At 41.4% G+C, this 57,671-nt stretch carries 62 protein-coding genes and 3 pseudogenes (2 of these 65 cut by a window edge); 11 read left to right on the forward strand and 54 right to left on the reverse strand.

The window, feature by feature from the left end; all coding sequences use genetic code 11:
- On the forward strand, positions 1-400 hold the end of the coding sequence (locus R7P36_RS14430; protein WP_213917262.1) for an ABC transporter permease. It extends 767 nt beyond the left edge of the window; the window shows 400 of its 1,167 coding nt (coding positions 768-1,167); its start codon lies beyond the left edge, outside the window; the stop codon is at positions 398-400.
- Entirely contained in the window at positions 397-1,548 is a 1,152-nt protein-coding gene (locus tag R7P36_RS14435; protein ID WP_318122187.1) for an ABC transporter permease, read from the forward strand. The genes R7P36_RS14430 and R7P36_RS14435 overlap by 4 nt, the downstream gene beginning before the upstream one ends.
- Before the next feature lie 286 nt (positions 1,549-1,834).
- On the opposite strand, the gene R7P36_RS14440 is transcribed toward R7P36_RS14435, so the two are convergent.
- From R7P36_RS14440 to aspT, 6 genes are all read right to left on the reverse strand, one after another.
- Positions 1,835-2,743 (reverse strand): LysR family transcriptional regulator, encoded by a 909-nt coding sequence (locus R7P36_RS14440; protein ID WP_017821360.1) that lies wholly within the window; start codon positions 2,741-2,743, stop codon positions 1,835-1,837.
- Between the two features lie 142 nt (positions 2,744-2,885).
- Complete coding sequence (locus R7P36_RS14445; protein ID WP_047102715.1) at positions 2,886-3,314, reverse strand: hypothetical protein; 429 nt, start codon at positions 3,312-3,314, stop codon at positions 2,886-2,888.
- 17 nt (positions 3,315-3,331) lie between these two features.
- Entirely contained in the window at positions 3,332-4,501 is a 1,170-nt protein-coding gene (locus tag R7P36_RS14450; protein WP_017634571.1) for a patatin-like phospholipase family protein, read from the reverse strand.
- Between the two features lie 210 nt (positions 4,502-4,711).
- The gene (pdxY, locus tag R7P36_RS14455) at positions 4,712-5,569 is read right to left on the reverse strand and encodes a pyridoxal kinase PdxY (RefSeq protein WP_005377109.1); all 858 of its coding nucleotides are present in this window, start codon (positions 5,567-5,569) and stop codon (positions 4,712-4,714) included.
- Positions 5,570-5,694: 125 nt separating this feature from the next.
- Positions 5,695-7,290, reverse strand: a complete 1,596-nt coding sequence (locus R7P36_RS14460; protein ID WP_318122188.1) for a bifunctional aspartate transaminase/aspartate 4-decarboxylase — start codon at positions 7,288-7,290, stop codon at positions 5,695-5,697.
- 95 nt (positions 7,291-7,385) lie between these two features.
- Positions 7,386-9,101 carry an aspartate-alanine antiporter gene (gene aspT, locus R7P36_RS14465; RefSeq protein ID WP_318122189.1) on the reverse strand — a complete coding sequence of 572 codons (1,716 nt, stop codon included), beginning with the start codon at positions 9,099-9,101 and terminating at the stop codon, positions 7,386-7,388.
- Positions 9,102-9,527: 426 nt separating this feature from the next.
- Between aspT and R7P36_RS14470 the strand changes: the two genes are divergently transcribed.
- The 6 genes from R7P36_RS14470 (at position 9,528) to R7P36_RS14495 (ending at position 17,743) form a co-directional block, all read left to right on the forward strand.
- Complete coding sequence (locus tag R7P36_RS14470) at positions 9,528-9,740, forward strand: DUF1656 domain-containing protein (RefSeq protein ID WP_005377106.1); 213 nt, start codon at positions 9,528-9,530, stop codon at positions 9,738-9,740.
- Positions 9,741-9,750: 10 nt separating this feature from the next.
- Positions 9,751-10,614, forward strand: a complete 864-nt coding sequence (locus tag R7P36_RS14475) for an HlyD family secretion protein (RefSeq protein ID WP_005377105.1) — start codon at positions 9,751-9,753, stop codon at positions 10,612-10,614.
- A gap of 13 nt (positions 10,615-10,627) precedes the next feature.
- The gene (locus R7P36_RS14480) at positions 10,628-11,983 is read left to right on the forward strand and encodes an FUSC family protein (protein ID WP_065274594.1); all 1,356 of its coding nucleotides are present in this window, start codon (positions 10,628-10,630) and stop codon (positions 11,981-11,983) included.
- 301 nt (positions 11,984-12,284) lie between these two features.
- On the forward strand, positions 12,285-13,940 hold the full coding sequence (locus tag R7P36_RS14485) for a hypothetical protein (protein ID WP_318122190.1): 1,656 nt from the start codon (positions 12,285-12,287) through the stop codon (positions 13,938-13,940).
- Positions 13,941-14,150: 210 nt separating this feature from the next.
- Positions 14,151-16,190, forward strand: coding sequence for a carboxylesterase family protein (locus R7P36_RS14490; RefSeq protein ID WP_213899520.1), 2,040 nt, complete (start codon positions 14,151-14,153; stop codon positions 16,188-16,190).
- A 101-nt stretch (positions 16,191-16,291) separates the two neighbouring features.
- Positions 16,292-17,743 carry a phospholipase D family protein gene (locus R7P36_RS14495; protein ID WP_213899521.1) on the forward strand — a complete coding sequence of 484 codons (1,452 nt, stop codon included), beginning with the start codon at positions 16,292-16,294 and terminating at the stop codon, positions 17,741-17,743.
- A 58-nt stretch (positions 17,744-17,801) separates the two neighbouring features.
- Here R7P36_RS14495 and R7P36_RS14500 read toward each other — a convergent pair whose 3' ends face one another.
- The 23 genes and pseudogenes from R7P36_RS14500 to R7P36_RS14610 all read right to left on the reverse strand — a co-directional run bounded on the left by R7P36_RS14500 (position 17,802) and on the right by R7P36_RS14610 (position 33,958).
- Positions 17,802-19,460 carry an autotransporter assembly complex protein TamA gene (locus tag R7P36_RS14500; RefSeq protein ID WP_213899522.1) on the reverse strand — a complete coding sequence of 553 codons (1,659 nt, stop codon included), beginning with the start codon at positions 19,458-19,460 and terminating at the stop codon, positions 17,802-17,804.
- Between the two features lie 335 nt (positions 19,461-19,795).
- Positions 19,796-20,265 (reverse strand): annotated as a pseudogene (locus R7P36_RS14505) (DUF2846 domain-containing protein).
- 169 nt (positions 20,266-20,434) lie between these two features.
- Positions 20,435-21,061 carry a LysE family translocator gene (locus tag R7P36_RS14510; RefSeq protein WP_033907480.1) on the reverse strand — a complete coding sequence of 209 codons (627 nt, stop codon included), beginning with the start codon at positions 21,059-21,061 and terminating at the stop codon, positions 20,435-20,437.
- 327 nt (positions 21,062-21,388) lie between these two features.
- Positions 21,389-22,015: a LysE family translocator gene (locus R7P36_RS14515; protein WP_005387183.1), complete on the reverse strand. Its 627-nt coding sequence runs from the start codon at positions 22,013-22,015 to the stop codon at positions 21,389-21,391.
- Positions 22,016-22,144: 129 nt separating this feature from the next.
- Positions 22,145-22,498: a DUF1428 domain-containing protein gene (locus R7P36_RS14520; RefSeq protein ID WP_005387184.1), complete on the reverse strand. Its 354-nt coding sequence runs from the start codon at positions 22,496-22,498 to the stop codon at positions 22,145-22,147.
- Positions 22,499-22,595: 97 nt separating this feature from the next.
- Positions 22,596-23,201, reverse strand: coding sequence for a hypothetical protein (locus R7P36_RS14525; RefSeq protein ID WP_213899523.1), 606 nt, complete (start codon positions 23,199-23,201; stop codon positions 22,596-22,598).
- 81 nt (positions 23,202-23,282) lie between these two features.
- Entirely contained in the window at positions 23,283-23,579 is a 297-nt protein-coding gene (locus R7P36_RS14530) for an antibiotic biosynthesis monooxygenase family protein (RefSeq protein WP_033907479.1), read from the reverse strand.
- 142 nt (positions 23,580-23,721) lie between these two features.
- Positions 23,722-24,009 (reverse strand): putative quinol monooxygenase, encoded by a 288-nt coding sequence (locus tag R7P36_RS14535; RefSeq protein ID WP_213899524.1) that lies wholly within the window; start codon positions 24,007-24,009, stop codon positions 23,722-23,724.
- A gap of 144 nt (positions 24,010-24,153) precedes the next feature.
- Complete coding sequence (locus tag R7P36_RS14540; protein WP_213899525.1) at positions 24,154-24,795, reverse strand: alanine--tRNA ligase-related protein; 642 nt, start codon at positions 24,793-24,795, stop codon at positions 24,154-24,156.
- Positions 24,796-24,937: 142 nt separating this feature from the next.
- Positions 24,938-25,483: a GNAT family N-acetyltransferase gene (locus R7P36_RS14545; protein WP_017634585.1), complete on the reverse strand. Its 546-nt coding sequence runs from the start codon at positions 25,481-25,483 to the stop codon at positions 24,938-24,940.
- A 253-nt stretch (positions 25,484-25,736) separates the two neighbouring features.
- Entirely contained in the window at positions 25,737-26,300 is a 564-nt protein-coding gene (locus tag R7P36_RS14550; protein ID WP_213899526.1) for a sugar O-acetyltransferase, read from the reverse strand.
- Between the two features lie 143 nt (positions 26,301-26,443).
- Positions 26,444-26,857 (reverse strand): RDD family protein, encoded by a 414-nt coding sequence (locus R7P36_RS14555; RefSeq protein ID WP_213899527.1) that lies wholly within the window; start codon positions 26,855-26,857, stop codon positions 26,444-26,446.
- Positions 26,858-26,998: 141 nt separating this feature from the next.
- The gene (locus R7P36_RS14560) at positions 26,999-27,607 is read right to left on the reverse strand and encodes a pyridoxamine 5'-phosphate oxidase family protein (RefSeq protein ID WP_213899528.1); all 609 of its coding nucleotides are present in this window, start codon (positions 27,605-27,607) and stop codon (positions 26,999-27,001) included.
- Positions 27,608-27,750: 143 nt separating this feature from the next.
- Complete coding sequence (locus R7P36_RS14565) at positions 27,751-28,152, reverse strand: DUF2007 domain-containing protein (RefSeq protein WP_213899529.1); 402 nt, start codon at positions 28,150-28,152, stop codon at positions 27,751-27,753.
- Between the two features lie 104 nt (positions 28,153-28,256).
- Entirely contained in the window at positions 28,257-28,778 is a 522-nt protein-coding gene (locus tag R7P36_RS14570; protein WP_213899530.1) for a GNAT family N-acetyltransferase, read from the reverse strand.
- Between the two features lie 177 nt (positions 28,779-28,955).
- The gene (locus R7P36_RS14575; RefSeq protein ID WP_213886816.1) at positions 28,956-29,222 is read right to left on the reverse strand and encodes a hypothetical protein; all 267 of its coding nucleotides are present in this window, start codon (positions 29,220-29,222) and stop codon (positions 28,956-28,958) included.
- Between the two features lie 187 nt (positions 29,223-29,409).
- Positions 29,410-29,841, reverse strand: a complete 432-nt coding sequence (locus tag R7P36_RS14580) for a hypothetical protein (protein WP_213899532.1) — start codon at positions 29,839-29,841, stop codon at positions 29,410-29,412.
- Between the two features lie 162 nt (positions 29,842-30,003).
- On the reverse strand, positions 30,004-30,369 hold the full coding sequence (locus tag R7P36_RS14585; protein WP_318099325.1) for a zinc ribbon domain-containing protein: 366 nt from the start codon (positions 30,367-30,369) through the stop codon (positions 30,004-30,006).
- 117 nt (positions 30,370-30,486) lie between these two features.
- Positions 30,487-30,918: a GNAT family N-acetyltransferase gene (locus tag R7P36_RS14590; RefSeq protein ID WP_213899534.1), complete on the reverse strand. Its 432-nt coding sequence runs from the start codon at positions 30,916-30,918 to the stop codon at positions 30,487-30,489.
- Between the two features lie 153 nt (positions 30,919-31,071).
- Positions 31,072-31,362, reverse strand: a complete 291-nt coding sequence (locus R7P36_RS14595) for a hypothetical protein (RefSeq protein ID WP_213899535.1) — start codon at positions 31,360-31,362, stop codon at positions 31,072-31,074.
- A gap of 135 nt (positions 31,363-31,497) precedes the next feature.
- A complete protein-coding gene (locus tag R7P36_RS14600) occupies positions 31,498-32,301 on the reverse strand; it encodes an NAD-dependent epimerase/dehydratase family protein (protein WP_213899536.1) in 804 nt (267 codons plus the stop codon).
- 690 nt (positions 32,302-32,991) lie between these two features.
- A complete protein-coding gene (locus R7P36_RS14605; RefSeq protein ID WP_205461651.1) occupies positions 32,992-33,273 on the reverse strand; it encodes a hypothetical protein in 282 nt (93 codons plus the stop codon).
- A 394-nt stretch (positions 33,274-33,667) separates the two neighbouring features.
- Positions 33,668-33,958: a hypothetical protein gene (locus R7P36_RS14610; RefSeq protein WP_213899551.1), complete on the reverse strand. Its 291-nt coding sequence runs from the start codon at positions 33,956-33,958 to the stop codon at positions 33,668-33,670.
- A gap of 225 nt (positions 33,959-34,183) precedes the next feature.
- Here R7P36_RS14610 and R7P36_RS14615 point away from each other — a divergent pair, with 225 nt between their 5' ends.
- The gene (locus tag R7P36_RS14615) at positions 34,184-34,729 is read left to right on the forward strand and encodes a hypothetical protein (RefSeq protein ID WP_213899552.1); all 546 of its coding nucleotides are present in this window, start codon (positions 34,184-34,186) and stop codon (positions 34,727-34,729) included.
- 11 nt (positions 34,730-34,740) lie between these two features.
- Positions 34,741-34,983 (forward strand): hypothetical protein, encoded by a 243-nt coding sequence (locus tag R7P36_RS14620; protein WP_213899553.1) that lies wholly within the window; start codon positions 34,741-34,743, stop codon positions 34,981-34,983.
- A 1,753-nt stretch (positions 34,984-36,736) separates the two neighbouring features.
- On the opposite strand, the gene cyaB is transcribed toward R7P36_RS14620, so the two are convergent.
- The 13 genes and pseudogenes from cyaB to R7P36_RS14700 form a co-directional block, all read right to left on the reverse strand.
- Positions 36,737-37,288, reverse strand: coding sequence for a class IV adenylate cyclase (cyaB, locus tag R7P36_RS14625; RefSeq protein WP_054579705.1), 552 nt, complete (start codon positions 37,286-37,288; stop codon positions 36,737-36,739).
- Positions 37,289-37,472: 184 nt separating this feature from the next.
- Complete coding sequence (locus R7P36_RS14630; protein ID WP_054730763.1) at positions 37,473-37,775, reverse strand: hypothetical protein; 303 nt, start codon at positions 37,773-37,775, stop codon at positions 37,473-37,475.
- Between the two features lie 696 nt (positions 37,776-38,471).
- Positions 38,472-39,014, reverse strand: coding sequence for a hypothetical protein (locus tag R7P36_RS14640; protein ID WP_217807601.1), 543 nt, complete (start codon positions 39,012-39,014; stop codon positions 38,472-38,474).
- 586 nt (positions 39,015-39,600) lie between these two features.
- The gene (locus R7P36_RS14650; RefSeq protein WP_077284338.1) at positions 39,601-39,906 is read right to left on the reverse strand and encodes a hypothetical protein; all 306 of its coding nucleotides are present in this window, start codon (positions 39,904-39,906) and stop codon (positions 39,601-39,603) included.
- A 1,119-nt stretch (positions 39,907-41,025) separates the two neighbouring features.
- Positions 41,026-41,310, reverse strand: coding sequence for a MazG nucleotide pyrophosphohydrolase domain-containing protein (locus R7P36_RS14655; protein WP_017448465.1), 285 nt, complete (start codon positions 41,308-41,310; stop codon positions 41,026-41,028).
- A gap of 161 nt (positions 41,311-41,471) precedes the next feature.
- The gene (locus R7P36_RS14660) at positions 41,472-42,221 is read right to left on the reverse strand and encodes a hypothetical protein (protein WP_052505703.1); all 750 of its coding nucleotides are present in this window, start codon (positions 42,219-42,221) and stop codon (positions 41,472-41,474) included.
- 690 nt (positions 42,222-42,911) lie between these two features.
- Positions 42,912-43,196 (reverse strand): hypothetical protein, encoded by a 285-nt coding sequence (locus R7P36_RS14665; RefSeq protein WP_105068930.1) that lies wholly within the window; start codon positions 43,194-43,196, stop codon positions 42,912-42,914.
- Positions 43,197-43,381: 185 nt separating this feature from the next.
- Positions 43,382-43,963 (reverse strand): SLATT domain-containing protein, encoded by a 582-nt coding sequence (locus R7P36_RS14675; protein ID WP_086369199.1) that lies wholly within the window; start codon positions 43,961-43,963, stop codon positions 43,382-43,384.
- Between the two features lie 143 nt (positions 43,964-44,106).
- The gene (locus R7P36_RS14680) at positions 44,107-45,129 is read right to left on the reverse strand and encodes a hypothetical protein (protein WP_318122192.1); all 1,023 of its coding nucleotides are present in this window, start codon (positions 45,127-45,129) and stop codon (positions 44,107-44,109) included.
- Positions 45,130-45,264: 135 nt separating this feature from the next.
- Entirely contained in the window at positions 45,265-45,819 is a 555-nt protein-coding gene (locus tag R7P36_RS14685; RefSeq protein ID WP_318122193.1) for a YdcF family protein, read from the reverse strand.
- A gap of 167 nt (positions 45,820-45,986) precedes the next feature.
- Positions 45,987-46,487: a hypothetical protein gene (locus R7P36_RS14690; protein ID WP_318122195.1), complete on the reverse strand. Its 501-nt coding sequence runs from the start codon at positions 46,485-46,487 to the stop codon at positions 45,987-45,989.
- 134 nt (positions 46,488-46,621) lie between these two features.
- On the reverse strand, positions 46,622-47,110 hold the full coding sequence (locus tag R7P36_RS14695) for a DUF523 domain-containing protein (RefSeq protein ID WP_041061900.1): 489 nt from the start codon (positions 47,108-47,110) through the stop codon (positions 46,622-46,624).
- Between the two features lie 132 nt (positions 47,111-47,242).
- Positions 47,243-47,668 (reverse strand): annotated as a pseudogene (locus R7P36_RS14700) (GNAT family N-acetyltransferase); the annotation flags it as partial.
- Positions 47,669-47,869: 201 nt separating this feature from the next.
- Between R7P36_RS14700 and R7P36_RS14705 the strand changes: the two are divergent.
- On the forward strand, positions 47,870-48,217 hold the full coding sequence (locus R7P36_RS14705; protein ID WP_318122197.1) for a hypothetical protein: 348 nt from the start codon (positions 47,870-47,872) through the stop codon (positions 48,215-48,217).
- Between the two features lie 62 nt (positions 48,218-48,279).
- On the opposite strand, the gene R7P36_RS14710 is transcribed toward R7P36_RS14705, so the two are convergent.
- From R7P36_RS14710 to R7P36_RS14765, 12 genes and pseudogenes are all read right to left on the reverse strand, one after another.
- Complete coding sequence (locus tag R7P36_RS14710) at positions 48,280-48,741, reverse strand: hypothetical protein (RefSeq protein ID WP_318122199.1); 462 nt, start codon at positions 48,739-48,741, stop codon at positions 48,280-48,282.
- Positions 48,742-49,034: 293 nt separating this feature from the next.
- Positions 49,035-49,139: pseudogene (locus R7P36_RS14715) on the reverse strand (GNAT family N-acetyltransferase); the annotation flags it as partial.
- Positions 49,140-49,280: 141 nt separating this feature from the next.
- The gene (locus R7P36_RS14720; RefSeq protein ID WP_318122200.1) at positions 49,281-49,799 is read right to left on the reverse strand and encodes a hypothetical protein; all 519 of its coding nucleotides are present in this window, start codon (positions 49,797-49,799) and stop codon (positions 49,281-49,283) included.
- A gap of 151 nt (positions 49,800-49,950) precedes the next feature.
- Positions 49,951-50,535 (reverse strand): hypothetical protein, encoded by a 585-nt coding sequence (locus R7P36_RS14725; RefSeq protein ID WP_230238822.1) that lies wholly within the window; start codon positions 50,533-50,535, stop codon positions 49,951-49,953.
- A gap of 134 nt (positions 50,536-50,669) precedes the next feature.
- Positions 50,670-51,359 carry a hypothetical protein gene (locus R7P36_RS14730; RefSeq protein WP_230238826.1) on the reverse strand — a complete coding sequence of 230 codons (690 nt, stop codon included), beginning with the start codon at positions 51,357-51,359 and terminating at the stop codon, positions 50,670-50,672.
- Positions 51,360-51,500: 141 nt separating this feature from the next.
- Complete coding sequence (locus R7P36_RS14735) at positions 51,501-52,151, reverse strand: DUF4062 domain-containing protein (protein ID WP_230238832.1); 651 nt, start codon at positions 52,149-52,151, stop codon at positions 51,501-51,503.
- 162 nt (positions 52,152-52,313) lie between these two features.
- Positions 52,314-52,961 carry a hypothetical protein gene (locus tag R7P36_RS14740; RefSeq protein WP_230238828.1) on the reverse strand — a complete coding sequence of 216 codons (648 nt, stop codon included), beginning with the start codon at positions 52,959-52,961 and terminating at the stop codon, positions 52,314-52,316.
- A gap of 158 nt (positions 52,962-53,119) precedes the next feature.
- Positions 53,120-53,758 carry a class I SAM-dependent methyltransferase gene (locus tag R7P36_RS14745; RefSeq protein WP_042524094.1) on the reverse strand — a complete coding sequence of 213 codons (639 nt, stop codon included), beginning with the start codon at positions 53,756-53,758 and terminating at the stop codon, positions 53,120-53,122.
- Between the two features lie 127 nt (positions 53,759-53,885).
- The gene (locus R7P36_RS14750) at positions 53,886-54,218 is read right to left on the reverse strand and encodes a hypothetical protein (protein ID WP_020840836.1); all 333 of its coding nucleotides are present in this window, start codon (positions 54,216-54,218) and stop codon (positions 53,886-53,888) included.
- A gap of 151 nt (positions 54,219-54,369) precedes the next feature.
- The gene (locus R7P36_RS14755) at positions 54,370-54,894 is read right to left on the reverse strand and encodes a hypothetical protein (protein ID WP_139364674.1); all 525 of its coding nucleotides are present in this window, start codon (positions 54,892-54,894) and stop codon (positions 54,370-54,372) included.
- 563 nt (positions 54,895-55,457) lie between these two features.
- On the reverse strand, positions 55,458-56,057 hold the full coding sequence (locus tag R7P36_RS14760; protein WP_318122204.1) for a hypothetical protein: 600 nt from the start codon (positions 56,055-56,057) through the stop codon (positions 55,458-55,460).
- 640 nt (positions 56,058-56,697) lie between these two features.
- A protein-coding gene (locus tag R7P36_RS14765; RefSeq protein ID WP_318122206.1) for a hypothetical protein crosses the window boundary here: on the reverse strand, positions 56,698-57,671 show its 3' portion. The gene runs 19 nt beyond the window's last position; only the last 974 of its 993 coding nucleotides appear in the window; the start codon falls outside the window, past its right edge; the stop codon is at positions 56,698-56,700.

The following is a 57,671-nucleotide window of genomic DNA, read 5'->3' on the forward strand; positions in this document are numbered from 1 at the left end:
TTGGCCAATGGAAGGCAGTTTTGTGGTTATGCTATTAGCACAATTGGCGACGGTTATCGCCTGTATCATTATGGGAGCGTTGTTCTTCTTCTTGTCGATGGATCCTGCACGTGCGATGAGTTTTGCTGGCGCATTTACGGCTCCAAGCTTCGCGTTCATGGGAATTACATTCCCAGTTTCTGACATGAACACGCTCGCTTATGCATGGCGTTCATTATTACCGATTACCCATTACATTGAAGTACAAGTGAGTCAAGCAAACTATGGAGCATCGGCCGCGCAATCTTTAAGCTCGCTATGGCCTATGATTGGTTACGTTATGCCTCTGCTCATTACCGCAGCCTTGATGGGTAAACATCGAACAGCTTCATCAACACGCCAAGCGAAGGAGGCGGTATGACATTGTGGCAACTGATTAAAGCGGAACTTAAGGCCGTTCTAACCAATCCAGTCGTTACGTTGACCGTGTTTGGTGGTGTCGTATTTTACTCGTTTTTATACCCTTTGCCTTATGCACAACAAACGCCTCGTGAACAACCAATCGCGATTGTTAATCTAGATGGTAGTCAGACGAGTTTAAAGCTGGAACGTATGGTTGATGCCACCCCACAAGTCAACGTAGTCACTCGACTTCATACGATTGCCGATGCAAAGCAAGCATTTTTACAACGAGAGATCACCGGTTTTTTAGTCATACCAGAACACTTTTACAAAGACCTAATGCTAGGTAAAAGCCCGACTCTGGCCTACGCTGCGGACGCCTCGTATTTTCTCGTGTACGGAACCGTGGTAGAAGGATTGGCCCAAGCGGGAGGCACATTAGGGGCCCAAGTGAAAGTCAGTAAAATGGTGATAGATGGTGTGCCCATGAGTATGGCTAGCCATAATTACTCTGCTATTAAGCTTAATATGAAACCGACGTTCAACCCAACCATGGGTTACATCGAATACGTAGTGCCGGCAGTATTTGTTCTGATTTTACAACAAACGTTGATCATGGCGGTTGGGTTACAAACGGGAACACAGCGTCATGGTCGTGGCTATTGGTCACAAGTATCAACGGGATCGCTGCTGCTTGTGAGAACGTTAATATTTGTGGCAATTTATTATTTACTCGGCGCCTATTATTTTGGTTTTAGCTTCGAACGCTTAAACGTAAACCATATCGCCAACGCGGGCGAATTGCTGGCTATGTTGTTACCGTTCTTTTTAGGTTGTTGCGGACTAGGCTTCTGGCTAGGTTACTTATTACCTCGGCGTGAACTTGTCACCTTAGTCGTCCTAGTGAGCTCTATGCCGCTCATTTTCTTGGCTGGTTTTATTTGGCCGATTGAAGCCATACCTACTCCTTTACTATGGATTGCTGATTTAAGTCCAAGTACATGGGCGATCAAAGCTTTCTTAGCGCTAAACCAAATGGGGGCAACCTGGCAACAAGTCGCTCTACATTGGACGGCACTTTGGGCACTCACTGTGCTTTGGGGTAGCGTTGCGTACTGGATTGCTAAGCGAAGTAACAAGCCAGTTGTAACAGAGAGCTTGGGGTGACAGCTGACATTTTCTATTACTATAAAAAAAGCCGGGTAACTAAACCCGGCTGAAAATCTGCGTCCTTGCAGCGGACATATGGTAAAAACACTTTTTGCTCTGGGCTTACCCATTGAGCGAGATTAGATTAAGCCAAAAAGTATGGATTCCATACTCTCATATAGAGGGTCATATCCTTCCAATAGACATTAGTCTTCGCTAGAAAGATAACGTTTTTCAGACACAAAAAAACAAGACTCACATTGAGTCTTGTTGTTGATAGGGATGAGCAAGATACATGTCGCCGCTAAGTCATATCGCGGATTATTTTCTCTCGGTATTCTGTAACGACCTTCATGATTGAATTTTTTACATCACCGACTTGCTTAGAGGGTTGGCACCATAGGCCAAAACCAAACTTAAAACCTTCCAATAATTCAGAAGCTTCCACTGGCTCTATATGATTATTAGAAAACTCCGAATGGGCAAACGTTCTGGGGAGAATCGCCCATCCTAAACCTGCTTCAACCATTTTCACTACAAGGGCCAATTGGTCGACCTCTTCATGGTTCGAACTTACGATGACTTTTTCGCCCATTCCCTCTTCAATAAGAGACCGCAGTACAAATTGTTTACTATTCCTCAAGGCTGTCAATACTCGATCTGGTGCCACAGAAGCGAGTTCACCACCTTTCTGGACGAAAGGAACAAATTCAAAATGACCTAAAAACGTCGCATCCAAACTATGTATTGCTCGACTATCATGTACATTGACAATACCGAATTGATACTCACCATTCTGTAAACCCTCTTTAATTTCGTTGCGATTACGAACAAGAAAGTTAACTCGCATCATCGGAAAATCTGCTGCTAATTGAATACGAAGCAATACAAGAAAACGGTGTGGTATAGCGCTTGAATAGGCGATACTAACATTCTCTAACCCACCGTAAGCCAGACTTAATGCGACTTTATCGAAAGTACGTGCTTGTTCGATGGTTTGCTTAGCATAGTGGTAAAGAAGATGACCATCTTCTGTCGGTTCTACCGAGCGCCCCACTCGCTCAAACAGGTTGACCGCCAGTTGATCTTCAAGATTGGTAATCACCTGCCCTATTGTAGTTCGGTGCTTATTGAGTTTGACCGCCGCCTTACTAAACGAAAGCTGTTCATAAACGGTTACGAACGCGAGAAGTTGTTCAAAACTAAAATTCATAGGTTGTGCTTACTTTTTAGAGTTATCTAATTAAATTACCACAAGATCGTAGAATTGCTACTTGGTAACGGTAACAATCTGCGTTTGAATTCCTTCTCGACAACACAAAAAAACCTACTAGCGTCAGTAGGTTTTCTCTAACTTAGTTGTACTCAACGACACGAGCTAAATAGTTGAATTCTCCTGAGTCACCATGGTAATCACGGTAGACATCGACACTGAAATATTTAGGTTGATCAGCGTAAATGTGGTCAACGACTTTTTGCTCAAGTGACTCCAACGTTTCACCGACCTGAGAGTACACGAACTGCTTGTTCACTTTTTCCAATTTACGTTGTTTCGCTTCTTTGTGTGACACATAGTTGTTGATCTCTTCCCACTTTCCCACGAACTCGACCGCCACGTAACTCGAGTTCTCGTCAATCATAATAAAGGCTGCACCTTCTTCTTTGATTGCAGACAGTTGCTGCATATCACTATCCACTTTTTGCTGGTCAAGATGGGCTCCACTTTGGGCGAATGCAGTCGCGGAAGCGGTAAGCATCATGAGTGTAAGAACGGCTTTTTTCATTGTATCGTTTTCCTGTATTAAGGGAGTTCAGTTACCCAAAGTTGCCCTTGGGTGGCTTTTTTGAATCCATATTCGTAAATCGTCAGCAAGTAGCGGTGATCGAACATATCTTTCGTTACTTTGGCGTATCTGAAATCTTGATCAATGTAGGTAAACTGCATCTCGATATCGTTGATTTCACTGATGTATTTCATTCGATAGAGATCACCACGAGTTTGCGCTAGCGTAAGGCTTGAGACACTCTTCGATACCAAGTCCAAACCTTTGTCTTTTAGTGGACGATACGGCGCTTTTAACGCACCATTGCGAATCACATCCAACTGAGGCGCTTTTTCTAACCCCAAAGCATCTGAGATTTGTTGATAGTTGAAGTTAGACGGATTAAAGAACACCTGCGCTGCGAGACCGCCATCTACGTGTAACTCCTCAAGTGTTTCTCCATCATGTTCAACATCGATAAATTGTGGAGGGAAAACACCAGGGATCGATGCGCTCGCAGCAAGCACCTTGTAAATAAGTTCAGATTTGTCCGCTAAATCACTGTTCGCAATCGCACCAATATTCCAAATCACCAGTTCGCCTGAATCAAAATGGGTACTGCCAATAAAGAGGCGTTTACCATTGCGGTGTTGCTGCGCCATCGCCTCGATCATGGGCTCAGGGTAAGCGTCTGCGATGAAATCATAGAGGTTCTCACCATCGGTAAACGCGTCCTTAAACAGGGTATTTAAGAAGTTCTTCTTACCCAAAATATTCTTATCATTGATGTTGAGCATGACTTCTTTCATCTTTGGCATCGCATCACCGCCAATGAAAACAAAAGGAGCGATTAGGGCACCCGCACTGACTCCAGTAATGATGGCATAATCTTTTAGCTCCCCCTTTTCCTGTAGCCCCATCAAAACGCCGGCCCCGTATGCGCCGTTTACGCCACCACCCGATAAGGCCAAAATATTGAGCTGTTCACCCTCTACTTTGATCGGTGTGGTTTGATTGTGCGCTGAGTAGAGAAAATCCGGCGCTTCATTGGCCCACATTCGAAGTGGCTCATTTGGTGTCGAACTCGCGATCTCGACATCTTTATAGTTGCTTTGAGAAACACGAACATCCAGCGTATGAGGTGAACTACAAGCTACTATCAACAGCGAAAGTGCAACCGTCACACCAGAGGAAATTAAACGATTCATAATCAGTCTCATTTAATGTTCTCTGGCGTATGACCAGAGACTCAGTTTGAAGTTAATTGGGTCAAAATGAAGTCCGTTTCGTTGTGTGGAGTTACTATAGCTAGGCACGGCTAAACCCCATAATCGCGATTGTAGGATGCTATCCATCAAAGCAATTATGCCAAGTTTCTATATGCTAACTTTACGCTTCTCCGTTAATTAGGTACTGCGCTAAGCAATTTTCACGACGTTGAACTCATGCGTCGGTTCGACAAATTCGTATTGGGCATTGATCGTCTGTAGCTCCCATGTGCCATAGCCTTTGGTGATCTCCAATACACCGTAAACGGCGTTATGTGTATGACGAAAGGCTGCGACAGGAGACATCTTCTTCACCAAACAAGAAGTAAAAATCGCAGAAATCAAATCACCGACACCGACTGGCTGCATAGCAAATTCAACACTAGGGCGTTGGGCCAAATAGCTTGCTTTCGGCGTGGCTAAAATCATACTGAAGGCGTCATCTGTTAGTGCATGCAGGTGTTTCACCAATACCATTTTCGGTCCCAGCTCTAGGGCTTTTTTACATGCAGTGACCGCATCATAAAGAGAGTCAATTTTCACACCTGTTAACTCGCTCAGTTCAAACTGGTTAGGAACAATCACATCAGCGATGGGCAACAAGCTATGGCTTATCGCTTCTTTGACACCGTCTGCCACAATGCAACCTTTGTCTGGATCACCCATAACTGGGTCACACACATAAAGCGCGCTGTGGTTACGCGATTTGACTAAACTTACCGCTTCGGCCACCGCTCGACATTGCTCTGCGCTGCCTTGATAACCGGACAGTATCGCGCCACATTCGCCTAACTTCTCAATGTTATCTAAGCCTCTCATTAGAGAATGAATTTCATCTGCCCCAAACTTCTGTCCAGTCCAACCTTGCTGGTACTGAGTGTGATTTGAAAACTGAACCGTGTGAATTGGCCATACTTCGAGGCCCATTCTCTGCATTGGGAAGACTGCAGAACTGTTTCCGGCGTGGCCATAAACCACATGAGATTGAATAGAAATAATGCTTTTCATAAGTCACTCTTAATAGGGAAGTTTGTTAGCTTGGCGACTAAATAAACACAATGCCGCGCACTGTGCTTATTTGGTCGGAATAGCCTCGACAACGCCGAGGCTTATTCTTAATCAGGCTGGATTCATTAGCCTTTGAATTCAGCAAAGTACTCATCCAACACTTTGCGTGTTGCACGACCGATAAGCTCGTATTCGTGGTGAGTAAGGTTTGCTAGCGAAACTCGAACTGATGCATGCACTACATCGAAGCCTTGGCCTGGAAGTAGGATAACGCCGGTTTCATGTGCAAGGCGGAACAGGAAGTCTTTGCCCTTCTCGCTCGCTTTGAACCATTCAACGAATGCTGGTCCGTACAATTTGCCGCCCAGAGTGTCGAGCTCAAGCAGTGTGTAGTAGTCCACACGATCTTTGTTTTCTTCAATTTCTACACCCATGTTTTTGTACAGAGTTTTGTAACGCTCGCGAATGATGCGTTTACATGCTTCTTTGTAGTTTTTCTCTGAGTCCATCAGACAATTCAATGAGAACAGCGCCATTTGAACTTGTTGAGGAAGCGACAAACCTGCTGTGTGGTTAAGCGCTACGCTACGGCTGTCGGCAACGATACGGTCAATAAACTTGATCTCACGAGGTTCCGGAGTCAGCGTTTTGTAACGATCGTCCAACTCAAGTTGACGCACTTCAGGAAGGCTACGCATTGCATCGTCAAACACGTTGTTGTGTTGAATCGCAATCGAGCCTAAACGCCAGCCTGTTGCACCGAAGTACTTAGAGAACGAATACACACAAAGCGTGTTGTATGGCAGTTTTGCAAACAGTGAGACAAAGTCGTCCGCAAATGTGCCGTATACATCGTCAGTCACAATGAACAGGTCGCTACGTTCGTTGTTCACAAAATTTGATAGGTTATCCAGAGTCTCATCCGAGAACTTCACAGACGCTGGGTTTGCCGGGTTAACAACACAAAGCAGTTTGATGCCTGTATCTGCAAGCTTTTCGATTTCAGACATCGGCAGTTGCCATGTTGTCTCATCCAGACGTAGTTCAACGATTTCCAGTTCGTATTCACTCAGTTCTGGAATCTCTAGGTAAGGCGTAAAGATTGGAGTGATTAGCGCAACCTTGTCACCTTTCTTCAATAGACCGTTGTTGAACATAGTTTGGAAGGTGTACGTCATAGACGCCGTACCGCCTTCCGTTGCAAACAGATCGAAGTCTGTTGTCATTGGCATTGGGCCGTACATCTCTTCTGCAATGTATTGCTTCACAACGGTTTCGATGTTCGTCAACATACGTGGTGGCACTGGGTAGTTACATGCAAGGTATGCGTTAACCAGTTCATTCAAGAATGCTTGTTTCTCTAGACCCAAACGGTCTTTTGCGTAGCTCAGCGACTTTTCCAAGAACTGCACGCCTTGGTCTTTCTTATTGTCGTTTGCAAACGTGTCGAAGCGTTCAACAATGCCCACACCATCTGGAATGCCACCGAAACCACCATCTAGGTATGAATAAGTGCGCTCGGCTTCCAATATTGCGAACTCACCCAAACGAATGAACGCTTTACGCGGTAGTGTCGCAAGAAAATTAGGATTACCACGACCTGCATCTAATAAAGCGCGGTCAGGAACAGTTTGTGCCACTTCAATAAGTTTATCTTTTAATTCAAATGGGCTTAAATCTGCAAATTTTGAAAAATCAATTGTTGTATTTTGCGTAGTCATAATATTTACCTGAATTTATTATTTAGTAAAATTTGGATAATACTTCCCCTACCGCCTATTTAATTAGGCGATAAGAGTGTTCGAATTTATTTAAATTACATGCCTGCGTTTAAAGTAATAATGCCGACAATAATTGGACCCCATAGGGTAAGCAGTACATTGGCGACTGCATAAGTCACGGTGAATGAGAATACTGGTGTTGCATTACCTGTTTTTTCCATTAAAGCCGCAAATGCTGGGTTCGCACTTCGTCCACCTGTCACACAGCCAAGTGCTTCAACTGGATTCTTAATCTTCAATACAAAATATGAGAAGAAGAACGAAATAATCTGAGGGATAATCGTTACACCCATGCCAAGGAACAACAGAGACATACCGTGTTCTTTGATGGTGTCGACCGCTTGAGGCCCAGCCTCAAGGCCAACAATGCCCACAAATGCTGCCAAACCGAAATCTCGAATAAAGTTCGCGGCCCCCACAGGAAACTGAGCAACATGCGGATTGCGGCTACGCAACCAACCGACGATCAAACCTGAGATCAAACAACCTGCACCAGAACCGATAGTGACGGGAATACCAGCAATCTTAAAACTGATTAGACCAATTAATAGGCCCACCACCATGCCCATACCAAGCACGATTAAGTCAGTCACGTTTGCTGAGCCCATTCGCTGACCAATGTTTTTCTCAACGCGATTGATATCTTTTGCGGTACCTGTAAGCTGGATGACGTCGTTTTTCTTCACCACAAGATCCGGCGTCATTTCAATTGAGTTGCCTTCACGAATATAGTCTGTCACATAAATACCGCGCATAGAGCCTTGGTTCGAAGCCTCTTTAATCTCTTGCAGCGACTTACCAATCAGTTTGCGGTTGTCTGCGATCAGTTGACGGTTTTCTTCAATAACTTCATAGCCTTCTGGAAGTGCAATCTCGTTGTCAGCCAAACCATCTTGCAGCTTATGTACCGCATTACGACGACCAGTTACAACAATGACATCCCCTTCTTTCAGTGCTGTGAATTTGTCCACTTCTAGCACTTTGCCATCACGTTGAATCAATTCAATACAAGTAGCTAGAGCGTGTTGGTTTAACTGAGCTAAGGTTTTGCCTGCTAGCCCACCATCTTTGCTCACTTTAAATGCTCGTGTAACCAGCGCTGTGATAGCGTTGAACTCACCCGGCGCTAAATCACGCTTACCATTTGAATTTTTCTCTTCTAGCGCAATCGCTTCTGCTCGGATATCCCACTTCATCAGTGTTGGGAATACCCATGTCACCATCAGAATTGGACCAAGCGAACCAAAGATGTACGTAACCGCGTAGCCTACTGCGACGTTGGTCTGCATTAGGTGCTTCGCTTCTTCTGTCACACCACCAAGACGTGCGATCGCATCACCCGCTGTACCGATGATTGCCGATTGAGTCAAACCACCAGCTGCAAGGCCTGCTGCCGTACCTCTGTCTAGATCAAACATCCAAGCTGCTGCTAGTACACAAAGCAGGCCAGAAACCGTCATCACTACAGCAGAAAGTAGAATGTTGATGGTTCTAAAGTTCAATGCTTTAAAGAACTGCGCACCACCTTGATACCCTACTGCGTAAATAAAGAGTGCAAAGAAAATGCTTTTTACGCCGGGATCAATATGAACACCAAATTGCCCAATAATTACACCCATTAATAATGTTCCCGCAACACCGCCAAGAACAAATCGACCAATGGTAATTTTACCTACCATATAACCGAGAGAGAGCGTAATAAAGAGAGCAACAAATGGTGCCATGTCAAAAAGGTTAGAAATAATTTCCATGACAATTTTACTCTTACTAATAAATATAAACCTCAAATAATCTAACGAATAATCTGTCACTCATATTTGTTGGATTATTTAATTTAAAAAGCATCTCGTTTGCTTCGAAGCGAATATTAGAAACAAAACCTCACAACTCGTAATCCCATTTGAAGGATGAAACCATCACTTCGCATATTCAAACGCAAACATTGAACAATAATTGTCGAAAATTTAATAACTTAGTGGTCTGAAATGAACATCAAATAAATTGGAAAATAAATTTATTTTTATTTTCACTGTCCAAAAAGCTACTTTGTTGCGCTATTCCCTCTATATAGCGCATAACACCTTTCTCTTGATGGATTAGATCCTACAAAAGCGATTATCACTGATGCCATCACTTGCCTTATCTTTACATTCATCAAGTTAATAGAGAAAAACACCATGAACTCAATGCCACATGAACTTGTGTGGGGCGAAGTTTACTTCCCTCCCTTGTTGCTGGTTATTGCATTGGCTTACATGCTCACCATTTTGGTTGGAACCGTTGCAACAAAACTGGGACTCCACAAATACGTTGCATTTCCTGCGCTCGCTGAGCTAAGCCTAATTGTGATTTTTACTGGCGTTATTGGTCGATTCATTACCATATTTTGAGGCAAATTCCGTGATAAAACGTTATCTCATCACACTGCTATTACTGTGTTCCGCTGGCACCGTGATTTTCAGCTACTACCAATCATACTCTGACAACCCTTGGACTAGAGATGGCCAAGTTAGCGCGCACATCGTTTCTATAACCCCCCGCGTAACAGGACAAATCATCCAAGTCTACGTCGAAGACAATTCGCAAGTGAAACAAGGCGATTTGCTGTTTGAGATTGACCCAAGCATCTATAAAGCGGCGTACCACAAAGCGCTAGCAGCTCAAAAGCAAGCCATTGCATTACTAGCAAAGGCCAAAAATGAAGAGCAGCGAGCACTTAAGTTAGAAAAGCGCACACCTGGCGCCGTACCTGTACTGACATTGAATAACCTAGACAATGCGGTGGAGACAGCCGTTGCCAACGTAGAACTCGCGAAAGCCAATGTTGAAGAAGCCAAGCTAAACCTTGATTACACAAAAGTTTATGCGCCAACGAATGGTTATATCACTAATTTGAACTTACGCGTCGGCTCTCAAGTCGTCGCTAACTCCCCAGTCGTGGCTTTAATTGATGAAGACAGCTTTTGGATCGAAGGATATTTCAAAGAAACGGATTTAGTTGGCGTTGATCCACAAGATAAAGCCTACGTGACCTTAATGATGCACAATGAAGCTGTGCTGGAAGGCAAAATCAAAAGCATTGGCTACGGCATTGCGAAGCAAGATGGTAGTACTGGTAACGATCTTTTGCCCAATGTGAACCCTAACTTTCAGTGGATACGCTTAGCTCAACGCATTCCAATTAAAGTTAAATTAGATCACTTACCGAAAGATTTTCAACTACGTGTTGGTATGACGGCCTCTATCAAAATCATCAAACAATAATGTGGTGGAATGTATGTTTAATGCCTCAACCAAAGAAGCAATCAAAGCTGCGCTGTCTATCGTTATCGCGATCTGCCTTGCCTTATGGTTTCAATGGGAGAAACCGTATTGGGCAGCGATCGCAGTCGCGGTAATGGCATTAAATGAAAGCTTCGCTCACTCAATAAACAAAGGTCATAATCGCTTATTAGGAACCCTCCTTGGCATCGGTTATGCCTTTTTCCTCATCACGACGTTTTCTCAAGATCGCTTTTTGTTTCTCACCTTCTTCACCTTGTTTTTAGGTGCGTGCATTTTTATGTCGAGCGACGAAAAGTATGGTTATGTGTTCTCTATCGGTTTTGCTGTGTGCTCCATCATCGCATGTATGGGAGGATTTGATAGTCAAGCAACGTTCCACTTCGCTGTTCTTCGTATGCAAGAGACGATTCTTGGTGTGATCACGTTTTCTGTTGTGTACCGATTAGTCTGGCCAGTCAGTACAGAACAAAACTTCATTCAACGTTTTGAGGCCAGCAGAGAGGCGATGCTTAACGCTATGAAATCGCCCAATGATATAGATATTGAAGCTCTTGAGACCAACACCGCCAACATAGAAAAGTTATTCCAACTGGTCGGCTTACCACTTACTGGCAGCTACCACTTGAAAGAACATCGTCAGCTATGGCGTGCGCGTTTAAATGAGATGGCACAAATCCAAGACCGATTGCTAGAACAAGCAGATAAATCGCAAAGTCGTGAGATCGATTGGCCAACGCTAACGCAGCAACTTCAAAGCTTTGATATTAAAAATCCAAGTACGTCGCTCATTGGTCACGTTGCTTATGTTATGCAAAGAGAGAAAAACACGGTTTGGCATCACGAGCATCGGACCTTCATCCAGCATTTGAATGAAGACGGCAGAAAGGTACTGCAAGGTGTCTCCATGTTCGTAACGTCACTGCTGATCTGGATTTACCTTCCTGTGCCCGGAGGTTTCATTTTTCCGATGCTAGCAGGCGTGTTCTCTTCAATCGTTCCTACTATGCCACCAAGCATTATTAAAGATGCATTTTTTGGTGTGATAGGCACTGGCACGGTGATTCTATTGCAATACATTTTCCTAATGCCAATGATGACCGAGCTTTGGCAGCTTGGGCTATTCTACTTCATCAACATCATCGTGATTTGGAAGGTATTTTCCACACCAAAGCTGATGGTACACAGAATTCTAGGTATTAACTTATTGGTTGTCTTGACATCAGGAGCGCTCAATTTAACCCCAGCGTATCGAATTGAAACGCCCTTGCTGATGCTGGTAAACATTATGACTATTTTGATGATTGCCAAGTTGTTTACTGATCTGTTCCGTGTTCGCGTCACGGCCTAAGCGTCACCTCCGTTCTTGAAACTAAAGCCCCGCATTGCTTTTGCTCTGCGGGGCTTTTTGCTTTGTTCACTGCCCTATTCCTGCCTCACCCATAAAGCGAGGATAGTATCCATCAAAAGCGATTAACGGAATCTCTCTTCACCTCATAAAATCCTCTCATTGATTCACGAAATGCAATCGAAAACTCTGCATTCACAACGTCAATCACAGCAAACACATCTATCTAACTGAACAAGAAGTTCAGTGACACATTAACTGTCTGAGTCTCGAAGGTTTGAGGCTATTCAGAGTGGAAACTGTCATGAGTTTTTTTGAATTACGCGCCGGCAAGACGTCTTCTCTTACTGTGCTCGCGAGCGCACTAATGCTTACTACCCCCACTTTTGGCTTCGCCGCTGAAGAGACGACGACCTACAACGAAGTAATCGAGCAAGGCCGAGCACTGTTCGACAAATACGGTATCAGTCATGATTTACCAAAACTGGCCATCAGCTCTCTAGTTCAAGGCGAGCATTTGGTCGAGCATGCCCACCGAAGTGTTAAAATCGGTGATAGCGTTCGCGATTCGTCCGTCTACTTGGTTAAGAACACCGATAACAAAGGCAACATTGATCTGCGTATCAAGTACAACCCTGAACAACTCGATGAAAATGAAAAAGTACTTGATGAGATCGAAGCTTTCACACGAACAGAATACCGCCTTCGAAACTACGCGGAGAGTTTTGATCCGTCATCAGTAAGAGCCAAAGAGGATCAGAATGGTAATGTGATCATCAGTTTTAATTACTCAAAATACGATCTTCCTCAAGATATCGCCTACTTTCGCTTTTTAAGCGTTGATATTGAGTTGGTTAATGGTGAACCGAAACGTATGGTCATTACCAACGATAAACCGTTCACACATCACAACTACCAAGTGGATTCTTACGATCAAGAGATCCTCTTCCAGAAATTAACATCAGGCAAAATTGCGATTGCCAGTAAAAACACCAAGATAGTTGGTTCAAAGAAAAATAAACCCCTCGAAATGATGAGCAGCGTAAAACCGGTAGCGATTTATGAAGATAAGCTTGGCGTGCAAGTACTAGACGAAAAACGCTTGAATGAGGTCTCTGATCCACGCATGCAAGAAGCCAGTGTTAAGCTAGACCGAGTTTTTCCTTTAATGGGTGATATGGTTCGTCGTCAAGGTATCGATTTGCCTCTGCCGTTTGGTGTGTCGCTAGCGTATCGAAATCAAGATATGAATATTCCATTTAATGATTTCACGATTGAAGGCATCGGCCTTAATGAACTGTTTGATCCAGAAGACAGTGTCGGCATCGTCAGTGCTGAGAGCATGACGCTTCGTGGCGATGTAAACATCCTGCCATTTTGGAATGTATTTGGTTACATCGGAAAAGTTAATGTCGATGCCAATGTTGATGCCGCCTACACGGGTGAAGGTGGCCAGTACATAAAAGATAAGCTGAACGATAAACTGCCAGGATTAGGTGATAAGTTTTGCGATGGTTTATCTGCACTTTGTAGTCGCGGACGCTTAGACGTGCCGCTGCATTTGGAATATGACCTTCGTGGTATAGGTACAACCCTTTCGGTTGGCTATAAAGAATTCTTTGCTTCTGTCACTGGTACCTATTCGCAAACTCGCTTAAAGGGCTTAGATGATTGGGGCGATGGTATTGTTACTGTACAGCCGATGTTGGGTTATCAACTTGTCGATTATCGCACGCAGTTCTTTGTCGGAGCAGAATATCAAGGACTGGACGCTCGAATGGACGGGCATGTAAAAAGTGGTGATATCGAATTCGATTACGACATTGGTGTAGATCTTAATCAATGGGCGTTTTTGACTGGTTTCAATAAGCAAATCGGCAAAAACTACAACCTGACCTTTCTCTATAACAAAGGGGAAACTCGAGAGTCAGTAACCTTAAATCTTGGTTACCGTTTCTAGCTCTCATAAAGAGCCGGCCCCTAGACGATGGTAGGACTGCATCCTACAAAGGCGATTACTGAAACTGTCGCCGATGTCCTACCATTTGAGCCATCAATACAACAAGCCATCCAACCATTCACGGATTAATGCCAAAGCGTCAGGACGTCGCTTGTTAGATGCCGTTTAACATTTTCGGTGCACGCACCAAATGACTTTTTGGACATAACAATGACTTTACTCAATCGCTCAACTTTAGCCATTACCATCACTCTTGCCTTAGCAGCTTGCAGTGATGACTCAAGTAAACCTAGCGTTCCTAACGGCCCGAAGCCACTACAACCCTTACCACCAGAGCAAATCGCTTTGGAAATTGGCGATGCAACCATTCAAGCGACCAAAGAGTCCCTCGTCATCACGCCTCTTGATGCGGATGAAAAACTGGCAGCGGTAGAGGCGTTCAAAGGTATCCAATTTGCGCAAGCAGACCGCTTTCAGCACAGCATTGCGGTCCCACTTGAAGGCGATATTGATGCGACTCAGTTCGGTGATGCGTGCCCGCAGTTAAAAACCACGGCACAAACGCAATCAGAAGATTGTTTGAACCTAAACATTTGGCGACCAGCAGGGACAGAAGCGTACGCAGATTTGCCAGTGTATGTCTTTATTCACGGTGGAGACTTTGAATACGGCGCGGGCTCAGAACCGCTGATTCATGGTGATATGGTGGTTGCACAAGGTGCTGACGATGGTAACCCGTTTATTGCAGTTACTTTTAACTATCGCTTGGGCTTGTTGGGCAGTGTTTGGGTCGATGGTTTGGACAACCCAGAGGGCGGTAACTTTGGCCTAGGCGATCAAAAACACGCGCTTGAATGGGTTCAACAAAACATAGAGGCATTCGGCGGCAATCCGCAAAACGTGACACTCATGGGTCAAGGTGCGGGTGCCATGTCTGTGGGAATTTTACAGCAATCAAAAGGCGATGCTGCAATCGCAGGTGAGCACTTTCAACGTGCCATCATGCAAAGCAACGCATACGGCTTTGAATATAAAAGTTACGATGTTGCCAAGAGCCAAAGACCAGAGCAAAGCGTTGAAGATCTTGCGTTACTACCACTTGAAGAGGTCATGAAGGTACAGAGCGAGATGCTCGATCCTATTCAACGTCTTAAGAACTGGGTACTGACCGCCGCGAATATTCCGGTTATAAGCCCAACACGCGACAACAGCCTATTAGCTACGTTGATGCCATTTGCGCCTTACATCGAGCATCGCCCACCAGCGTTTCTAGTGAAAGAAGTCCCAGGCTATCACTTTACTGAACAAGCGATTGAGAGTGAGTGGATCGTACCGACGGTAATTGGCTCAAACAGCGCAGAAAGCAATACTCTGGGCATGCTGCCGAGCCTGACATTTTTGATCCCAACTATCATTGAAATCTTGAGCCAAGAAGCGCCAGAAATCATTGAAAATGGTGACGAAAGCTTAATCGTCGAATACATGGTGGAGTGGCTAGAATCGGAAACGAACTTAAACCGTTTACGCGCTGAATATCGTTCATTACTCAGCGATTCAGCTTCGATTGAACTCGATCTTTCTGACTTATTGGAACTGCTGCCTAGCACCGCTTATGAGGCGATGACTAAGTTGTTCTTCGGTTTGGGGAACTCCGATTCAACCACGGAGTTACTTGCTCTGGCTGACTTCTTCCCTAACGATGAAAGTGAACTGAATGGCGCGGCCAAAAACATGCAGCAATTCAAAACCACGTTGCATGATTTGCTCTTCACGGGTCCAAACCGTCATAAAGTTTCAACTGAAGAAGCAACAGAAGCAACGCCAAGCTTCTACTACTTTGACTACAAACCTGGATTCAACGTATGGACTTACAACACCAAAGGTGAAAATGGCGATCTTGACGTTGGTGATTTACTCAAAAGCATCAGTTGTATTGTGGGCGCTTGTAATGCATCGGAATTACCATTTGTGTTTAATAAGGCATTAAAGCTTGATGGTTCAAGTGTTCGCCCAGGTAGCAAAGACAAAGCGATGATGAACGAGCTCTCTCGTATGTGGTTTAGCGAACGTTTATTTGAAGACTTCCAATACAACAGCGCGACTGATCGAGTACTGCTGATCGATAACGATGGCGGTATTCAATCCACGCAAGACTGGGACAATGCTCATCACTCAGGCATCGATCCAAAACTGCGCCAAGGTCGCCTCAATGGTCTCGAGGAACTTGGGCTGATTCTGAGTCACATGTAACGTTATCTTCAGTCACTAAAAACTCGTTACCGAATACCTAAAAGCCAGTTCGCTGGCTTTTTTCATCCTTATTCCTTGAACATAATTAGGAAGGTTTACTCATGTTTCCTAACGCCATTCGTGCTCTGCTACTCTTTATCTTCGGCGCGCTGTTGGTTGGCTGTGCCCAGCCCTACCCTCAAGTTGAACCGGATTTTGAAGCCAATTGGCAAACTACTCAGCATCAAGCCGAAGTTTACTTAATTCCTACCGCTCCAGAAGCCTTTGCTCGTCGTGTTGAACTGGTAAGAAACGCTCAGCAAAGCATCGATATGACTTACTTTTCTTGGGAGAGTGACACGCTTGGTTTGATGCTACTCAATGAACTCAAACAAGCAGCAGATCGAGGCGTGCAAGTTCGACTCACTCTCGATGATTTATTGGTGTTTAACGAGAAATGGCTTGCTGATCTCAGTGCTCACGACAACATTCAAATCCGTTTATTCAATCCGTTTGATTCACGTAAGTCAGGCTGGATTGGTCGCGTCGTCAACTTCTCTACTCATCAACAACGTTTGGACAATCGTCTGCACGAGAAGTACTTCAACGTCGACCATCAATGGATGATTCTAGGTGGACGTAACATTGGCGACGACTATTTTGGTTACAGCCGCAAAGCCAACTTCTTTGATATGGATGTCTTGTTCAAAGGCAGCATTATTCGAGCATTCTACAAAAACTACCAACAGCTTTGGGACAGCGAGCATGTTACGCCAATAGAAAACATCGTTAACGTTACCCCAAACTATTCCGCGTTTACTAAAGCGCTTAATAAAGGTGAGAAAGACAAAAGCATCATTCTGGCTGAAGTTGAAAAACAGGTAAAACAACTGGTCAGTCCCGACTTCATTGCTACGCAAGTCACCCCCGTTTTCGACTCATTAGACAAGTTAGAAAACAACAAACCCTACTTTAGAAAACGTGCAGAACACCAAGTTTGGCAACAAATAACCACTGCATCCAAAGCAGTGATATCAACGCCTTATGTGGTACCGAGTGATGGTGAATTTGCCTTTATTGATACCTTGATGGAGCAAAAAGCGGACATCACGTTAATGACGAACTCGTCTGCCTCTAATGATTCTGGCTTTATTCCGGCTTATTACGAGGAGCATCGCCAAACCCTGTTAGATAAGGGCGTCCATATACTTGAGTACAAAAACCAAGCGAACAATGATGACCATTACTTCCATGCGGATACTTATTATCACAACAAGACGGTGATACTCGATGATCGGCTGACTTATATCGGCTCATCAAACTTCGACCCAAGATCGGATTTCCTCAATATGGAATTTGGTGTGTTGGTCCAAAGCAGAGCCTTTGCAGAACATGTCATGCACTACTTAACTCGACAACAAGATGAACTGTTTTGGCGAGTATCTCGAGATGGACAAGGCCAAACTCAGTGGCAATCAATGAATGAGATCCATACTAAGAATCCAAACTATGGTGGATGGCATAAGGCACCTAACTGGATATTCAAGAAACTGAATGGTGAGTTCGAACTCTAAACAATCAAGGCTTAAAAAGGCTCTCTATCTGCAAGGATGAGAGCCTTTTTAATGCCCGCTAAAACTGCGTTCCGAGCGAAAAGTGAACGCGGAATTGGTCTCCTTGCGGAGCATCTAAACCATAAGCAAAGTCCACTTTGACGGGCACGTATTTTGAATTCCATATCAAACTCAAGCCTGTACCACTTTTCCAATCCACCTTATCGTTGAAGGCATCACCAACATCATAAAATGCCCCAAGCCACAATTGGCGGTAGACCTGATATTGATATTCCAGCCCAGCAGTAAACATGTAACGGGCACCCGTTAAATCGCCATTTTCATCTCTAGGAGAGATAGACTCATAACCATAACCACGAAGATTGCCATCACCTCCCGCAAAGAAGCGTAACGAGGATGGAATATCGCTCAAAGTGTCAGCGACATTAATACCGACATTAGAACGAAAGTGAAACTTGTGTTTTTCACTAATATCCCACGACAGCACACTATTGCCCTCAATACGCAGCAAACGAGAATCGGAGAAAAAATTAGGGTCTGAGTATTCCAATGAGTAAACGTGACGGTGCTTTACTTCTAATTGATCGTTCTTGCGATCAAGCAGTGAAAATGTCACCCCCGGTAATAACAACTGTGATTCGTCATTCTCCGACGCTTGTCGATAACTTTCTTGCAAATAACGAACGTGCATGGTGCTTTGCCAATCACTGTCTAACTGCCAGTGTTTTTCAAACGATAAATCATTAGAAAAACTCGATGTGTCTCGATAGTCGACATGCTTAGATTCAAACTGAATCCCGTAGTAATCCGTTAGAACATTTTGGGTGGGAATTTTGTAACCAAGTAATAGCGATTGTTCCGGTTTGGAAGCGTACGCTTGTGCCTCAAAACTGTGTCCACGTGCGTTGTACCAAGGCTTGGTCCAGTTCAGCGAAGCGCGCAATCCCAAGTCTGTCGAATACCCTCCACCGACCTGCACAATATTACGTGAATTCGGCTCTGCGAGCACTTCTATCGGCACCTTATGACCATCGGATATCTCCTCGAAATCCGCTTTCACAATCACACTGCGAAACCAATCAGTACTGGAGAGATCGGCCTGATATTGACTCAATTTCACAGTGTCAAAATCGTCGCCCCACTCAAATGTTCTCATCGCTTCTATTCGAGCCGTTTCGATACCCGACGTAAGGACAGAGAGCTCTCCAAATTGGTAACGAGAACCACTAGAGAAATGCAGATTCACATGAGCTTGATTCAAACTTGGAATGACTTCCAAAGACGATTCGATAAAACGTCCATCTAAGTAACCTTTTTGCTGAGCCAATGAAATCAAGTTTCGTTTTAGCGTGTCGTACTCAGAATGAAGCAACGGCTGCCCTTGTTTAAGTTGAGCTTGATTAATTAGTTCGATGAAATCTTGATCGTTACTGGCCTCTCCCGACACAGCAATATTAGATTTTTTGACCAACATAACCTCCCCCGCGTCAACCTCAAGCGTTATGAGATCATTCTCTGATCTCTGAACATTGAGCTCGGAATGATAGTAGCCATAAGGGTTTAACGCATTATTAACCATCTGCGTTAGTCGATTTGAGGTAATGTTTGAAACAGAGAGTTTCGTTAGTGGTGTAAGGTGACTTTCAAGATTTTTCTCTAATATTGGTGTTAGCCCTTTGATTTTAAATTGCGCTCCGAGTGCATGATGTAAAGGCATAGAAGCTAAAACTGATATACCTATTATTTGTTTAATGAGAGGAGACACACCGCTACCTAGTTAGCAATACACTCGACAAGGTTAATGATGGAATAGCATATCTGTTAATCGCGTTTGTAGGATTGCTCCCTACGAAATCCTCTCGAAAATTCACGTTTCACAAGTAGATTCTTTGAACAATAAGTGGGCTCAAGCTAGGAGGTGGCAAATCATGCGGTCTGAAATAGGTATACTGTTTGCCAAAAATACAAAACCCAACGCTGAATGGATCTCATCAAGCGTTGGGTTACATTGATAATGTGTTTTTTAATCTAAAAAGCGGTCTGTTTGTAAAACTAGATCGAAGAACAGTTTCCTTTTTCTGCCATGTCTACTTTTAGTACTTCTGCTTTACCTTTGCTTTCGTCTACGAGTTCTACGCCCGCACCACCAACAAATACACCCATTTTAATGTATTGATTAACGAAATAGTTACGGCCCTCTTCCGTTAAGATAGTTAAGTGATTTTCAGAAAACGCAGACTCTGTACTTACTTGATGTTCTTTATTGCCTTCGACCTCATGGTAGAAGAATACACCAGGAGCGGTTTCACCAATACATTCCCCATCGACGTAAACATACTTTTTAAGCGCTGCTCCGACAAAAGCATCTTCTCGGTAAATGTAAATCCCTGCGCTCCCCTTTTGAGGTGCTTCAAATGATTTCATTTGATTTGATTTGATACTGTCGAATCAACAGTAGGAACAGAAGCACAACCTGACAAACCCAAAAGGAATGCGGAACACAGAATTACTTTATTTTTCATGTTATTAACCTAGCTACGATAAAATCGCGCCAACCATACTATAAATAAATACGTTCACTTATTGGTATTTTTGAAATTTGTGATTCAACCTATGCAATAGCACTCATTTAACGTATGGATTGAGCAAACATTAGCCATATAATAATCACGAGAATAAAATACCCCGTATCTAACGATCACTAAATGCCACTTTACTCGCTAGACTGATAAGTAGAATACCTGAAACACCTTCAAGAGTTCTTGAATAACGCTGAGAGTGTGGACGACTAAATACCCAATTACCCACAGAGGCGTACAAAACGTTACATGTCGTCGCAAGTACACTGAACAGCAAGCCAAGTACTAATAATTGCATTGATGTTGAGCTTGCAGACGTATCAATAAATTGAGGCAGAAACGAGAGAAAGAATAGCGCTACTTTTGGATTCAAGACGCTGACGATAACCCCCTGAACAAACACATTTTTATTATTATCAACATTTTTGTTTTCAACGATTTTACTTTCTCCACGCCACATAGACAGTAATGACTGAACACCTAAATAAACTAGGTAAGCGGCCCCTAACCATTTAACAACGCTAAAAGCCAAAGATGAACTCAGAATTATTGCTGACAAACCTAAACATGCCGCTAGTGTATGAAAAAAGTAACCAATACCAAGCCCCAGAGCCGCTTTCAGCCCAGCAGATAATTTACCTTTCATTGTATTGGAAACAATATAAATTACATCAGGTCCAGGAATCATGTTGATAGCGAGACAAGCGACAACAAATAATAATAGTGAGTTTGAATCCATTCTTTTCTCCAAATTAACGTCTTGCGGGATAACATTTCATCGAACTACAAGTAATGCAACGTCCAGGTTTCAATTGGTTATATTTAGTATTAACAACGCGTTACTAATACTACAGCACTGCGCGAAGAGCACAATCATGAACAGTGATACGAATTAAATTATGGGCCTTTGTTAGCCCTTTGAATGATAATATTTAGCATCGTTTGGTTGTAAGCTTTTTCTAGCCAGCAGCTCTTATGGAAGTTAACAAATCGGCTACTTAGTATACTTAATAGACCGTCAAATCAGATAGATTATCTATTCTTATTTCTTCAAGCCTTTTTTGCTTCATTTTCCTGCCTCACTAAGCAGCAACTTAATACTTGCCACACCAAAAAATAACGCGAACACGCCTTCAAAAACTGCTTTGAATCTGAGATAGGTTTGCCTGACCTTTTTATACGCGAAAAGAAAAGCATAGCCAAAGAAAACCAAAGCACTAACCAGCCCTACAACAAAAATGACCGACAACAATTCCAACGGACTGGCCGTAGGAGGAACCCCTATCGAATAAAGCGCACCAAAAAACAGAATAGCCTTTGGGTTAGTTAAGTGAATTAACACTCCGGTTAAGTAGTTACCCTTCTCTGTCGTTACGTATGTTTTGGGTAACTTTAGCTGCTCGATGTTGCAGGCAGAATGTACGGACTTTAAAGCCAAATATAAAAGATAAAATGCCCCACAATATCTAAGAATTTCAAAAAGCCAAACATTGCTATAGAGTATGGTTGCGAGACCAAAAGCGGCTGAGGTTGACCAAAATAAAGACCCCGTTAAAACACCTGCAGCCAAATACCCACCAAAGCGCCGACCGTGGTTCATTGACGTGCCTGCTATCGCAAGAGTTGCAGGTCCGGGGCTAGCGATGGCAGCGATAGCTGATACGACAATCAGTGAATAATTTATCTCTTCCATTTTTACTCTAAGCCTCCAAATGGAGTTTTATCAACACTTATCGCAGAATAGTCTATTGAACGTACATCAGAAGCGTAATACTGATTAAAACACCAAGTATCACGAATCGAGTTGAGATTATTTGGTATTTTACTGCTCCAAAATAACATCAAATCCGCCATAAATGAGACGCTTTCCATCAAAGGGCATTGGGTTATTGTCTGGACTCATTCGAGGATCACCCATGATCCGCAGCCACCCTGAGTCTCGAACTTCTTTTGAAGGCCAGACTACCCACGAAAACACAACGGTTTCGTTGCTTTCAGCGTTAACTGCCATGGGAAATGATGTGATCTCACCATCTGGTACTTCACTCCCCCACGTCTCAACAACCTTTAAGGCCCCAAACTCCCTGAACATTTCTGCTGCTATTTTTGCGTGTGCGATATACTTTTCTTTATTCGCTGTCGGCACTGCAGCGACAAACCCATCAATGTATGACATAAGTAAACTCCTTTCATTGGAGTTATAACCATAGCTCAATAAAAAGAATGCATATGATGCCAAACCATAGAAGCAGGTACGTAATACAGCTTGAGAGCTACATTCCTAGCTTGGACTTTACATGCATATTTGAAAGGTATGTGTTTGGATCAAGCTTGGTTAGCATATTTATAATCTCCAAAACACTCGAATACTCAATACGTTCCTCTTCAGCATGCCCGATCCCACCTATTGTAAAGTGAGTAAAGAGGTAATCACGATAAACGTTTTGCAGCTGGCTAGAAATATCTTTGAGTAATCTTTTACTGAGGGCGAATGCAGGGTATTCACTACTTTCTGAAAGCTCTGCTGTAGAGCCAATAGATACAATATTGCATTTATCGTTAAGTGAACCTAAAGCGTTAAGCTCATTGACTAAATTAAGATACCCAATCGGACCAACATTCATAAACTCAATCAGTTCGTTTGTTGTCAATTCTGAAGACTCTCCCCACATCGACGCCAAATAAACGATGATGTCAAACTCTACACCTTTGAAGCACGTATAATCTGGCTTTTTACCGGGATCAACGTCAATACAAACAGAAGCGACTCTCTCCTCAACTAGCTTTGATCTAGAAATCGCATAAATTTCTGTACCCTGTAAGTTCGTAGCCAAGAACCTTCCTAGACCCTTACTACCTCCAACGATTAAAATCTGCATAACCCTATTCCTTGGTTAAGGTTGTCTTTCATATTGTCCGCCAAACTGTTCATTAGGCATCACTTTAACGTTTCTATTGCCCTACTTAGTTCTATCTTCAATTTCATCGAATGGTTCAACTGAAATACGCTCTGCAATTTCACTCATCTTCTTCATTTTTTCTGGGTTACTAGTTCCCCAAAACCGCTCCCAGTCTTCACGTGTTCGCCACTTGGCAATAGTTAAAACCTTTTCCGGTACATCGTAAGAACGAAGCATAAAACTACCAAGCGCCCCTTCTACTGACTGATGAATTGAATCTGTCGTCGAACGCCATATATTTTGAAACTCATCCATTTTTTCACTTGGCACACGCCATTCATACACAACTCTAAACATAACACTTCCATTAAAATTTCTAGATTTAATACGGCAAAGTATCAGGAACACTAAGCTAGGTTAATAGATGAATAAAGCAACATAGTAGAGGTAGAGCAACCTGAAAAGCAAAGTGTAAACGCTCTAAATCACTCCGATTCGATTAGTCATGCACACATTCAAAGATTTCGTATTGACGTTTAACATTGGCTGTTACTTTTCCCCAATGTGAGGCTTGAACTCTTTCCTGATATTGCTTAAAAGAGGCTTTGTCGACGAACTCCTCATAGACATCAAAACGAAAAGGATTAGTCGAGCTTTGAGTCACAAGAAAAGTAAGGCAGCCCGGCTCTTCTAACGTGAGCCTTTTGTGAATTATTAACTCATGTTTTACTAATTCTAGATCCGTTTCCGGAACTAAAATAAAGCCTTTCAATGTAACTTTCGACATATCATCCTCCCGCCCCTATCGTGTAGCGTTTTGTTAAGAAGTAGCCAACACGCCCTCAATCTCAACCATCATATCGCAAATGTGAATCTCACCATGAAATTAAAATGCCACGTGTTAGGAATCTATTTCTAATGCCCTATCGACCTACGAGCATAAGGTTATCTCTACCCTTTCTTTGCCTTTACCGATGTTCTTGCGTTTTAATTGAATTTGGCCGACTTCTGATGTGCGCTTTAAGTGAGTGCCACCGCAAGGCACTTGCGCAAACCCATCCACTCTCCAATACCTTCTTTCACTCTCTTGATCGGAAAAGTCACTAATAATAACTGAATCAGAGTTAATCAAATCTTGCACATCAGTTTCAATTTCTTTCAATAGCGGGCCAATACTTTCAGACCACTCGAAATCTATGCGACTCTTATTTTCAGAAATATGCGCGCCTATCTTAACAATGCCTTCCCGACGCTGATAAAACATCTCGAGCACCACTTCAGCCGCAAAGTGTAGCTTCATTAAGGCGTATCTACGCTTCCAATCAATATTCGTAGTTACAATGTCACCAAGAGTAAAATTTGGAGAGGATTCCAATGAGTAAATAAGTCGAACGCCTAACTTTTGAGCAATCAAAACCGGAATACCATTAATCGTTCCTTTATCACTCTCTTGGCCTCCAGACTCTGCAAAGAAGATAGTCTGGTCCAATTCAACCTTATTTCCGTCTACATTGGTCACTCTTGAGTTAAGTTCTGTTTGGTAGGGATTAACCCAAAATAATTTCTCGCTCATGCTGCTATCCTTGCAGTAAGTCCTATCCTTGATAGTACATTCAGTGACCACCAAGTCAATTCAAGAAACCTCGCCGTCAAGTGTAAGGCTGTGTATTGAGTGCGAGCAGGCTAGATCTATTAGATGCTTTTAAGGCCGGGTACTAAACGCTGTCCAGGGGTTTAGCTAACAACCCGTAAATTGCTGAATCTGAGACTACTCCATTCACTTCCCAACGCTGCCTTAGGAAACCTTCCTTTATAAAACCTAACCGTTCCAAGACTTTACCTGAAGAAGCATTGTCTGGATCTATCTCAGCCTCGATTCGACGTAGATTCAGTGTTTTGAATGCGTGTTCGATTAATGCAGTTCCCGCCTCTAATACAATGCCTTTACCCCAGAAATGACGACTAACGCCAAAGCCAATTTCTGCGCGCCTAGACTCTTTCACGTGATTAAATAGCATTATCTTACCCAGAAGTTGGCCATTGCTCTTTAGGAAGATGCCTAGTGTCACTTCCGTATTGCTATTCATGGCCTGTGTACTCTTGGCTATAAATGTCCGCGCTTCTTCAATTGAAACCCAAGGGCCAGTGTTCCAATATTTCATGACCTCATGGTCTGAGAAGATGTCAAACAATTCGCTTGCATCATCTTCAACTAGCTCTCTTAGAATTAATCGTTCCGTTTCAATCTTTGTTACTAACATTTTGGGGTCAACCTTTTGGTTTGTTATTGGTGACGAAAATCCAATAAAAGTGTGAGACACGTAATACAAATGATTTCGTATGAGACTTTTAAACAAGCTCAACGCACGGTAAAAGCGCCACGTGTAACGACTCTATATTGAAGCAAATTTTAGACATTCAAGTGCGTCAACAAGTAACCGTTGAACGCATCAAAGCTTGGGGTGAGTTGATCATAAGTCCTAAACTCAGGCTCAAAATAGTCCATATACTTTATTATCGCTTAGTGACGATTTCCTTCAGTACTCTGGCTGGGTTGCCACCAACAACGACATTGTCTCCAAAACTCTTTGTAACGACTGCGCCAGAGGCTACCACCACGTTGTTCCCAAGTGTTACGCCAGGGTTGATTACGGCATGGCCACCTATCCAACAATTGTCACCAATGTTTATGGGCTTTGCTAGCTCTAAACCACTGTTCCTCTCGATAGGATCTAAGGGATGAGTCGCAGTATAAATTCCAACTTGAGGCCCAAGTAAACAGTTATCACCAAACTTAACTTCCGCAACATCCAAAATCACACAACCAAAATTAGCGTAAAAATTATCTCCAACGTGAATGTTGGATCCGTAGTCGCAATTGAAAGAAGATTCAACATGAATATCGTCACCTGTTGTGCCGAACAAGCGCTTAATTAGTTGAACTCGCTTTTGTTTATGCTCAACAGACGTGGCATTCAATTTTTCAGTTAGTAATCTAGCGCTCAACCTTAACTTTAATAACTCTTCATCACTTGGGTCATAAAGCTCACCTGCTAACATTTTCTCTTTTTCTGACATAAAACTTGGACTCCAATACCAATTTTCTTACAACGCTACATTAAGTATGTGAGTAACGCTACCACCTAAGCACGGCTGTTCCACCACGAAAACAAAGCCCGACTTGAACCCAAGTCCTCAGCGCTATCAATTTTTTCAACAAACTAGTGCACTACCACCACCGTTCTCACTAACTTATCGCCGAGCCGTTGCCTCTTTTTACCAAGAATGAAAATTGAGTCAATAAAACCTAAGAATGGAGTAGTAATATTTCGAAAGAGCGACTGAAAAATATTGCACTTTTTACCCGTTCTTGCACTTATAACTGCAATGCTCAAAAGTTTTTTACCCACACTTTGACCATTTGGTAAACAATCAGAAAAAAGGTAATACGATACAGTCGCAGTTACTGCTGTAGCGCGCACAAGCTCTTTTTCAATACCGATTTCTAAGCCGACCCATAAAACGAGAGTAAAAATGCTAAAACTGACGAAAAGATCAATCATTTGCCCAACACACCTAACTCCCGGACTAGCCAAAACGTAATTTTCTAGAGTAAATTTTCCTGCATTTTTCATTTTAAAATTTGGACTAACAATTGTTTATTTGTGAACTAACGCTATTGAGACAGTAACATTCCCACTAAACCTAATCCATACTTCCGCATAGTACGGTAGAACCTGATTTTGCTATCTTTTCAATACATTACCACGCTTGTTCTAAAGGCTAGATTGGTAATATTTCAACATCTCTTCTTGATTAAGCGCTTTACTTTCTAACTTTTGTTGATCTTTAAAGATTTGAGCTAATGAAGGGAGAATTGAGCGATTTACTTTATAGTCATCAGACCAAAGTTTCCCTCTCATCACCGCTTTCGCACAATGAAAATACATACTCTCTATGACTATTTTGATAACAACCTTAGGATCTTTACTTCCATCGGGGCAAGCAGATATCAAGTTGGCGTCGGTGTGAATACTTGCGATTCCTTTAATACGGAGCACTTCATCAATACCATTTACCATCAATAACAACCCTACCTTGGGGTTACTAATGATATTTTTTAGACTATCGATACGATTGTTCCCCGAGCTATCAGGGAGCAACAATGTTGATTCATCTAAAACTTTTACGAAGCCAGGCTCCCCTCCTTTAGGAGAAAGATCGATATACCCTTGTGAATCAGCGGTACTTAGAACTGAAAAATGGCAGTTATTAATTAATGTAATCGCATGAACATCCAGCACAGGCAGAGCTTTATTTTTAGCTCTCGCACTTGGCTCTGCGTAAATTTCTTTTAACTGCTCTATTGTTTTAATTTCACTCATTCAATGTTATTCCTTCACTATCGTATAATGCTTTGCTTGTAAGCAAGCAGTAACTCTGACTTCTTGTATAGGCACTAGACCTAACTCATCGTAAAAATACTACGAGTACAAGTTGTCTCTTTAATGCCTTGTTATCTGAAGATTTAAAGTTTTTCACTAAACTCCCCACACTGCTTACACTTATAACCATGCTTGTAAAAAAACAGTGGAAAACCCAGTAAAATAAAAACTAAGAAAGCTGGGCGTTTACCTTTTGTAAATGCAAATAGATCTTTACTACCACATTTAGGGCAAAAGTCTTTTTCTTCATCAACGTCAACTTCATTTCCCAATGATTCTGAGAAATCGCTACTAAGTATTTGTTTCGCATCTTCTGCATCACTTTCGGCCACCATCAGACGGACGCCGCCTATTGCATTTGAATAAAGCCACTGAGTATTTACCGTGTGCTCGTCAGCGATGTAACTTTCTATTCCGACACTATCTAGGCTTGCTCTCGCAATATGAGCTTCATGAGGAAAAGAAAACCTTGCTACTACAATCACATATTGCTCCTTGTGGGAAAGCGCTCCCGTAAGGTATAAGAAACGCTAATTGGAAATGCTATGTGTAGTATTTCTTTTTGAACAACTTATTAGCCCACTACAGACTAGTACATATACCCTAACCAATCTATATGGCCAACAGCCCAAGTTTTGCCGTTGATAGGTTTAACATATAAATCATCTAGTTGCTCTACAGCAACACCGTAATTTTTATGTTCATGAACGCGCAACCAAGAACTTAGAGAGTTAAGGCGCTGATAACCATTAGCCACATAAAAACGCCCCAAATCGGAGACTAAAATGATGAAGTCGACATCTTTAGTGGACGCATACTCGCTGAGTTGAGACAACATTGTTGTGCCAATACCTTGTCTTTGAACTTTGCTCTCGACACAAAAGTCACTCACACCTAATACTTTATAAATTTCATCACCAACGCGAACAACTCTGTAGTCTAATCCCATGTAACCAACTAACTGATCACCTTCGTAATTCAGAACTCTCATATGCGGGAGTTGCTTATAGTAAGAGCGAGTAACTTGGTGTTCAGGAAACGACTTGTTTCTAAGAGCTTCAATTGCATTATGCTGCGCTTTAGATAATTCGATTTCTGGGTAAATATCCATATTTGACCTTTGAGTATTAATGACCTTTTGGAGTTGAGCAACGCAATACCGAACCTTCCGCATACCGATTTAATCACTGAGCTCAACGCACAGTTAAAATGCCACGCGTTGCGAATCACTCTTAAACAGTTTGTTAGCAATTTAACTAAACGAAGCCCCAAAACCATCAAAGGTACATTAAAACTCCCAACCTTTTGTAACCATAAAGTCTAACCATTGAGCAAGGATGTCTTTGGTTACCGTTGTCGGGTGAGAATATCCTTCAACAAACCATGAACGGTTAATAAACCCCTCACTTCTGATCAATGACTCATAGTTTTCGAGAGCATCGTTTAGTTGAATGGCTGATGCTTTATTTGGACATAAGTAACTAAATTCTAGAACTAACTCTGTTTCGTTGGTGATTCCGTTACTTATTAATGAATCCCAAGTCTCGCTGAGCATGTTCAGTTGACTTTCTAAATTCTATTGATAACCACTCAACTCCAATTTCTCCCTGATTGCTAACGCCCTGTTAAGGTGTGAGCGACGCAATACAGAAGCTCCCGCATACCACCTTAAACACTAAACGCAACGCATAGTGAAAATGCCACGCGTTGCGAATCACTCTTAAACAGTTTGTTAGCAAACTTTAGTCGGCGTATTTCTTTGACATTTTAGCTAGCTTATCTTTCGCTTCAGGTATAGTGCCCAAGGCATCGAAGTGCTGTACATACGACAAAGCCCGAAAGAAAAAATATAAACTTAAAATATAACCTGATGTTGAGAAGACTGTTCCTAATGGAGAAACGAGAAACGCCATCACTAAGACAATTACGCCTTTTACAAAGTAATGGAAAGCTCCATATAAACACGTACTATACGCTCGTATTTTTGTTTCTGAACTATCGCTTGTTTTAGCCATTAAACAAAACATTGTAGCTATGTCATGTTTTTCTCCAAAGTTCTTAGCCATAAAGAGGTAGGCCTTTTGTCCTAAAGTCAATACAACCCAAAATACGGCAGAACCTAGAGCCCCTTGAACAATTGCTGGCCACTGCATAATTTGCTCTAACACATTCATTTTATCACCTAGATCTATTTACATCGTTGTTTGCTAACGCCCTGTTAAGGAGTGAGCAACACAATACCAGAGCCGCCGCATACCACCTTAATCACTAAAACCAACGCATAGTAAAAATGCCACGCGTTGCGAATCACTCTTAAACAGTTTGTTGTGCCTATGCTAACCACCTAGAAAATCTAGTATTTTTTGTCCAGTACCTAGACCTCGTTTGTAAAACTCAGTGTGACCGCAACTAGTGCATGATAAGAAATAAAAACGGTGTTTGTTGTAATTGAAAAATGTACTCCAAAATCCACCACTGGCTCTTAACTCACCAACCTCATATGACTCTGAACCACATTTATCACAGCAGTATTCGAACTTCGAATTCACTTTTTCATTCCCTAACAGGTGGTTTGCCATCTGCTTGTTTGCAAGCTCTTTGCCTAAAGACCCGCACTTTTCACACTTCAATGATGAGTGTTCATTGCTATGCCCGCACCCAAAGCACTCCCATTTACTATCCATATTTCCTCTTATAGGCATAACGCTGCGTTAAGTGGTGAGCAGCGCAACCACCCTACCTAAACCATTGTGCCTTAACCACTAAATTTACTGCAAACCGAAAATGCCAAGCGTTGTGAATCCGTCTTAAACGCTTTGTTAGCCGTTTTGGACGCCAACTATAGAAAAGTGGTGACTAGCGATATTGAAACCTTCGCGTAAATAGAACTTATGTGCTGGAAAACGCTGAACACCAGAATCCAAATGTATTTGTTCGCAACCGCTTTCTAAAACATATGTTTTAAACCAATCTATAATAAATTTGCCTACACCACTCGAACGAAATTGCGCATTAGTTACCAAGTCTTCAATGTAAATATGCTTACCCCAAGCAAGCTTTTCGCCTACGCTAAAGCCTGCTGCTGCTAGTACGCCTTCTGGCGATTTGACATAGACGACTTGGTAACCATTTGATTGCTGCTTCTCGATCTGACCAGACAAAGTATCTAAGTTGTAATTTGGGCGAAGTTGTAACAACACTTCTAGGACTGACTCGTAATCAGAATTTTTCTCTAAAAATTGTACTTCCATGTTTTCTCCATTTTGACGGCTAACGCCTTGTTAAGGTGTGAGGCACGCAATACCAAAGCCTCCGCATACCACCTTAAACACTAAAACCAACGCATAGTAAAAATGCCACGCGTGCCGAATCACTCTTGAACAATTTGTTAGCTAATTATTAATTCAGTCGTCGATTGCTTTAACTGTATTAACTTTCTTCCTAAACATGTAAGCAGCATGGATACAACCTAGGATGAAGAAAACTAAAATTATAGTACCGCCCACACTATCTTTTATTCCATACCAGTTATCATTAATGTAAGTTAACAAATACCAAATAACTCCCCCATATAAAGTCCCAAAGAGCCACTTAAGGCCACCTGCTCCATACTTGATATGTCCATGGCAACCTCTACATATTTTCGCTCCTCGCTCAAACTCGAAACCACAAAATCCACATTTAATTAAATTCATTTTTCCTCCTTGATTAGCTAACGCCTTGTTAAGGTGTGAGGCATGCAATACCGAAGCTTCCGCATACCACCCTAACCACTAAAACCAACGCATAGTAAAAATGCCACGCGTTGCGAATCCCTCTTAAGCAGTTTGTTATGTGTAATTTTCTATGTACTTCCTTAATGACTCAGTCGATTCAAATAAGGGACTAATTGGAAGGTTAAGATTTAACTTTTCAATTTCGACTGCCGAAGAGCCATGGCATTTCTCAAAGTCACTCCAACTGCTCTCGTGAACCTGCTTTACGACTCGAAAGTCGAGTAGCAATTGAGAAAATGCTTCGGGGCTATACCCCTTAGTCTCAGCAATAAAGTGTTGTGTAGGCGGACGTTTACCTTGAACCAGTGCCAAATAGAATCGAGCGATGTCATGAACATGGATATATTGGTTGTAACCTTGAGATGGTATCGCTACTTGGAGAGTTTGGTCAGATAAGGAATCTACAATCCGCTTTAGCTGACAGTTTTCACCACCATAAACCAAACTAGGACAGTAAACGACATGCCACTTCTTTTTAATAGCACAACCTATTGTAACTGTGTCCGGCTTAAGCCTAAATTCCTTGAGGTCGTTGTGAGAAGCATTGCCAAATAGACAAACGCCCGATGTGTGGATTTTTGTAGTACCGTCAGCCGCTAGTCTATCCAGCTGCGTTAGCAGCTTGGACTCTATATCAACGATTTCCTCCGGCGAAAATTCTGACCAATGTGGGCAAGCACAATTTACAACGATATCAAAGTAACCAGAGAAATCTGATAGCACATTGGTAAACTTCCAAGCATGAGGCAAGACACCGCTAGACCTGCTGAAAGTTGAAACGTCAAAACCACTTTCGACAAACATCTTAGTCACGTGGCTACCAATATACCCATTGGATCCTGATATAAGTACTTTCATTCTTTCCCTGAACTCTCGATTACACATAACGCCCGCTTAAGTGGTGAGCAACACCATACGATGTTTCCGCACATCATCTTAATCACCAAATTCAACGCATGATAAAAATGCCACGCGTGCTGAATCCCTCTTGAACTGTTTGTTAGCACGCTGCCCTTTAAGCTTTTGGTACACGCCAAGACATTGAAATATAGCACGAAACTTATGGCTTAAAACACTAAACCAAACGGACAGCTGCCAAACTAAAAACAGACATCAAGACGTAAGTTGACTAGAAGAAAAACATGCTTAACTGCCCTTTTTCACCGCTTTCAAATTAGCAAAGAATACGGGCTTCGAACTTGAACAACAGCGACAAAGCAACGCTTGTTTTGCCGAAAATTTCTCAGCACTAAAGAAACCACACCAGAGAAATAGCCCGAAAGTTAGCAACCGTAAACGATAAACTCAAAGCGAAAACTTCACATCTAGTGCCACCAGAGCGAACATGAAAGGCACATTTGCTCCTGTGTAAAGCTAGGAAAAGAAACCAATAAACACCAAGACTTTTGATCTCTGATGCCAACCCAGTGCTAACGCCCAATTAAGGTGTGAAGCACGCGACCACGACACTTAACTAGACCACCGTAAACACTAAACTCAACCCAAACCAAAAATGCCAAGCGTGCTGAATCACTCTTAAATTGTTTGTTAGTTGTTGTTTTCCAGGGAGCTCCTATTTTCCCAATGCTCCCCTAAACCTAAAGACTTTAGGTGCTTTTTTCTGCGGAGATCACTACTTGTTTGTTCCGCCAATTCAGCTTGTATTTCTTGGAATTTTGTTTGCTTTTCTAATTCTACGGCTTGGCGTTGTAGTTCAAGACCTTGTACCTCTATAGCTTTTGTATTAAGTGACAACTCATGCCTTTGCAAGTTGTAGCCAAAGAAACGCCACTGGGGCAAAAATCCCAGCCAAGAAGTCGCCCCACTCATTTAATTCTAAGGCCTTTGCATCAGGCCAAGTTACAGAAATTAGCGCAACAATAACTGTAAACCACAGCACAGTGAGTGATATACCAATTTTCTCAAGTTTCAAATTTTGTCTCCAACAACTAACGCCGCATTAAGATGTGAGCGACGCTTGGCTATACTTGAGCGAAGCGAAACCGCCAAGCGTTGCGAATCACTCTTAAATGCTTTGTTATGTTTATTGTATTACAATTGGAATATTTACATTGGTAAGTAAGTCTACAAACCTTTGTTCAACTCCAGTCATAAAAAAGTAGTCATCCTTAACATTCGCACCCGCAAGTAAGACACTGCCCGAATAAAACTGCTATTCACTAATTCCCCACTCTAAATCTGCCTTAAAGCACATGAGGCCTCGTCACATTGCTCTTGAAATAATAGGAATGGAGTCTCGATTAAAAGCATAATGTTCCGATGTTTCACTAAACCTGCAAATCTTATGACTAAAGAAGAATACTTCCTTGGTAAAGCTACCGAGAGAGTAGTCAACAACGTCAGTTTTAAACTGCTTTTGTTGCTTAGAGCTACTTCCATCATGTGACATGTTTAGTTGAACTGAGAAGTTATCACACCCTAAATGTAAGAGCTCATCGAGAATCAATATACTCGCTTTAAAAGTAAGCTCGCTATCTTCTATTGCGATATCCATAGCTCTCCTTAAAAACATAACGCCGCATTAAGTGGTGAGCAACGCAGACCACTACACTTAAAGTATTGTGCCGTAAACACTAACGTTGAAGCAAACCAGAAATGCCGAGCGTTGGGAATCCGCCTTAAATGCTTTGTTAACTGGCACTACACGTTTTCTTGATATTTTACACACCATCACTTGGCATGTAATCATCATTACCATATTGATAATATGGAAGAATTAATGAATCTAACTCACGCCAGCACTGAACAAGATTACCAGAATATTCGGCAACAAGTACTAAAAGATGCAAATCTAATCGTTAACGAACAAGGCTCATCTCTAGTCGATTTCAGAAATATTGATTCTATAGCTCTTGCGCAAGCTAAACTATGGGAAGACAATTATGAACGACATGATGATGCATCTTGGTCGTGGAACAAAGGTTTTCGAAGCTATGCTTATCGACACCCAAAGAGACTTGACTTAGCCATCTGGTATGCAAACGCACAACTTTGCGGCCTTTCAATTGGGAAACCTTCAAACAATGGTTCAAAAATGACTCTTGATATAATTGAAGGAGCCCCTCAAAAGCATCCGTTAAAACGTCAGATCGTAAAGTTATCAATAGCTGTATTTGAAACCTATGCAGAAAGAATAGGTGCAATACAACTACGAATCATGAGACCTGTTAATAAGGATGTAATTAGCTATTATAAATCATATGGGTTCACAGCAGTAAAAGGAGCAGGAAAAAACTTTCCTGACTACCTTTGGCGCAATTTATGAGGATAAACAAGATGTCCAATAGCAGACCACCGGAAGAAACACCAGAACTTGATGAGTGGCTTTTGCAAAGAGCAAAAAAACGTTTTGCAGAACTTGAGAAAGTAGATATCCCTGAACACTTAGCTGAAGCCGTAGGCCAAGGAATAATTGCCGGCCCTGAAAATGCTGAAGACATCATGCTCGAGAAATCAATCTCTATCGACATTGAAATCGAAAAGGACGAAAGACTAAACAAATTCAAAATTGTTGAGTAAATACCTTTTGCCTTTGTTATCAAGGTAAGATGCAAAGCATGGGCTGCTGCCCATGCCTAAAGTTGGCTCGGCCAGTTAACGCTCTGTTAAGGGGTGAGCAACGCAATACCGAAGCCACCGCACTGCACCTTAATCACTAAAATCAACGCATAGTAAAAATGTCACGCGTTGCGAATCCCTCTTGAACAGTTTGTTAACTGAGCGCCTTTCAGTTTTCGCCGATCTTACAGCCACTTTAGCCAAGGCTGGTTTTCCTAATTAATGATTAGTAAAGCTAACTCAAATATGTATTTAACTAAAAGATTACCGTTTACCTTTAGTTTGAAATACGTCTCACAACACCATACTTCGGTGATGTAAGTGCGCCGAACTAATCGCGAATGCCTTATATTATTAGAAGGCTTTGTGCCGCCTTTCTCATGAGTAAACTTAAGTACCAAATTGAAATTAGTCGCATTAGCTTAATTAATGAAACCGACCAAACGCGCTAAACCTCTGAACCTCGTAACGGTATCAATGTGCTTTCATATTTTCTGCGCCAATTAACGCCTTGCTAAGGTGTGAGTAACGCAATACAAAAGCTACCGCACGGCGCCTTAATCACCATAAGCCACCGCAAAGTAAAAATGCCACGCGTTATCAATCACTCTTAAGCAATTTGTTAGTACATGCGTTACTTCTATTTGTGCGCTCCAAGATATTGAAAAGTGGCATGATATGAAAGGCTTTGAACACTGAAGTGAGACGGGCAGCTACAAAACTTAAACTCGATTGAAAAACGAAAGTTGGCTAGAAGAAAAACGCACTAAACTGCCCTACTTTCACTTGCTTCAAATTAGAAAAGGATTCGATCCTCGTACTTCGACGGCAACACCAAAGAAAGACAATTCTGACTTAGTAGAAACCTCGAAATAGAAGAAGCGCCAAAGAAATAGGGTAAGAGTTAGAAACCGTAAACGGTGAAATCAAAGCGAACACTCCTCATATAGTGCCACCGGAAAGAACGTGAAAGGCACTAACTGAAAGATGTAAGCACGAGCGCCAAAACAGATAAACACCAAAACTTATGATCTTTGATGTCAAACCCGTACTAACGCTTTGCTAAGGTGTGAGTAACGCAATACAAACGCTACCGCACAGCGCCTTAATCACCATAAGCCACCGCATAGTAAAAATGCCACGCGTTACGAATCACTCTTAAGCAATTTGTTAGTACATGTGCTACTTCTATTTGTGCGATCCAAGATATTGAAAAGTGGCATGATATGAAAGGCTTTGAACACTGAAGTGAGACGGGCAGCTACAAAACTTAAACTCGGTTAAGAGACGAAAGTTGGCGAGAAGAAAAACACACTGAACTCCCCTACTTTCACTTGCTTCAAATTAGAAAAGGATTCTTTCCTCGTACTTCAACAGCAACACCAAAGAAAGACAATGCTGACTTAGTAAAAGCCACGAAAAAGAAGAAGCACCAAAGAAATAGGCTAAGAGTTAGAAACCGTAAACGGTGAAATCAAAGCAAACACTCCGCATATAGTGCCACCGGAAAGAACGTGAAAGGCACAAACTGAAAGGTGTAAAGACGAACGCCAAAAAAGATAAACACCAAAACTTATGACCTTTGATGCTAAGTACTAACGCCGCATTAAGGTGTGAGCAACGCTACCACAAAACTAAACCATACCACCGTAAACACGAAACCAACGATGAAATGAAAAATGCCAAGCGTTGCGAATCACTCTTAAATGCTTTGTTATGCGTACTTTTCCGCGAACATCTGTTTATAGGATTTATTCTGCAATGCTGAACCTGTCAACCCAAACTTGCTGGCTAGGGCTTCAAGTTCCGACCTATAAGCAATTAGCATTGATTCATCGTCTGTCATGATAGCGAACTCAGCAAAGTCGCCAATTCCATCTAATGAGTCAACCGTGATATGAAACTTGCCAACGAAATAGATACTTCGAGTTTTGGTAGCCTTTAACGTAATTTCGTACCCCATAGTTTCAAGCATACTTTTAGCATTTTCTGCATCAGTGATATTAGTCGCTTCACATCGGTCTGCCTCAGGGCCTTTTACAATCCAAAGCTTAATACCCGAAGGCTTCATAGTACGAATACAGACACTCTTATTCTGCTGATACAATGATTTATCAGGAGTATCAAAATAACAATCGGATTCTAGATTGTCCTCAACCATTATTTCATGGGGTATATTTTTCAAAACATTCATGAAATTAGTCTTCGACTCAAGGCGGTACTTTAGCTCTACCTCATATTTACCCTGAAAATGCTCATCGCTCATCTTGGGATCCTATAACAAAATGCGAATTTTACCATAAGAGTGAGTAGCTAATCATGATCGTACGCATAACGCCGCGTTAAGTAGTGAGCAACGCAGACCACCGACCTAAAACATTGTGCCGTAAACACTAAAGCCGATTAAAACCAAAAATGCCACGCGTTGCGAATCTGCCTTAAACGCTTTGTTATACGTTTATATTTCTGATGATCTTATTGCAAGCACTAACAACATCGGAACGATAAAACTTCATCGTTTCAACTAGCTCTTTATCAGCTTTTACGAGAAACTCCTCTGAGCAATTCAAACGAACATGATTAAGTGGTAAATGGTCCGTCTCCGATGCTATGAGACCAAATACGTGGTAATCAGTGTTCCAGCATTGCCCATACATTTCGTTTCCAATACGCGATAATGCAATTATGTTTTCTATATAATTATCATCTGTTTCGAGTAGGTTCTTTGCTAGTTTAATCGCTTCTTCAGACATTTTCTTGCCTCCGATCTTCCCAAAACGTATAACGCCCTGTTAAGGGGTGAGCTACGCAATACAAAAGCCGCCGCATACCACCTTAAACACTAAAACCAACGCATAGTGAAAATGCCACGCGTTGCGAATCCCTCTTGAACAGTTTGTTATGTGCGTGCTTAAACTGAACACCTTTGCTCACAGAACAGCTAATCAATATAGGAAGCGACCGCAACCGCACCAAAATAGAGTTCAAGTGCGAAATAAAAAAGTACACTTTTGGAGACTTTCTTGTTTAAAAGCACTTTAACCATAAGAACCGTGACAATGATGTATACGATGGCAACTAACATTCTATCCCGACATGTAGCTTGAGCCCTGACCGTGGCTACCCAACCTACGACACTTAGTAACCCGAACAATCAAGATGCTGGAAATGCAAAAAAGATATACAAGACTGCACCAAATACCGAGCCAGCCATGAACAAACCCAGCTTAAGTGCTGTACTTTTATCCGATTCCTTTTTGGACATAGTAATTCCTTTTACTAATTTAAAATGACTTGCATGCACATTTAAATGTCACGAACACCAAAGCACATAACGCCCTGTTAAGGGGTGAGCAACGCAATACCAAAGCCGCCGCATACCACCTTAATCACTAAAACCAACGCATAGTAAAAATGCCACGCGTTGCGAATCCCTCTTGAACAGTTTGTTATAGCTCACTAGCCTGTTGCGCCATCATAACTTTAAGTTCCTTTGCTTTATTGTCGAAAGCTTCTTGAGTCTTTATTAATTCATCAAGTTTTTGGCGCTTAAAACTCCTGTTTTCACGACAATAATCTAGTACATCATCGCGCAATTTGATCAAGTTTCCGAAGTCATCAAACAACTCAGGGAAGTGTAGCTGCAAAATGGTTTGTAGCTTCTGAAAGTCACCTTTTTCCTGAAGTCGATTTTCAGTAGATAACTTCATTGCATTTTCCGCAGTGTTTGCGCCTTTATAAACGGGAATAAAAACCAAGCACATACCCTGCAAATCAATTTCCCACTTTTGAAAAAGTAGATGTAGCTCTTCTAATTTTGTTCGCTTAAATTCGATTTTTTTCAGCTCTAGTGTATTTTTGTGCTCAAGCTTTGATCTTTGGTGATTAACAAAACTTGTAACTATCACGCCTAGTAGAGTACCAAGAACCCCCAAACTAGCTGTAATTAAAGGAGTGTAATTTAACACCGTTGACTGTACCTCTGATTCCACGATTATCTCCTGAGCTATAACGCTCTGTTAAGGGGTGAGCAACGCAATACTGAAGCCGCCGCATACCACCTTAAACACTAAAACCAACGCATAGTGAAAATGCCACGCGTTGCGAATCCCTCTTGAACAGTTTGTTAACTGAGCGCCTTTCAGTTTTCGGCGATCTTTCAGCCACTTTCGCCAAAGCTCGTTTTGCTAATTAATGATTAGCAAAGCTAACTCAAATATGTATTTAACCAAAAAATTACCGTTTATCTTTAGTTTGAAATGCGTCTCACAACACCATACTTCGGCGATGTAAGTGCGCCGAACTAATCGCGAATGCCTTATATTATTAGAAGGCTTTGTGCCGCCTTTCACATCAGTAAACTTAAGCATCAAACTGAAATTAGTCGCATTAGCTCAGCTAAGGGAACCGACCGAACACGATAAATCTCTGAACCTAGAAGCTGTATCATTGTGCTTTCGTATTTTCTGCGCCAGTTAACGCCGCATTAAGGTGTGAGCAACGCTAACACGAAACCCAACGATGGAATGAAAAATGCCATGCGTTGGGAATCACTCTTAAATGCTTTGTTATAAATATTTAGTCAATGCCATCTTTCAACTCTGCAGCAATAGCTTTTACTTGTGCTTCTTTACCAGGTGGAGTTGCTGGACTTTCTATGGAAGAGTCATGAAATCGGACTATTCCATCTTCATCCTCATCATATGCTCCAGTAGAAAAAGCTTCTTGTTGAGCCGCTATGTTGCTCTTTGCCATTTCTATTGAAGATGCTCTATCGTTCCCTTGCATCACATACCTTGCGGCATCTCTCGCAATCTCTTCACGTAAAGCTTCTTTGTGTTCTTCTTCAGCTACTTCTACGTAGTAATTCGAACCAATACCCATAATTTTACCTCATCACTTTATTAATATTTATAACGCGCAGTTAAGGTGTGAGAGACGCACATGCACCCTAACCTAAAATAAACTCTGATAAATCCGTGCCTATTTGGGCACTAAAACCCCAATGCGTATCGAATCGCCTTGAACGTCTTGTTATTCCGCAACTAAAGTCGGCTATGTTTACGCCTAATCTTTTGATATGACGAGAAATTTTCGGCATGCAGGCAAAAATCGAAGCCGAAGTATTTGGCAGCTCACTACCTTAAATCGCTTTAGCGTCACTCTTTAATTGCTGCGCCATATTAAGGTGCGCTTAAAGCGCTTTAAGGCTAGCATGGAAATGACCAATATTCGCCCTTTTCGCCGCTTTTCCACCCTATTACCCCGCCACTTTCACTCTTAGGCTACAATCACGTACATTCAGCCTGAGAGATCCGTTGCGGAAATAACGCCCAATTAAGGGGTGAGTAACGCAACACCAATGCTACCGCAAACCACCTTAATCACTAAAATTAACGCATAGTAAAAATGCCACGCGTTACGAATCCCTCTTGAATTGTTTGTTAGCACGCTGCCCTTAAAGCCTTTGGTACACGCCAAGATATTGAAATATAGCACGATATTTGTGGCTTGAAACTCTGAAGCTAAACCAACGACTACCAAACTAAAAGCTAACTTCAAGATGCAAGGTGGATAGAAGAAAAATATGCCAATGCGCCCTATTTCACCGCTTTCAAATTAGCAAAGGATACGGACTTTGGACTTGAACCGCAGCTTCAAACAAACCTAGCTTTGACGAAAACATCTCAGCGCTAAAGAAACCACACCAGCGAAATAACCCAAAAGTTAGAAACCGTAAACGATGAACTCAAAACGAAAACTAAGCATCTAGTGCCACCGGAGCGAACGTGAAAGGCACATTTGATCACGTGTAAAACAGGAAAAACAAACCAATAAACACCAAGACTTTTGACCTCTGATGCCAACCCTGTGCTAACGCCTTGTTAAGGGGTGAAGCACGCAACACCGACGCTACCGCATACCACCTTAATCACTAAAACCAACGCATAGTAAAAATGCCACGCGTGCTGAATCCCTCTTGAACAATTTGTTATACGCGTTCTATCGGTTGTACTTAACCTTGTTCAATACTTCTTTTAGTTCATGCGTTTTCTCAAGGTTTACACCGTGAATATTGGCTAAAGCACAAACATAATACAAGACGTCATATAACTCTTCTGCGATTGAACCTTTAAGTTCATCTAGCGTTGGTTGCCCACTTTTACCTTTGCGAATAGATTCCGATAATTCGCCAACTTCTTCGATTAGTTTTAAAAAATAGTGTTCAGATTGCTCTGGCGCATAATCGAATTCTTTTATATGACTTTGTAACTCAGATAACTTCATAACGTCCTTTGTGTATCATTTCCCATAAAGCGTATAACGCCCTGTTAAGGTGTGAGCAACGCAATACAAAAGCCTCCGCATACCACATTAACCACTAAACACAACGCATAGTAAAAATGCCACGCGTTGCGAATCACTCTTAAACAGTTTGTTATACGAATTTAGAACGGAATATCCTCATCAAACATAGATGACTGTTCAAAGTCCTTATTTTGGCGCTGGCTTCGAAGCTGTTGACGTAGATTTGTTAACGGCCTTGACTTCACTTCAAAAAAGTCTTCTGTGTCATCATTATCCAAGTTTTGTACTTGATGTTGCAGAGATTCAATACTTTCAACGATTCTATCTAATTTCAGAGTTAGTAACTTAGTTTCTTTCTCTTGTGTGGATAAATTCGAACTAGGCAACTCAGCGGCATTTGATAACTCTAGTAACCTTACGAGTGAGTTAACTTCTGAGGTGTTATCTCTATTTGCATATGTCTCCTTCAACATGCTAGAGAGTTTCGATATCGCAGTTTTTACCTCACGATGCTTCATATTAGCATTGTAATCGCAATATCTAAGGCCACTGATATCAAAAGGAGCATCAGTATTAGTATCTTTTAGAATTACAGTCGGCATATCAAATGCCTGCCTCATGCCAAGCTCATAAAAAACATTAGGGTTTTTAGCACTAATATCACAAATAGCAATTGGAAGTTTTATTACTTTTCTCAGGATATCCAGTTGGATGAGATTAGATCCTTTAGTTTCATCTGCTCTCACGGGTATCATGCCCGCTAAACTGACTGCAGGTTTAATGATATCTTCATAAACTAATTGAAAATGGTCTTTATCGTAACCTTGCTGATCTGAGATCGGCATGATTACAAAACACTCTATTTTTTCACCATCTAACGCTTTATCCATTTAGTATCCTTATTAATTCGTATAACGCCGCATTAAGGTGCGAACAGCGCTAAACACCCAACCTAAACCACTGCACCTTAAACACTTAAGCCAAGTTTAAACTGAAATCGCCAAGCGTTGTGAGTCACTCTTAAATGCTTTGTTAGGCGCTTCACGCAAATAGTTAAAACTGGATTTAAAAAACACCTTTTGGAAAAAGAAATACACGTAACACACTGAATTTGATTAAAACCCAAAGGCTAAAGCGGCAAAGTCTCTGAAACCCACTGCAACCTAAACACCAAAGAAATTGGCTTTTCAGCGCATAAAAATGGAATTTGGAAAGGTTAACTTTCAGTGCCAAATTTCAGCCAATAAACCCGTTTCGACAACAGAGACTCTTGAAACGATTTGAGCCAAAAAAACTAACAACAAACCGACTACAAAGCGGAATGAGGCAACCCGCAAACTTTGACATGTTTTACGGGTTGAGTGATTCAAGAACTTGAGAAGATAAAGCCAAATTGCCGAAAAACTAAAACAAATGGCCAAAGAGAAATTAGAAAAATGAGCCAAGAAATTTCTTACTGCGCCTAACGCCTTGTTAAGGGGTGAGCGACGCAATACTGAAGCTCCCGCACACCACCTTAATCACTAAAACCAACGCATAGTAAAAATGCCACGCGTTGCGAATCCCTCTTGAACAATTTGTTATGTGTCTGGCCAGAGCTCTTCGATGACTTTTCGAGCATCAACTAAAGAAGCGCCAGTTTCCTCTCGATAAAGTCGCAGCGCTTTTAGCTTGTTGCCTGATTTGACAGCATCTAACACCTGGGCTGGTACACCGAAGTGTTTATCTAATGACAAATCAGAACGTTCAAGTAAGAAGTCTATCTTACGTTCCAACAGTTTATGCTTGTATTTCATCGCAGATATCTCTCTGTGACCGATGAATATCAACAACACAACAAATACTATTAAAACTGACCACTCCACAATATCTCTCCTTAGATATTAATCATCCTGATCGGTGATTTTTCCGCGTTGACACATAACGCCCTGTTAAGGGGTGAGCAACGCAATACCGATGTTGCCGCATACCACCTTAAACACTAAAACCAACGCATAGTAAAAATGCCACGCGTTGCGAATCCCTCTTGAACAGTTTGTTATGTTGAATTTTATGTCACCATTAGATAAATCCATGCGCTCTCACCGACCAGCAAAAGCGCATAAGGAATAAACTGTATTGCAAACCTTAAACGTATGTATATAGGAAAATACCACGGATTATTGTAGTAATTACTCATATGGTTTTTCGTGTACAGATAATCAAGCGAAGAATGGTTTTCGTGCTTTTGCAATACGTCATCATACTCTTTTGCTAGAGCTTCATACTCTTCGGGAGTTGCCCCCTCATTGATACTTTTATGGACTCGAATTGCGAGAGCATTCAGAGTCATACCACATTGGTGTATACGATCTGCTCGAACTGCAAAGTTTGCCAAGCTAAGGAGAGCGGAGAATACTAAGATGAGAATCGCCAGTACGACTTGTATAAAATTAGTGTAGTTTGACGAAAAACTTGATTCCAAACCAAATGTATCAACCAAGGGAATAAAGATAAGCCCCATTGAAAAGAATGTGATAGTCCATAGTGAAGCGTTGTTATGCAGTTGCAATCGATCATGCGCATAAAAGCGACTACATGCAGTCTTTCGTATCCTATCGTAAAGTTCTTCTATATGATTTTGTTTTTGCACGATACTTCCTATTCAACATAACGCCCTGTTAAGGTGTGAGCAACGCAATACCGAAGCTTCTGCATACCACCTTAAACACAAAACGCAACGCATAGTAAAAATGCCACGCGTTGCGAATCACTCTTAAACAGATTGTTAGTTTATTAAATTGCCACAAACTCTGATGGAATGTATTGATAACCTTGCATTTGGTTGTAAGTTCCTAATGAATCGTTGACAACAAAACTTTGATTCATAAAGTAGTCATTCTTTACAGTTTGTCTAACTTCATTTGCAAACAAGTTGAGAGCATGGACAAGGTTACTATGGATATTAAACAGTTGCTTCCTCCACCTTTCACATTCATCATATTTTTGATCGTAGTCATGCTGTTGTAACAATTCTCTCTTCCAGCGTCTATCTATTTGCCACCACTCACCATTGTCAATTAAATACGCGTTATTTGAATTAGTAAAATGTTCAACTAGTCTTTCGACTCGATTACATAACTCAGCTATTGACGAATCTAATAAAGGATATTTACCTGGAAATGAAGTTCTAAAAACTAAAGCAGTAAATTCACTGAAGCTATCGATTAAAGAATCTTCGATACTATTAGCGATTAAGTTGTCACTAATTCTCATCCAGTCTGTTAAATGTAATTTCTTTGTAACGCTATCTACTAGAAACATGTAAAACTCATCATGAGGCTGAACATCAGATCTACTTTCGCCAACTATTTGAGATATTTGATCACTCGAAAGAGAGAATAAAATTCTTTCTAAGTCGCTAGCTCCCCAAATTTCAACATTTGATAAATTATTCTCAGCTTTAATTTCATTAATTGCACTAGTGATATGTGGCGAAACACCTAAAAATTTGTCATTAACAACAAACACAAACTCTTTTACTGGGCAGATACCATCCCAAAAGGATTTTAACTTTAGAAAATCCGCTTTCATTTTGTTTATTGCATTTTCAGTATTTGCTGGCAGAGCATCTGGTGCATACGATTGATAGTATCTCCCGCTGACAGAGCTCCAACCATCATTTCCCCTATCACCAATATTTCCATGTGCTTTTACGGGTTTAAAATTGACATCGGCATACGACATGATTTTGACAAATAAATCTTCGTATTTCTGTCCTGTCGACTCATGAACAATAAGCCTAAATTTTGTTCTCATAACTTTCCTTTAATAAACTAACGCCTTGTTAAGGTGTGAGGCACGCAATACCGAAGCTTCCGCATTCCACCTTAACCACTAAAACCAACGCATAGTAAAAATGCCACGCGTGCCGAATCACTCTTGAACAATTTGTTATGCGTATGGTTTAACGCCTAAACGCTTTATCACTTCATGACTGTGCATTACACGAGAGATTGCACTCTCGGTGAGCCACCAATTATCCCTCCGAGTACTTCGATCGTTTACAAAGTAACTGTGAAGTTCCAAATATTGAGGTAAAGCATTTTTGAATAAGTACTTTGCCCGCTTTATGTGGAAAGCCGCTGTCAGTATTGCCACCGACCTTTTCGCGATTTCACTCTCTACGATAATCTCTGAAGAATATTGTGCATTCTCTACTGTATTTTTTGCATGTCGTTCTAAGATAATATCCGAATCTGGCACACCATTATCCAATGCATACTCTTTCATCGACTCAAACTCGGGCTTTTGATCTATTGCTAAGTTGCCGCCTGACAACAGTAGCTTGGAGACTTTTTTCTCCTTGTACAGTCGTACAGCAGTTGGCATCTTATATTGAGTTGCTTTGTAACTACCCAACACAACAAGCACTTCTGCATGTTGGAACTCATCTTGGTGTGTCGGGAAGACTACCTGAGTAATACTCTCGATTTCTCTTTTGTTCAATCCTAATCCCTTACACGATTGAGTGAATACGCATAACGCCGCGTTAAGTAGTGAGCAACGCGACCACCGAACCTAAACTATTGTGCCGTAATCACTAAAATCAAAGCAAACCGAAAATGCCGAGCGTTGCGAATCTGTCTTAAACGCTTTGTTATGCATATTTAGTGTTACTCAGTACTTTCTTCAACTTGCTCCAGTATATATTCCAATTCAATTTCAACCTCATGCCACAAGCGAATTGCTAAATAGAACACCATGACCACAAACTGCTCTTTGACTGAAAGAAGCGAGTACTTTTTACCTAAACCGGGCGGTCGATCAGGATTGTTGGAAATAACCTCTTGAATAAGAGCCTGATCTTCAGAAGTAAAGCTTTTATAAAAGTTATTAACTTCCGACTTTGACAGCTGCATGTCTGCTCGGTGGGCAAACTTATTACGAATATTGGTAACTGAGACAAGTGGCTTGTATATTTCCTCGTCCAAGCCAAATGCAACAGCAAGTTTGAGCTTATTTGAGAAATCTATTTGCATCTTCTCAATGTAGTCAGGATTAGTCGCAACTAGCGATACAAAACGATCTATATCTTGCTCCAAAGCCATGTGAGCTCTGATAACAGCCCCTAGTTCATCTTCATTAAGTAAAACCGACATTAACTTTTGGTGCATCAAAACTCCTATATGCATAACGCCCTGTTAAGGGGTGAGCAACGCAATACCAATGCCGCCGCATACCACCTTAATCACTAAAATCAACGCATAGTAAAAATGCCACGCGTTGCGAATCCCTCTTGAACAGTTTGTTAGCTATTTTTTTCCAACGCCTCTCGGAGCTTAGCTATCGTATGTTGACTGTAGACTTTAATTCCATTGCGCTCTAACAATGCAGTAGCTACCCCTGAGCCATCGATTTTGATCCCGTTGAATGTACCGTCATAAATTTTTGAACTGCCACAGGAAGGGCTGCCTTCAGCGAGTATCGCGTACTTTATTTGTTGTTTTTTGCAAAGCTCCAAAGCGTTCTCTGCCCCGCTTACAAATTGTTCAGTAACATCAATACCATCATTTCCAACAACGTTTGCCAAACCATCAAGCACATCAACACCTTTACCAGTAATGATTTCGGCAGGTGCTCTAGGAATAGGTAAACCTGCTGAGACTTCGGGGCAAAAGGTCACTAGTTCTGCGTTTGACTTGAGCCATAGCAACTCAGGCTCTTTGACTGATAAACAGCTCGCATTGTATCTAACGTTGTTTCCAACCAGACATGAACTAACGAGAACTTTTACCACTGGAACTCCTTTATATACTAGAAATAGCTAACGCCGCATTAAGGTGTGAGTAGCGCTTGGCTATACTTGAGCGAAGCGAAACTGCCAAGCGTTGCGAATCACTCTTAAATGCTTTGTTAGCCCAGTGGTTGACTAGTACATATAACCTAGCCAATCAAAATTTCCAACACCCCACTGCTTATCTCTGAGTGGTTTCACATACAGTTCATCAATATGCTCTACAGCAACTCCAAAGTTGGTGTGCTCGTGAAGCTTTAACCAAGACTTCATACACTGCACTTTGTTAAAGCCATTTGATAAGTAGAAATCATGTAACTCAGATATGAGGATTATGAAATCAACGTCTTTAGTTTCGGCAAATGCCGATACTTCTGACAACATGAAAGAGCCAATACCTTGCCCTCGATAACGTTCATCAACACAGTAGTCGATTACGCCCAGAACCTTATGTATTTCCCCACCGACGCTAATAACGCGATAATCCAGTCCAAGATAGCCAACCAACTGTTCACCTTGAAAATGAAAGGCACGCATATGAGGTAACTGCTTATCGAAGGCTTACCTAATCAACACTCTAAGTCTGTGTCTAAGGCAGTGAACGCCGCACTTCAGACAATGTAGTCTTCGGTGGTCCGTCCCCTTTCTCATGATCTTGTTAAGTCATCAGAACAATTATCCAACCAAAATCTTATGAAAGAGCACTTCCCTCTATTTTATGACTGCTTTCTTGAATACACACACAACAATATCGCAGTACTCATGAGTCAATACAGAGCTCTCAATGTAAAAGCCTGGTTCGGTGTACGTGACATCCAAGCATTAGAGCCAGCGCAACAAGTAGTTATGAATAATGTTCAACTAAGTGCAAAACACTATTTATTCCTAAACATTGGAGACTTCGAAAGAAACAGTGACCCTATATTTGAGCACTTCCTGAACAGACGTTACGATGTCACATTAGTCGAAACAGAAACGCTTAAAAATGTCGCTAACATTAAATGGCCAAACACGTTCGCCACTGACGTTATTGACATATACAAAGATAACCGTATTGCAATGATGTCAATGAAGGTTAAGCCTAGTACAGGGCTAGTTCAAAGCCTCTAGGTACAATTAAAAAGCGCCGGAACTTATAGAGAACCGGCGCCTTGAATGCAAAGTTTCACCTACTACTTAAACTCATGTAACACAACAGACTTATTCTGTAAAACACGACTACTTAAACATGCTTGTTTAGCTAACCCTTCAGTCTCTTTGGTATTTTTAGTTATTGTATTCTTGAATTTTTTAAAAAATGGAATAACTGCGTCTGAAGGTGTCGGAATATACCCCAAAGATAGAAACAACGACTCAAGGGTCTTCTTACATTTATCACTATCTTCAATTGCATCGAAATAATACTTAAAACCAGCCATATTAAGTTTATGCGGCATCGGAACGCCAAATTGAAATTGTTTCTGTATTACTTCGCGTATTAAAGCTGTCTGTTCTTGCGTTAATTCTCCTTTAGAGAGGTAAGCCTTCATCTCGACATACGTCACTGACTTTTTGGCCTCCTTTGGCTCACTCGAGCCATTACAGCCCGCTAGAAACACAAACATCATCACAATAACTATCATCTTTTTACACAAACCTAACTCCTCATATAACTGATTGATTATGAAATTCATTAACATGCTAAAGTTTAAGGACTCCAGTAGATACTAATCCGTAATCTACACTCGATGTATTGGTTTATATGCATTTGTAATCACTTATACTAAAGAATAAGATCTATGCAAATTAGTTATATTGACAATGTAGACATAAGCTAGATATATACAATCAGCATGTGGTTTACCCCCATTATTATAGGATTCGAAATGAGAGATAGAGACATCTATTGTTAGTTTTCGATGACTCCAACTCTGTTTAGGAGGGCTATAAAGTAAGAACGACTTACTTGGCTGTCTGGAAAAGCTTGGTTTCTTAATGCTTCTATTGCCTTATGATGCAATTCTGAAACATCAATTTCTTGTACGATTTCCATATCATGTCCTCGAAAAGGGCTAACGCCCTGTTAAGGTGTGAGCAACGCAATACCAAAGCCGCCGCATACCACCTTAATCACCTAAACCAACGCATAGTAAAAATGCCACGCGTTGCGAATCACTCTTAAACAGTTTATTAGCTATTTTTTCAAGAAATCAAGAAAGTTAACGTCAAACACACCTTCTTCATCTTCTATACGAACCATAGAATTGAAAGAGGCTTCTTCAAAAGAAGGGTTTTCTTTTAAGATGTCTAGAAACAATGGCTTAATTCCATCACTTTCTATCGCCAAAGCAAGTGATTCGTGCGCAATCCTAATCAGTAGTTTAATATCTTCATCTTCATCTTCATCGCCTGAAAGCTCCTCCTCCTCCCAACTTTCCATGATATCTCGAAGTTTAGATACATTCTTATTACCTCTTTCAAAATCAGAGAGAATAATAAACTCATTATGTGAGACTTGATTATGTTGGACAAAATCCAGCCCATCCTTATTCCATATATTCCAATGCATGTCATAATGCCAAAAGGCTACAGATATAGTCATATGGGAAAAAGCCTTCTGGCTCACGTAAAATTTTAATTCATTAATTCTGCTATCAATTAGCGTTAATAAAACACTCTTGTAACAATCAACTAGCTCAGTTTTATCTATCACAACAATTCCTATAGTGGATAAAGATTAAAAAGTGACGATTCCGATAAATAGCTAACGCCGCATTAAGGTGTGAGCGACGCTTGGCTATACTTGAGCGAAGCGAAAACGCCAAGCGTTGCGAATCACCCTTAAATGCTTTGTTAGCTGTATACTAAATTATTTCTGAGAGATGCCCATTTACTGGCTCAGAAGGCATGCCTTGTGTGTGTTTAGCAAATGATTCAGGACAAGGGAGTTGGTTGACTACTCTTTTCTCCACATGACTATAATAAAACTGGTTGTCCCATGTTTTAGATATAAATCTATTTTTATAGGAATTTAACCTATTATCACTCCCACCCCAACCGAACCAAATTATAGGGGTATACTCTTTTTCACTTTCACAAGTCGGTATATTACTGAAATTCGCAATTTTGTTACATGCGGAGCTCAAGTCAGCGTCGCATAAGTAAAAAAGGTTCCAGACACGAACATAAGCGTTTATAGGAATGTCCTTCTGAGCAATTTTATAAGCATCCAAAAAGCGATTGCGAACGGCTGGAAGCATTTTGTCGCCATTGAGATCGAGAGGTTGCAGTTCTCCAAATATGTGAGGTTGAGCCGAACCAGGATTTTTACCAACTATGGCTCCAACACAAATACTCGGTTCTTGCGGGTCAAATTCCGTAAGGTAAATACGAGTATCAAACCTAAAAAGTTGACCATTTATTTTTTCAAATCTTGCAAAATAACTCAATTTTACCTCCTTGCAGCTAACGCCCTGTTAAGGTGTGAGCAACGCAATACCGACGCCACCGCATACCACCTTAATCACTTAAACCAACGCATAATAAAAATGCCACGCGTTGCGAATCACTCTTAAACAGTTTGTTAGCTGTTGGTTTTTGGTATTACCTTAAGACTTGGGTTAGGTGAGTCTGTAAGTTGTTTTACGATTCTATACTCACTTTGTCCTGAGCTACCAAGAGCGTCAACATAATGAATTGTAACAGTTGACTCATCAGGTATAGCGCTAGCAAACCTAAACTGAAATTGAACTTCTTGACTCATTTCCCAAGCATGAACTTCCGTTGGATGCTGCTGTGCCATCGGCTCACTAAATACTATATTCAAGTTAGTAGATGTACTTCCTGTGTTTTTTACATTAAATCTAAACGTACTTTTACCAGAACTATGAGCAGCCCCAACAGCAAGGAATACAAAATTAGGCTTTGCCGCCTCAACACGCCGTTTGTTTTCCAATTCAACAACATTGCGCTCAGCTTCCAATTGAGCTCTAGTAACTTCAACCAACTCTCGCTGTTGTTTAACAGACTGATTAAGTTCCGCAGCTTGCAGCTCAAGTGCTTTGGTACTCTGTTGTAACTCTTTCCCTTGCTGCAAAAAACCGAGTACTAGCCACAAAAATGCTACAGGTCCAAAGATGCCGGCAAAGAAGTCTCCAACTTCGTTTAAATCCATGACAAGTATTTGCCCAATTCGATCACTTAATATTGAGAGCAAACCGACCATGTATATTGCCGTCAATACAAAACCAATCACAGTTAAATTTTTATTCATAATCTCCTCAGACAGCTAACGCCCAATTAAGGGGTGAGCAACGCTACCACCCGACCTAAAGCATTGTACCGTAACCACTAAATTTGAAGTATAAGAAAAAATGCCAAGCGTTGGGAATCCCTCTTAAATTGTTTGTTATAGCTACAACTCCCCACGAGCGGCTTTGAAAGCATCAGCCATTGCATCACTAAACGGATTATTCTTGAGCCTTTCAATTTCGGATTCCAACTCCAAAATACGAGCTTTCCTTTGAGAGTCCTTCATATTCAAGTCGCTTATAATTCCTCTATATGCGGGAACAATTGAAGACTTAACCTTTTCTGTTAGTTCAGCGATTGAATTAAAGTAACTAGGATTATGAAGCTCTGATAACTGAGTCTTAAATTGCTTAAGTTTGAATTGTTTTTCTTTTAGTTCTTCGTCGGCATCATCGTACAGTTTGCGTTCACCAGTAAGATGTGAGCTATTGCGGAAGAAAACTAGTACGTGTTTCTTGTATTTCTTTGAAGCTAGCAAATATTCCCAGTGAGTAACACTTCGGCGACCACCTGTCATTTTAGGGAGGATTGAACCATAGCGGTCTCCTACTAGTAAGATCACGAAATCAGCTTCTTTGATACCCCTTTCGATTTGGGATTTTGACGAGTTATTCGATGCGGGCTGAATATCTAGTGCGTTGACATTGATTGACTCTGACCGCAATACATCTGCTATTGCCTGTCTCTCGTCCATAAAATCAACAAATGTCGAGCTGATAAACACCGAAGGATGTAAGCTTTGACTAATACTCAATTTAACTCCTTTGTTTCATTTATTGGGTAGCTATAACGCCCTGTTAAGGTGTGAGCAACGCAATACCGATGCTTCCGCATACCACCTTAAACACTAAAATCAACGCATAGTAAAAATGCCACGCGTTGCGAATCACTCTTAAACAGTTTGTTAGCAGTCTACTTAAAACTCCCACCAAAACTTGTTATTTTCCTCAGACAGTTGCTTTAAGTTGTCTAGCACATTGGATAAACACGACTCCATTAATTCATAATCAAGATCTGGTAATTTCACATCATTGTACATTGCTGTGAAAGTGAAAGGTTCATGTGAAATATTATGAACAATTTCACTTCTAACTTTCGAGTACGCAATAGAACCGATAGAACCTTTATGGATATGGTCTTCAAACCATTTTCTTTGATTAGAGTTAAGGTGCAGTTCTTTTACCTGTTCTCTTACAAACTCTGGTTCTCTGACTGATTCACCAATTTCTGTTAGCTTGACTACATAGGCATCATAGTTTCGGCTAAAGCTTTTACTAGGTAAGCAACCTAATAACCCTACTGGGTGAATTTTATCCCAAAACTCATAACCGCTGAACTTCACTAAAGTATCAGTAAATGCTTCTGCTTTTGAATATATTGTCTTGCTCTCTGCACCGTCTCCGGAAAGCTGAAACCTCTTACTACCGATCGCCTCGATATAGCAACAGCACAGAGCTAACGCTTCTTCTTCAGAGATTTGAGCAATTTCTCTTATTTTTGCTAATTTCAGTTCTAGGTGTTCCAAATACACCTTATGAGAAATTATTTTTACTACTGTATTCATTATTACCTCTGTGACTGCTAACGCCTTGTTAAGGTGTGAGGCACGCAATACCGAACCCTCCGCATAACACCCTAACCACTAAACCTGACGCATAGCAAAAATGCCACGCGTGCCGAATCACTCTTGAACAATTTGTTAGCAGTTTTTTCTACACAAAATTATGCTTTTATCGCATACACCGTTATGTGGTTTGAAGTTTCACGCTCATAGACACTGACATGAAGCACTTGGAACCCTGCTTTCTCTAGTTCAACAACTAGATCACTTTCAGAGGTAACATGACGATATGGACTGCCATCCCTATAAGTTTCATAGCTAATTTCATTTTTAGAGCACAAGCTACTGACAAAAAATACCCCGTTTTCAGACAGTGAACGATAAACATGACTCAAAAATATGACTCGATCTGCACCGATAATGCAATGCAAGCAATTACCGTCAATAACAACATCATAACGTTCTGGAAGTTCAAGAGACGCTACCGTTAGGTCCGCTAAATAATAATTACCCTCGACTCCTGTTGCTCTGGCTTTTTCCTTTGCCCATTCAATTGCGGTTGGTGAAATATCTATACCTGCCACCTCAAAGCCTAACTTCTGGAAAGCTCTGCAATGATGTCCTTCACCGCAACCTAGTTCGAGCAGTTTACCTTGCACCGTTCGTTTAAATAGCTCGAGAAAACGCTCAACTAAAACTGCTTTAGACATTCGCTCGTTGCCACCCCAACCTTCCCAGCCAGCTTCGCGAGCTTCAACATACATGTCTTCATGAACTTGGTAGTTTTGTTTCATATTCATCCTTGACTGCTAACGCCTTGTTAAGGTGTGAGGTACGCAATACCTAAGCTTCCGCATAACACCTTAACCACCAAACCTAACGCACAGTAAAAATGCCACGCGTGCCGAATCACTCTTGAACAATTTGTTATGTGCGTTGCCAACCTTTAGCCACTAAATACTTATCAGGGATCCTTAAGCGAACTTCTTCATCAATTTCGGCAAGAGTATCGAACAAATCTGGATAACTAACTTTACGTGATAAAATACTGAAGCTTATACCTTTCGATACTTCACTGAAAAATAAGCTATTTCGCTCAAAAGTAATCCTAATTACCGAATATCTATAAAGGGAAAACTCAAGCACAAACCTCTGAAATGGTATGTTGGTGCTCTCTGAAGTACAAAAGTCATCAGCAGCACTCCCCCAGTAATCAGATATTTGAGTGACTAAGCTCGCTTCAATTTCGTCGATATCCATTCGATGATCCATTATTTTTATAGCTCCAAGCACATAACGCCCTGTTAAGGGGTGAGCAACGCAATACCGATGCCGCCGCATACCACCTTAAAAACTAAAATCAACGCATAGTAAAAATGCCACGCGTTGCGAATCCCTCTTGAACAGTTTGTTATGTAATTTTTTGTGCTGCCTCTATAACCAAAAGCAACGATACCCCACCAACAATGATAGGCAGAATAAACTCGAAAAAGGAACGTATCATTGAAACTGGTTTTTTAGCAGATAACCACACACGATTTTTACGATATAGCATTAATCGAGATGAACTAACCTCTTCAGCTATTGGGTCTTTTGGACGATATTCGTTTTCGCGTTCGATTACATGGTTTTTATACTCTGATACGTCGAGCTCAATCACAGCTTTTTTCCACACTATGAAATCGGAGAATGCATATAAGATAAATGCAAAAATAAAGTAGACAAGCATCGCTGCGAGTACATAGAAAAACGAACTTTGTTCAGTTGCAGCTAGCTCAATCCCCAAAGCACTTACTTTGTTCGGAACAATACCTGTTTTAGCGAAAAACACCCCTAACATACTTAACCCGAGAAGCATTCTTCGTTCCTTTCTCGTCACCTCTGAAAGAGGGTCTACAAGTGCTTTTTCGCTGTTACTTTCTGAAGTTGAACTCATCTTTTTACCAAAATTACATAACGCCTGCGATAAGGGGCGACAAAGCATACCGTCCAAGCTCGACTTGCATGCCATAAACACCGAAGCCAAACCAGAACCAAAATCGCCGTGCGTTAGGCGTCCCTCTTAATTGCTTTGTTATGAAACTTAAATTAAACCAATAAGTTGTGCAATGTGCACGTACTGACTTTAAGAATAAGCTCACCGAATCAGATGCAACTTCTTCGAATACCGAAAGCACTTTGATTCAGGGCGTTTGCATTGACCATGCGGTTAGCTAATAGCCGAGCGTTGTTGGGTTGTAGCAAAAGTCGTGTACGGCGTATTAGCGAGACTGCCCTACTCGTTCAGCCCGAAAACTCACAACTTCCAATTAGCTAAATCAAAGCATATTTCAGCGACAGTGTTAGGAACAAATACAGAACTTTAAGAAGGTTTCATAACGCCCTGTTAAGGTGTGAGCAACGCAATACCGAAGCTCCCGCATACCACCTTAAACACAAAACACAACGCATAGCAAAAATGCCAAGCGTTGCGAATCACTCTTAAACAGATTGTTAGCTTTACCGGCCAAATCCTATACCTCTAGATCGAGAGCGCTTCTGTTGTAACTTTTGCGTATGAGTTAACTCTGGTTTGAGTGTAAGAGAGAACTCTAATCCAAACTCTTTCAAACTCATACACCTTGTAAGCTTATTTTCCCCATTTACTGCAGCCACAAAAGCAAAACTACCCGATACCCCACCAGATGAAGATCCTGGTGTTTTTTTACCTTTGATCACCTCTTCAAGGTATTCAATAAACTGAACTTGATTCTTTCCGTACTTGAATATGTTTCCAACATCTGGGAGGCGTCTATTTGAGAAATATGTACAAGCCCTGACATCAAAACAACCGCCATCATTAGTTCCATAGACCAAGAAATGGTGCGTATCATTGTCAACCAGCTTCCTCTTGGTTGTTTCATATGAAATATACTTGGACTTTTCAGAGGCAAGCGCTGCGTTATCAACTTTAAATTCAATTAACAGCCACTTTTCATCATTACCCAGAATAGAATCTCCGGCAGCTTCTTGCTTGCCGTCCAGTGGAGATAATATCGCTTCTTCAGGGACATACTTTCGAATAAAAAAGTACTCAACTGTTTTTTCCCACCACTTCATATACACCTCTATTTTGTGTGAAGCTAACGCCGCATTAAGGGGTGAACAACGCAAACCACCCTACCTAAACCATTGTGCCGTAAACACTTAAGCTAATTCAAACCAAAACTGCCAAGCGTTGTGAATCCCTCTTGAATGCTTTGTTAGTTGCCAAACCTAAAGCTTTGATTTTAAGTTAATTACCGCTTTACCAACGCTAGCTTTATGTACTTTGAAAAACTCAAATCAGGCGCAGTTTCAAAGCGCCTGTCACTGAAACCACATAGGACTCAAAACGCCGTAGAAAACGGACTAACAACACCAAAAAGATCTTTTGAGAAGACAATATTACAAAGCTGACTTTCAACAAGTTAATCGGTTTCTGAAACGGAAAATCCAACCACAAAAGAAACCTGAGAACGATTTTTCACAAACCCGAGCGATTTAGAATTGAAATACGAAACCCGACCAAAAACACACTGACTTTAACTCTAAACACTCTGCTCTAGCTGCGTTTTCCTCGTTGGCAACTAACGCCCAATTAAGGGGTGAACAACGCCTCCCCCCAAACCTAAAGCATTGTGCCATAAACACTAAATTTGAAGTAGAAGCTAAAATGCCAAGCGTTGTGAATCCCTCTTAAATTGCTTGTTATAACCGGTTAAAGCAAGGTTTGAAGTTTCGTTAAAATACTTTCAGAATATAAGCCTGCTAAGACACCGATAATTAGTCCTCCTGTAAGATCCTCCACGGTAATAGCTTTAGTCGCTTCAGGCTTTCTGGAAGCAAGCAGACTAATCACTAAACCTAAAGCGACACTTCCACCTAGCACGCCCCAGTTCATGAGAACTTCATCTGAAGTTGATAAAAGCGTATTTTTTATAACATAACCAACAGCTGCACCAATCATTCCGCCAGTAGGAACAGCAAATGCAGAAGGAAGAATTGAGATTCTTGAGGTTACAGTGCGAGTGTGTACTACATCGTCATTTAACTTATAAGTTGCTTTAAAAGATACATCCATTTTCTTTGATTTTAAAAGGTGAGGTGCTCTGTATGAAAATGGAAATGTTATCGTACTACCAACAGGTAGAGAGATTCCTTTCGAAAACTCTCTACCTTGAACCTTTTCTAGCCGCTCCATGACCCTTTTTAGTTTATCTTTATTTATAGAGTAAGCTTTAGGCAAAAATGACTCCTCAGACTCAAAGCTTATAACTTCTTTCTCAAGCCGCTCTACATCTTCCCATTCATCAATTTTTAAAGCTTCTTCTGCCCAGTAGGGTGTTGTTGGCTGTGTTTTCTTTTTTGAAAAAATAGAAGCATATCCATCTACAAGTTCGACAATAGCCAGTGCTATAGCCTCACTGAATGAAATTTTCTTTCTGCGTTTTCTCGCATACGCACTTTCCACACCCTTTTCTAACTCTCTGATTAAGCGTCGTTTCTTATCTTCGAGTTCTGTTAGGTTAGTAGCATCAAGGTCATCATTTATTGATAGCTCTCGACCGGCGGAAAGAGTATTAAAAACTTGCAAATCTGATATAGGTTGACCTGAAATATTCGTAACATTTAAGCTCACTGAATACTCTTGGCTACCCGCTATATAATCTTGTGTCACCAAATTAATGGCGA

Source organism: Vibrio sp. 397, from assembly GCF_033339395.1.
In the GTDB taxonomy this organism is placed as follows: Bacteria; Pseudomonadota; Gammaproteobacteria; order Enterobacterales; family Vibrionaceae; genus Vibrio; species Vibrio alginolyticus.

Excerpts from the sequence above, each read along its gene's own strand:
- R7P36_RS14510 (WP_033907480.1), bottom strand. The coding sequence starts at position 21,061 with ATGGATTCAAACTCACTATTATTATTTGTTGTCGCTTGTCTCGCTATC.
- R7P36_RS14655 (WP_017448465.1), bottom strand. The coding sequence starts at position 41,310 with ATGAAGTTATCTGAGTTACAAAGTCATATAAAAGAATTCGATTATGCG.
- R7P36_RS14595 (WP_213899535.1), bottom strand. The coding sequence starts at position 31,362 with ATGAATTTAATTAAATGTGGATTTTGTGGTTTCGAGTTTGAGCGAGGA.
- R7P36_RS14560 (WP_213899528.1), bottom strand. The coding sequence starts at position 27,607 with ATGAGTGAAATTAAAACAATAGAGCAGTTAAAAGAAATTTACGCAGAG.
- R7P36_RS14760 (WP_318122204.1), bottom strand. The coding sequence starts at position 56,057 with ATGAAGTGGTGGGAAAAAACAGTTGAGTACTTTTTTATTCGAAAGTAT.
- R7P36_RS14450 (WP_017634571.1), bottom strand. The coding sequence starts at position 4,501 with ATGAATCGTTTAATTTCCTCTGGTGTGACGGTTGCACTTTCGCTGTTG.
- R7P36_RS14550 (WP_213899526.1), bottom strand. The coding sequence starts at position 26,300 with ATGTCAGAAAAAGAGAAAATGTTAGCAGGTGAGCTTTATGACCCAAGT.
- R7P36_RS14680 (WP_318122192.1), bottom strand. The coding sequence starts at position 45,129 with ATGAGAACAAAATTTAGGCTTATTGTTCATGAGTCGACAGGACAGAAA.
- R7P36_RS14545 (WP_017634585.1), bottom strand. The coding sequence starts at position 25,483 with ATGTTAGTAACAAAGATTGAAACGGAACGATTAATTCTAAGAGAGCTA.
- R7P36_RS14650 (WP_077284338.1), bottom strand. The coding sequence starts at position 39,906 with ATGGGTATTGGTTCGAATTACTACGTAGAAGTAGCTGAAGAAGAACAC.
- R7P36_RS14620 (WP_213899553.1), top strand. The coding sequence starts at position 34,741 with ATGTCCAATAGCAGACCACCGGAAGAAACACCAGAACTTGATGAGTGG.
- aspT (WP_318122189.1), bottom strand. The coding sequence starts at position 9,101 with ATGGAAATTATTTCTAACCTTTTTGACATGGCACCATTTGTTGCTCTC.
- R7P36_RS14490 (WP_213899520.1), top strand. The coding sequence starts at position 14,151 with ATGACTTTACTCAATCGCTCAACTTTAGCCATTACCATCACTCTTGCC.
- R7P36_RS14520 (WP_005387184.1), bottom strand. The coding sequence starts at position 22,498 with ATGTCATACATTGATGGGTTTGTCGCTGCAGTGCCGACAGCGAATAAA.
- R7P36_RS14555 (WP_213899527.1), bottom strand. The coding sequence starts at position 26,857 with ATGAAAAATGCAGGAAAATTTACTCTAGAAAATTACGTTTTGGCTAGT.
- R7P36_RS14630 (WP_054730763.1), bottom strand. The coding sequence starts at position 37,775 with ATGTCTGAAGAAGCGATTAAACTAGCAAAGAACCTACTCGAAACAGAT.
- R7P36_RS14605 (WP_205461651.1), bottom strand. The coding sequence starts at position 33,273 with ATGAGTGGGGCGACTTCTTGGCTGGGATTTTTGCCCCAGTGGCGTTTC.
- R7P36_RS14615 (WP_213899552.1), top strand. The coding sequence starts at position 34,184 with ATGAATCTAACTCACGCCAGCACTGAACAAGATTACCAGAATATTCGG.
- R7P36_RS14460 (WP_318122188.1), bottom strand. The coding sequence starts at position 7,290 with ATGACTACGCAAAATACAACAATTGATTTTTCAAAATTTGCAGATTTA.
- R7P36_RS14535 (WP_213899524.1), bottom strand. The coding sequence starts at position 24,009 with ATGTCGAAAGTTACATTGAAAGGCTTTATTTTAGTTCCGGAAACGGAT.
- R7P36_RS14530 (WP_033907479.1), bottom strand. The coding sequence starts at position 23,579 with ATGTTTAGAGTTGTGTATGAATGGCGTGTGCCAAGTGAAAAAATGGAT.
- R7P36_RS14585 (WP_318099325.1), bottom strand. The coding sequence starts at position 30,369 with ATGCCTATAAGAGGAAATATGGATAGTAAATGGGAGTGCTTTGGGTGC.
- R7P36_RS14525 (WP_213899523.1), bottom strand. The coding sequence starts at position 23,201 with ATGCAGATTTTAATCGTTGGAGGTAGTAAGGGTCTAGGAAGGTTCTTG.
- R7P36_RS14745 (WP_042524094.1), bottom strand. The coding sequence starts at position 53,758 with ATGAATATGAAACAAAACTACCAAGTTCATGAAGACATGTATGTTGAA.
- R7P36_RS14500 (WP_213899522.1), bottom strand. The coding sequence starts at position 19,460 with ATGCCTTTACATCATGCACTCGGAGCGCAATTTAAAATCAAAGGGCTA.
- R7P36_RS14660 (WP_052505703.1), bottom strand. The coding sequence starts at position 42,221 with ATGGATAAAGCGTTAGATGGTGAAAAAATAGAGTGTTTTGTAATCATG.
- R7P36_RS14600 (WP_213899536.1), bottom strand. The coding sequence starts at position 32,301 with ATGAAAGTACTTATATCAGGATCCAATGGGTATATTGGTAGCCACGTG.
- R7P36_RS14705 (WP_318122197.1), top strand. The coding sequence starts at position 47,870 with ATGAGTCAATACAGAGCTCTCAATGTAAAAGCCTGGTTCGGTGTACGT.
- R7P36_RS14440 (WP_017821360.1), bottom strand. The coding sequence starts at position 2,743 with ATGAATTTTAGTTTTGAACAACTTCTCGCGTTCGTAACCGTTTATGAA.
- R7P36_RS14730 (WP_230238826.1), bottom strand. The coding sequence starts at position 51,359 with ATGAATAAAAATTTAACTGTGATTGGTTTTGTATTGACGGCAATATAC.
- cyaB (WP_054579705.1), bottom strand. The coding sequence starts at position 37,288 with ATGAGCGATGAGCATTTTCAGGGTAAATATGAGGTAGAGCTAAAGTAC.
- R7P36_RS14485 (WP_318122190.1), top strand. The coding sequence starts at position 12,285 with ATGAGTTTTTTTGAATTACGCGCCGGCAAGACGTCTTCTCTTACTGTG.
- R7P36_RS14480 (WP_065274594.1), top strand. The coding sequence starts at position 10,628 with ATGTTTAATGCCTCAACCAAAGAAGCAATCAAAGCTGCGCTGTCTATC.
- R7P36_RS14740 (WP_230238828.1), bottom strand. The coding sequence starts at position 52,961 with ATGAATACAGTAGTAAAAATAATTTCTCATAAGGTGTATTTGGAACAC.
- R7P36_RS14575 (WP_213886816.1), bottom strand. The coding sequence starts at position 29,222 with ATGCTCAGCGAGACTTGGGATTCATTAATAAGTAACGGAATCACCAAC.
- R7P36_RS14470 (WP_005377106.1), top strand. The coding sequence starts at position 9,528 with ATGAACTCAATGCCACATGAACTTGTGTGGGGCGAAGTTTACTTCCCT.
- R7P36_RS14495 (WP_213899521.1), top strand. The coding sequence starts at position 16,292 with ATGTTTCCTAACGCCATTCGTGCTCTGCTACTCTTTATCTTCGGCGCG.
- pdxY (WP_005377109.1), bottom strand. The coding sequence starts at position 5,569 with ATGAAAAGCATTATTTCTATTCAATCTCATGTGGTTTATGGCCACGCC.
- R7P36_RS14580 (WP_213899532.1), bottom strand. The coding sequence starts at position 29,841 with ATGAATGTGTTAGAGCAAATTATGCAGTGGCCAGCAATTGTTCAAGGG.
- R7P36_RS14690 (WP_318122195.1), bottom strand. The coding sequence starts at position 46,487 with ATGCACCAAAAGTTAATGTCGGTTTTACTTAATGAAGATGAACTAGGG.
- R7P36_RS14755 (WP_139364674.1), bottom strand. The coding sequence starts at position 54,894 with ATGAGTTCAACTTCAGAAAGTAACAGCGAAAAAGCACTTGTAGACCCT.
- R7P36_RS14435 (WP_318122187.1), top strand. The coding sequence starts at position 397 with ATGACATTGTGGCAACTGATTAAAGCGGAACTTAAGGCCGTTCTAACC.
- R7P36_RS14445 (WP_047102715.1), bottom strand. The coding sequence starts at position 3,314 with ATGAAAAAAGCCGTTCTTACACTCATGATGCTTACCGCTTCCGCGACT.
- R7P36_RS14750 (WP_020840836.1), bottom strand. The coding sequence starts at position 54,218 with ATGGATATCGACGAAATTGAAGCGAGCTTAGTCACTCAAATATCTGAT.
- R7P36_RS14515 (WP_005387183.1), bottom strand. The coding sequence starts at position 22,015 with ATGGAAGAGATAAATTATTCACTGATTGTCGTATCAGCTATCGCTGCC.
- R7P36_RS14570 (WP_213899530.1), bottom strand. The coding sequence starts at position 28,778 with ATGGATATTTACCCAGAAATCGAATTATCTAAAGCGCAGCATAATGCA.
- R7P36_RS14610 (WP_213899551.1), bottom strand. The coding sequence starts at position 33,958 with ATGGATATCGCAATAGAAGATAGCGAGCTTACTTTTAAAGCGAGTATA.
- R7P36_RS14590 (WP_213899534.1), bottom strand. The coding sequence starts at position 30,918 with ATGGAAGTACAATTTTTAGAGAAAAATTCTGATTACGAGTCAGTCCTA.
- R7P36_RS14540 (WP_213899525.1), bottom strand. The coding sequence starts at position 24,795 with ATGAGCGAGAAATTATTTTGGGTTAATCCCTACCAAACAGAACTTAAC.